Genomic DNA, 57671 nt, shown 5'->3' on the forward strand with positions numbered 1-57671 from the left:
AGGAATTGCGTAAAATAACCTACTAATAACGTAACAGCTAAACTACCGAATATAACTTGATGTCTGATTCGGTATAAAAAACGTGATATGTAAAGGGTTATATCCATATCATCTGTTTATTATTTTTACGTTTGTAAGCATTTCGAGTAACGTAATCGAATTATGTAAAGATGCTCGACCTTCCTGATAGGAAACTACAGCGTCCGATCTTCTGCTTCGCTCTAGTGAAAGTGAAATAATATCGATTTTACCATTAATAAAATCTTGTTCTGATATTTTCATTTGTGCATTGTATAAAGCGGCTGCATCCGATTTGGCCTTTAAGGTTGCCAGTTGTTCTACTACTTGATTGTACGCTTCCAATATTTTAAGTTTTCGTTCTTCGACGGAGGTTTCATAGAGATATTCTATTTGACGGAGCCGTGCTTTTTGAGCTTGTGTTTTATGTCTTTGTCCAAATAAATCGCCAATGGGTATGGATAGAACCATACCTATATTATATTGATTTTGTGCTTTACTATTAAATGTATATAGTAAATCTTCGGTCCCTCCATTATCTTTAGAAAGAGCTGCAATTTTTCCATATTGGTACATGCCACTTACACGAAAATAGTTTAACCATTTAGTCTGAGTCTCTTTTAGTGTTTCTCGTTCTTCATCACGTTTGGCCTCATATATTTGGATTGACGGATGTTCATATACGGACTCTAAAAAGACAGAAAGAGGAGGTAATTCAACTTTTTCGGACTTATTGAGAATATTATCTATAGTTTCAGTATTCACATCTTTTTGTCCGAAACTATACAAAATGTTAATAAGAAGAAATGATACGATTAAAAATGACTTCATAACTTATAAAGTTTATACATTCTCCTTTTGAATGAAAGCTGTAAACGTTTTGAAAATAATCTTCATATCCATCCGAAAAGAAAATTCTTTCGCATACTTGATATCCAGTTGTTTCCGTTCCTCGGCAGACATCTTTCCTGCATCACCGCGTTTCTCAACTTGCCAAAGTCCTGTTAGGCCGGCGGGTGCCATGAAGCGTTTTACATATTCATCGCTGGTAAGTAGTTCTGCTTCATAAAGGGGGAGAGGACGATTCCCCACAACAGACATATCACCTTTTAATATATTGAACAGTTGCGGAAGTTCATCTATACTATATTTTCTAATGATATGACCGATATGGGTTATACGTGGGTCATTTTCTATTTTGAAAAAAGCGTTGGAACGCTCATCTCGCTTCGTTTTCAAGTAATTGTTTTCGGATGTACTTAAGTTATCGGAAAATAGAAGGACATCCCGGTCATTATCAGTCGGAGGTGTCTCCTGGGATATCCCAGGAGTTGAAGAAGACATCAAAGATTCTTCTTCAGTCGTTTCTTTAGTATATTGATTCAGTTTTTTATATTCAGCAAGTCGCTTATCTGCGTCCGAATACATTGAACGGAATTTATAAAAATCAAAAATTTTATAGTTGCTACCGACACGTTTCGATTTGTACACAATTTTACCATTACTCTCTAATCTGATGAGAAAAGCTGTCGTTATTAATATGGGAGATAGCATAAGGATAGCTGTGGAAGAAGCCATAATATCAAATGCTCGTTTCCATATAGGTAGTTTGAACTCTGCTAAAGAAGATATCTGTTCTATCTGTTTATTTTTGGTTTTTTTCTTGAAATCAATAATAACGGATAGTAATTTTTGTAAGTCCTCCTTTGACGATTCCTTAGAGATCATACAATCAACACCTGCTTTCAGATAAGGTATCTTATCTTCTTTTTTTAGGTTGTCACTAATTAGAATAATATATAAGTCAGGATATAACTTATGAAGCTGAGTAATTGTAGGTATATCTGTCATCATTTCCTGTCTTTCAAGAAATACGCAGAAATCAATTTCTCCTATAGAGGATAAACTTGATTTTATTTGCAGGAAAGTGATACATTCGGAAATTTTGCACTGCAGAGTTTCCCGCAAATGAGCAGCTAAAGGAATATTATTCCCCCAAAAAATGTACTCCATACAAGTTTAATTTAACCCTAGTGTGTTTATTATTTATCTCAATAACCTTTTAACCCTTACCCTTAATTCTTCCGGGTTAAAAGGCTTCAGAATAAAATCTTCTGCGCCTTCCTCAAATAGACGTATTCTGTTAGAACTGCTTTCTACGCTCGATAGAATCAGTACAGGGATATGACTGAAAAGTGCATTTGCTTTTAAATAACATAAAAACTCCTCTCCGTTCATCTCCGGCATATTAAGGTCGGAAATAATTCCGTCCGGTATGTTACCTTCATTGAGCCATGCGATTGCTTTAATAGGATTCTCTTCATATCTGACATCATATAATGAGGACAGATAGAGCATTATAATCTTCGCTATCTCAGGCTTATCATCAACCAAAAGAATCGACTTCTTCATGCTTTTTTGTATATATTGCAGTTTTTTGTTTTCTCTACAGCACAAAAATAAGACAATAATTTGAGAAAGCATATAAATTTCAAAGGTTTTTACAGCCAAATACTCTTTATTATAAAGAACTATATATATGAAATTTATTCTTTAAGTTTGCAGGATGAAATTCTATCGTGCTTTTGATTTGATAAATATTGATATGAATATACCCATTAAGATATTAAGTATAAGTGTAATACTTGTTTTTTTGTCTTCCGGATGTCAGCCGGAAATGCCTGTTACTTCTTCAATAACAGTTGATGTAGAAGGTTTTTCCGTACCTGTTAATAAGGATTTGTATGGATTGACTATTGAAGAAATTAATCATGCCGTTGAAGGAGGTATTTATGCGGAAATGATACAAAACCGTAGTTTTGAAGAAAGCGTACCTCCTCTGAACTGCCCATATGATGCGAACCGTAATGTTTTGATCACGCCTAATGGCTGGACTATTCCTTTTATGCGTTTGGATTCCGTTCCGGGATGGCGTCGTATTTCTGCCGGTACTTATATGTGGCCGGATAATAAGGAGCTGATCAATGATAAAAATCGTCGTTCCTTGTTGGTGTCTGCCTCTGTAACTCCTGAGTCTGGCAGAGGAGGGGTTGTTGCTACAGGGTATAACGGGCTTTCCATACGTAAAGGGGAGAAATATGATTTGTCGTTATATATGAAAGGGGCGACAATAACTCCCAAAACAATAAATATAGCCTTGTCTGATTCGATGGTTGAATCGACATTGAGTGATGTTTTTAAAATATCTACAGCTTTCGGATGGAGAAAATACAAACATACCTTTACTGCAACAGAGGATACGGATAATGCAGTTCTTGCAATTACTTCAGATAGTTCTGCCGTTTTCTGGCTGGATGTTGTTTCATTATTTCCACAGAAAACATGGAATGACAGGCCTAATGGCTTGCGTCCTGATCTTATGGAAAAGATTGCTTCACTGAAGCCTCAATTTATCCGTTTTCCGGGAGGAAGTTTTGTGGAAGGGTATACTGCCGGGACGTATCCTGTTTGGCGCGAAACGGTTGGAGATATTTCCGAGCGTAAACATTTCTGGAATGTATGGGCTTATGGTTCGACGAATGGAATGGGTTACCACGAATATCTTCAGATGTGCGAAGATTTGAAAGCCGAGCCTTTATATGTGATTAACAGCGGAGTAACGAGCCAAAGCCGTCGTCCGCGTTATGAAGATATAACAGCCATGAATAAATTAGTGCAGGATGCTTTGGATGCAATAGCATATGCCAATGCACCTGTCGATTCGACTTTGGGTGCTATGCGTGCCAAATCAGGGCATCCGGAACCTTTCAATTTGAAATATGTAGAGATCGGAAGTGAGAACTACGGACAGGAATATTCCAAACGTTTTGAACTTTTCAAAAAAGCGATCAATGAAGCCTATCCGGAGATAACAGTTATCAAAAGTGCTGCGATACCCGGACAGCTCCGGACTGAATGGACTGATTATCATTTTTATTCGGGAGAAGATTTCCTGATAGCCAATCATAACAGGTATGAGACCGGGCAGTATCTGCGGAGATTTCCAGCTATTTTTATCGGTGAGTTCAGTATGGGAGACGCTTCTTTACAAGGGACTCTGCGTGCAGCGATAGGAGAGGCCTGTTTCCTTGCCGGAGTCGAAAATAGTCCGGAAGTTGTGAAGCGTCTGGCATATGCTCCGGTATTGGGCAATGTGAATTACGAATTTCAACGGTATCCTGTTCTTTCATTCAATAACCGCCAGGTGGTGGGATCGCCGTCTTTTTATATGATGCAGATGTTTGCAAATAACCGGGGAGATGAATTGCTGAAAACAGAAGTTGATACCTATAGTCGTCCACAGGTGACATTCGGCCGTGCTTCGATAGAGTTGTTTGATAACAGTTATGATTTTGAGGATGTGCGAATCGATGATAAACCTGTCACTGATGCTACCGTAAAAAGTGGGGGCTGGGATGTAAAAGAGGGAAGACTTATTCCGGTTCCTAACCGTTGGAATTATTTGTTAATGGGAGATTCGACGGCTCACGACTATACATTGTCTATGCGGATCAGGCGAACGAAAGGCAGCGGACAAATTCAACTTCGTGTTCGTGATAATGGTAAAGATGGAGAGGCAAATGATCATATAGCATTGTCGATTGCTCCCGGCTCCTGTGAGTTATATCGTCAGTCGGGTGCGGTGAAAGATACGTTATGTTCTCCCCGCACTCATTCTTTTGAAAGCAATCGCTGGTATGATATAAAAATAGTCTGCAAGGATGAGACTATCAGTTGTTATGTGGATGGAAAACAGATATACGAGGTCGTATTACCTCCGCTACCATCGCTGGTTTCTGTTGCGACCTGGGATAAAGAAATGAATGTGATACTGCTGAAGGTGATAAACACGACCCGCCATGAAGAAAAAACGGAGTTGGATATAAAAGGTGTCAGTGTAAAGAACAATGCGGAGATTATTCAACTGACAGGGGATCCTTTGGGGCGTAATACATTCTTAGAACCGGAAAAGATCGTTCCCGTACAGAAAGAAATATCTTTTTCTTTGGGAGGCCCGATGGTCTATTCATTTCCTCCGAACTCGATCACGATCATAAAGCTGCAGATTGACTAAACAAATCCGGGAACTTCGTTTAAATGGTGGAAGTTGGTTCCTGACTTCGTAGAAACGGTTTTCAAACGTTTAATGTAGGTTTCTTAGGCCTAGGAAATGGCTTTTAAATGGTGAAAGTTCATTTCCTAGGCCTAAGAAATGAACTTTCACCATTTAAAACAGCTTTCTTACATCTAAGAAACCCACTTTAAACGTTTGAAAGGGGTTTCTTAGGCGTAAGAAGCAATTTCTCAATTAATGTACCAGCATTTCCGGAGTAATGCGAGTGAATTTATCCGCATCCGCTTTACGCAGTTTCACGCTACCGTCATTCCAGTTAGAAGGCCAGCCACCGATGATGTGTCCAAGGAATACAACTTTGATTTCGTGTAAACCGGCAGCCAATGCAACAGATGTGTCGTGACGTGAGAAACGTTTCACTTCACCACCGTTATTGATAAGCAGTTTACCATCGATCCAAACTTCTTCGTTATCCGAAGAGAGATAATATACGCCATCTTCCGGGATATTTACATAGCCGGTTGCAATAGCGGCATATTGTTTTACACCTCTCATAGACTCGCTGCTCTTAACAACACTGGTAAGCTCACGAAGATCTTTCATTGTTGACTTCTTCCATTCCTTAATGTCAGCCAGTTTGGATGATTCAAGGAACATACCGTCGGTAACCTGCATTTCCAGTCCCGGAGTTGTCTTAGTCACTTCCTTAGCCGGGGCCAATGCCTGTTTTTCTACTGCGATCGTACGAGTCTTGCTCATTTTACCGGAAGGCAAAACAGAACGGATTTTCAGTATGCCGGATTCGGTGAATTCGATAGGAGCAGAGTAAACGGTTGATTCGGCAGTCGGTTCTGTTCCGTCGATCGTATATACCATCTTGATAGGACGTGTAGTCTTAAATTCAAGAGATGCTTTATCAGTGAACGCAACAAAATTGGTAGAGCCCTTCGGCTGTTCCGGTTGCGGAATATGATAGTTGATATTGTGTGCATCCAGGCGAACCAGTGCATTATCCAGTCTGCGTTCGAAATCCTTGTAGTCTTTGCGGTTAAGTGGGCTCCATCCGATTTCAGATAAAGCGAGCATACGCGGATACATACGATATTCCATCAAATCTGTATTATACATGTATTCAGACCAGTTGTTGCATTGAACGCCTTTAATATGTTGAGCTTTGCCTGTTGCAACCAATGTGTCGGGAACCGGATTGTAGTTATAAACTTTTTCAATCGTAGCGTATCCGCCGATAGTTACCGGTTCGATCTTAGCATCTCCCTGATATTGGTCGAGATACATGCCGCCGCTTCCCGGAGTCATGATCACATCATGTCCCATATTGGCAGCAGCGATACCTCCTGCTTCACCACGCCATGACATTACGGTTGCAGAAGGAGCAAGTCCGCCTTCCAGGATTTCATCCCAACCGATGATTTTTTTACCGTGTTTTTCAGCCAGATATTTCTCCATCCGTTGTACGAAATAACTTTGCAGACGTTCTTCCGCACTATGTTGTTTGTTGCCTTTCAAACCTTCTTCTTTGATCCGTTTCTGACAAAGCGGACATTCTTTCCAGCTGATTTTCGGACATTCGTCGCCTCCGATATGGAAATATTCGCTAGGGAACATCGGAGCAATCTCGTCGATCACATCTTCCAGGAACTTGAATGATTCTTCCTTGCCGGCACACATAACGATATCTTCAACGCCCCAGATGATACGCGGAGTACCTTGTTCGCCTTTACAGGACAGTTCGGGATAAGCAGCGATAGCAGCCATTTCGTGTCCCGGCAGTTCCAGTTCGGGAATAACAGTTATGAAACGGTCGGCTGCATATTTCACAACTTCCTTGATCTCTTCCTGGGTATAGAAACCTCCATATTCAGTTCCTTCGCCTTCGATACGTTTCGAACCGATTTCAGTCAGTTTCGGATATTTCTTGATTTCAACGCGCCAACCCTGGTCGTCTGTTAAATGCCAGTGCATTGTGTTGATCTTGAATAAAGACAATGCGTCGATCTGTTTCTTTACGTTTTCAACCGGAATAAAATGACGACAAGGGTCAAGCATAAAGCCACGGTATCCGAAACGAGGTTCGTCTTTTACGGAAACACACGGGGTGGTCCATGCAATACCGCTTACAACAACCGGGCTTTCGATTTCTGCGGGCAATAATTGCATGAATGTTTGCATACCGTAGAATAATCCCTGCGGAGTTTTAGCTTTTACAGTTGCACCATTAGCAGTCACGTCGAGTGTATAGCCTTCGTTGTTTACGTCCAGTGATTCGTCGATGATTAAAGAAATGCCATTAGATACTTCTTTATCTCCGACTGTTACCTGATAACCTGTGGCCAGGTTCATTTTAGAGGCAAAAAATTCAGCAACAATCTTTGCTTCCGGAGTGGAAGCCTGGAAAGCCATGTTTTTACCGATTTTAAAGACTCCTTCGTTCTGAGTTAGACTTACAGGTATGGGAATTACATTGATACCCTGGTTGTAAGGCATCTGCTTTGTAGGCCCTTCACTGCATGACGCAAGAATACATAGTGCTGCGCCTGCACACATTGAAACGAGCTTCTTCATGTTTTAAATGATAAGTTTATTGATAATTGTGTATTTTGTTTTTCGTAGGGGCGGCCCTAGCGGTCGTCCCGGTATTTATACCGGTTAAACAGGAATTTGTGCCGCTTATACGGTGTATATATAATATAATGTATAGGAGCTGTGTTTTTAAGCAACCCCTATACAATGTGTTTTACCATGCGAAGATAGGATATTCTTTCATGATACTGTTCACTTTTTCGCGAACAGCAGTGATTGTTTTATCACATTCAGGGGCAGAAAGAACTGTATCGATCAATTCCACGATTTCAGCCATCAGCGGTTCTTTGGCACCACGGGTAGTGATAGCCGGAGTACCGACACGGATACCTGAAGTCTGGAAAGCCGAACGACTGTCGAACGGAACCATGTTCTTATTTACTGTGATGTCAGCTGCAACCAATGCTTTTTCTGCAACCTTACCTGTCAGTTCCGGGAACTTCTTGCGCAGGTCGATCAACATGCTATGATTGTCCGTACCATCGGAAATGATCTTATAACCTTTATCGATAAAAGCTTTTGCCATCGCAGCTGCATTTGCTTTAACCTGAGCCTGATATGTTTTATATTCCGGCTCCAGCGCTTCACCGAAAGCTACGGCTTTAGCAGCGATCACGTGTTCCAGCGGACCTCCCTGGATACCCGGGAATACAGCCGAGTCCAGTAATTGAGACATTTTCTTGATCTCGCCTTTCGGAGTCTTCTTTCCCCATGGGTTTTCGAAATCTTTGCCTAAAAGGATGATACCACCACGCGGACCACGTAAAGTCTTATGGGTAGTTGATGTTACGATATGAGCATATTCCAGCGGATTGTTCAGCAAACCAGCTGCGATAAGGCCGGCAGGGTGAGCCATGTCGATCATCAACAGAGCACCTACTTTGTCAGCGATTTCGCGCATACGTTTGTAGTCCCACTCGCGTGAGTAAGCAGAACCGCCACCTACGATCAAACGAGGTTTTTCACGTAGTGCAACTTCTTCCATCTGGTCGTAGTCTACACGTCCGGTGTCTTCTTTAACATTATATTCTGTAGCTCTATATAAAATACCTGAACTGTTTACTGGAGAACCATGAGAGAGGTGACCACCATGTGACAGGTTTAAGCCGAGGAATGTGTCCCCAGGATTAAGTACTGCCAGGAATACGGCTGCATTAGCCTGTGCCCCTGAGTGCGGCTGAACGTTTGCCCATTCAGCATTGAAGATTTGTTTCAACCGTTCGATAGCGATGGTTTCGCTCTGGTCTACAACTTCACAACCTCCATAATAACGCTTACCGGGATAACCTTCGGCGTATTTGTTGGTCAGACAGCTTCCCATGGCTTGCATCACCTGGTCGCTCACAAAGTTTTCAGAAGCAATCAGCTCGATACCTTTCAACTGGCGCTGATGTTCTTTCTCAATGATGTCGAAAATGATCTTGTCTTGTTTCATTACATGTAAAATTGGTTATTGCAATGAGTTCTCTGCTTATTAAAATGAGAGAATCGTCGCAAATTTACGATAAAAATCTATATAAATGGCTAGATTGTTGTCAAAATATAATTGCAGCTAGCAGCTAAAGAGCCTGTTTTTGGATTACCTTTGCCAAAACAGTAAAAAGAGGATTTATGAAAGAGAATAAGTATGATGATGAACAATTTTTCAACCAGTACAGCCAGATGTCGCGTTCGGTGGATGGCTTGAGAGGGGCTGGTGAATGGCATGTATTGAAAACGATGTTACCCGACTTCCGGGGAAAGCGTTTATTGGATCTCGGATGTGGCTTTGGTTGGCATTGCCGGTATGCGGTAGAGAATGGTGCCGTATCAGCTTTAGGAATTGATATTTCGGAAAAGATGCTGGAAGAAGCGCAGAAAAGAAATGCTTCTCCTCTGATAGAATATAAATGTATGGCTGTGGAGGATTTCGATTATCAGCCGGAAGCATATGATGTGGTGATAAGTTCGTTGACTTTTCATTATCTGGAGTCATTCGGTGATGTTTGCCGGAATGTACATAAGTGTCTAACCCAAGGGGGAGCTTTTGTCTTTTCAGTAGAACATCCCATCTTTACAGCTTACGGAACACAAGATTGGTATCGTGATCAGGCAGATAATATTCTTCATTGGCCGGTCGATCGTTATTTCACGGAAGGAAAAAGAAACGCGGTTTTTCTTGGCGAAGAGGTCATTAAATATCATAAGACACTAACAACCTACGTAAACAGTCTTATCCAGGCTGGCTTTGAAATCACCGGCCTGATAGAACCGGAACCTGATGCTGCTTTACTGGATACTATCCCGGGAATGCGTGACGAACTCCGCAGGCCAATGATGTTACTGATTTCAGCAGTAAAGAAATAGAAAGGGTGGGCACGGAATCTTTTTGTCATATATTGTGATAAAATACTCGCATAATATGTGCGAATAAATTATCACAATATATGATAATTTCACTAGAACAGCTTAATCACTTTTCCTGATCTGCTGCTTTCCCAGGCTGCTTCAATCAAACGGATCACATCTACCACTTCGCGTGCATCACTTAGCAAAGGCTCACCATTTCGGATATGCTGGTAAATATTCTCGTACAAAGCACCGTAGTCTCCCGGAAGGCTTGGATATTTCTCTCTTACATCCATGCCGTTATTGTCTGTATGAAGTACTCCCCACAGTTCTTTCTCTTCTTCACCCCAATGAGGCATATCGGGAGTGAGCCCATCTGTCAGATCCGCTTCCTGCCTGTCGAGCCCATATTTTACATACGAACCATTTGTTCCGTGAAGCATAAACCTCGGTTCACGTTCACACATCAGGTAGCTGGCTTTGAGTGTTATCTTTATGTTGGGTGCCAGGGAGGGGCGAAGCAGATGAATGATGAAATAATCGTCTACCATGCCACCCTCACGTAAAATCGCTATGTCAGCAAATACAGCCTCCGGCATACCGAACAATTGCACAGCCTGATCAATCAGATGTGCTCCAAGATTATATGTTATACCTCCTCCGGCTTCTCCTGTTTCTTTCCATGTTCCCGGTTTGATGAAATTGCGGAAACGAGGGAAAGTGGATTCGAATTCAACCAGATGTCCCAATAAGTTTTTATGCAATATTTCTTTGATTGTCAGGAAATCACTATCCCACCTTCTATTCTGGTAGACACTCAGGCTTAATTTCTTTTCTGCGGCAAGGGTAACCAACTCGTTTGCCTGTTCTACGGTTGTTGTGAACGGCTTTTCTACAAGTACGTTCTTTCCGGCTTCCAATGCCCGGCGTGCATATTCATAATGAGAACTGTCTGGCGTGTTTATCACGATCAGTTCCAGGTCATCCACTGTAAGCAGTTCGTCGAAACTACGAACGATATATGCCTGTGGATAACGTTCTTTAGCCAGATCTTTGCTACGCTCGGAGATAGCCGTCAATTCAAAATGCGGGTTGGCATTTATGAATGGAGCATGAAATACCTGTCCCGACATTCCGTAAGCAGCTAATCCTGTTTTGATCTTATTCATATCTTAAAAAGAGATTATTTGAAATAAAAGTTTATCAAGTATTCGGCTGGATCTCATCCCAATTGGCAGCGTTATTCGCTCCGATGATCCAGTTGAAGGCATAATGACGTTCTACAACAATTCCGCTATCAAGGCCGCCCGGAGCTTCTTTCCCATGAATACGTGCATCCACACAAGCCCAATCATAACGCAATGTCAGGTCTGCCGCATCCAGTATTTCTGTTTCCGGGCGCGAATATCCTTTAGATAACAGATCCTGTAATCCTTTGTGTTGCCAAAAGATCGCAGCGAGGACAGGCACGTCGATTATCTCCGATGGGTACGAAAGGTCGTCAACGACTCCGGCTGCCCAAAGCAATACTCCGCAACATTCGTAGCGCCAAACGAATTGAATACAGGTTTGCTGTTCTGGTTTCGGATCATCGATATAGGCTGTTTCCTTCTCTGTCAGATATGACTTAACACCGTACAGCTCATCCATCTTATTAAAGTAGAAGAGTGCTTTTTCCCGGTCTGAGTCTTCGGATAATATTACTTCCGAGTAAACGGCAACCGCAAACAGAGCCGCCGCTCGCTTCACCATCTCTTCCCGGCTTTTCAACCGGACCTCGCTTTCCAATGCTTCACTACGCAAATGTTCCATATAGGGAATATCTTTCTTTTTAAGTTGCGAGATAGAACGAAGGCGTCTTTCCGTATCGGCTTCAGACTCTTCCGGGCGATTGCCGTCGAGTAGGTCGGCATTGCCTATCGGAATGAATTCAGTCAACTGACTTTCTCCCTGAATGGAGAATAACAGCTTACCTTCCTTGGTGTATATCTGCATGCTGGGATAAAGCAGGAAGCCGTTTATGTCGTTGGCTATGGCAAATAAACAGTTGATAATATAGTTCGTCCGGTCCTCGTTGTCATCTATATCGAATGTAATGCCGGTTACACAGTTGAATACGCGAATCTGACGTAGCACATTTTCTTTCAGTTCAACCAGAGGTGTCTCTGCTGAAGAAAAATAATTGGCCATACCGGCTGTGTGGGAGGCAATGAAATCTGGTTTGTCCTGCTGGTGGCTGATATTGAATGTAATGCTCGAGTCATCCAGGAGTGTCAGGATGATATTTCCGTTTTCTGATGTGATCTCTTTTGTCATTTCTTTGTAACGATCCTGAATGGCTGTCACAATACGTCCGGGATCACCGATAACTGTGTATAGCGTGATATTCGCTTTCTCCATGATTCTATAATTTTTTATCCGGCTGTGATACCGGGGTGTTGTTGCGGACAAAAATAAGAAAATAAAGAAGTACTTTATATATTGATGTGGGTGAAAAGTTTACCTTAGGCCTCCGGAAGATGATAAACAAACTCTGAATACGAAAACAAAAACGTGATGAACTCCCCTGAATAGGAATAATTATATTTGCAGTCCATAGGCTCGGACATGCGGAAGCTATCAGGATCGGCAGCTGGAAGTATAATCAGGTTATGCAGGATGCATAAAAACAGGTTGTCGGAAGGAGATAGCTTGAAATAATTCGGCTCAGAACTGATTTGTATGAAAAAAACATTATATTTGTATATTCAGAAACTAAATAGATATGAGTGATGATGAACTATTCGAACTATCTTTACATTGCTATCCGGGCAGCGATAGATGCCGGTAAAGCTATCATGGATATTTATACAGATCCTGCATCTGATTTTGAGATTGAACGCAAAGCTGATAATTCTCCGCTGACAAAAGCAGACAAAGCGGCTCATAAGTTGATCGTGAATGTCCTTTCCGTAAGTCCGTATCCGGTTTTGAGTGAGGAAGGAAAAGATATTCCTTATGCTGAACGTTCTTCCTGGGAAACTTTCTGGCTGGTCGATCCGTTGGACGGGACCAAGGAGTTTATCAAAAAAAATGGTGAGTTTACGGTAAATATCGCTTTGATTCAAAAAGGAGTGCCTATTTTAGGAGTGATCTATGTCCCGGTACGGAAAGAATTGTATTTCTCTACCGATTCTTTGGGGGCTTATAAGTTGAATGTGGATTGTGATAATCAACCCTCTATGGACGAGATCATACAAAAGGGAGTCCGCTTGCCCGTTTCTATGGGGCATCAGGGAATTGTTGTTGTTGCTTCCCGTTCTCACCAGAGTCCGGAAACAACGGATTTTATAGAGAATTTGAGAAAGCAGGGACAGCCAGTTACGTTAATCAGTAGCGGTAGTAGCTTGAAAATCTGCCTGGTTGCGGAAGGAAGTGCGGATATATATCCTCGTTTTGCTCCGACAATGGAGTGGGATACGGCAGCCGGACATGCTATTGCCAAAGGGGCGGGATGTGATGTTTTTCATATCGATGGTCGAACACCGTTGAAATACAATAAGGAAGATTTGCACAACCCCTGGTTTATCGTAAAACCCATTTCTTCCATATCCTGATTATTTTGGTCAATAAGATTAAAATAGCACATTGGCGTACGAATAACGTTAATTTTCTTATTACATTTGCACCTTATCTGAAAAACTAGACAGATTAGGAACGCATGAATTTTGAAATATTATTTGTATTATTAGCCTTGGCCGGTATGGTCGCGGCGTTAATATGGGACAGAATGCGACCGGGAATGATACTACTTTCTGTAGTAGTATTATTCCTTGTCGTTGGTATATTAAGTCCCAAAGAAATGTTGGAAGGGTTTAGTAATAAAGGGATGATAACTGTCGCCATGCTCTTTTTGGTGAGCGAAGGTATCCGTCAGAGTGGTGCTTTAGGGCAGGTAATCAAGAAACTTCTTCCGGAAGGTAAGACCACAGTGCTGAAAGCCCAGGTGCGTATGTTGCCCCCCATCGCTTTTATATCCGCTTTCCTGAATAATACACCGGTAGTTGTGATTTTTGCCCCGATCATCAAACGTTGGGCCGAAACGGTAAAACTTCCTGCTACTAAATTCCTTATTCCCCTTTCTTATGTTACTATATTAGGTGGTATCTGTACGTTGATCGGAACTTCGACCAATCTGGTGGTACATGGTATGGTTACAGATGCCGGGTATGAGGGGTTTACAATGTTCGAGCTTGGAAAGGTCGGTATCTTTATCGCAATAGCAGGTATTCTTTACCTGTTTGCTTTTTCAAATAAACTGCTTCCCGATTCCCGTCAGGATAATTACGTAGATGAAGGAGAAGAAGAAGGTCCGGGAAACTTGCACCGTGTGGAAGCCGTATTGGGCTCCCGTTTCCCCGGTATCAATAAGACATTGGGCGAATTTAACTTTGCACGCCATTATGGTGCTATCGTAAAGGAAGTGAAGAGTGGGGGCGAACGGTTCACACACGATCTGGATAAAGTGACCTTGCATGAAGGGGATACATTGGTGCTTTGGGCAGACGATTCATTCATCCCGACCTGGGGAGAATCAAGTGTCTTCCTTATGCTTGCCAATGGTAGTGAAAACACGGAACCCGTATCGAAAGGAAAACGTTGGCTGGCACTGGGACTATTGATCTTTATGATCGTAGGTGCAACAGTCGGAGAACTGCCGGTGGTGAAGGAGGCTATCCCGGATATGAGACTGGATATGTTTTTCTTTGTCTGCATCACAACTATTATTATGGCCTGGACAAAGATATTCCCGCCTAAAAAGTATACCAAATATATTTCATGGGATATTCTGATCACGATTGCATGCGCTTTTGCGATCAGTAAAGCAATGGAAAACTCCGGTTTTGCAGCATTGGTGGCCAGTTATATTATCAATATGGCCGATAGTTTCGGACCTTACGCATTATTAGCAATCATATTTATTATTACAAATATATTTACGGAATTGATAACGAACAATGCGGCCGCGGCTTTAAGCTTCCCGATTGCATTATCGGTAGCCACACAGTTAGGAGTAAATCCGACTCCGTTCTTTGTTGTGATCTGTATGGCGGCTTCGGCCAGCTTCAGTTCGCCGATCGGTTATCAGACGAACCTGATCGTACAAGGTATCGGTAGCTATAAGTTTACCGACTTCGTAAGGATCGGTCTGCCGCTGAACCTGATCACTTTCCTGATATCTGTATTTGTAATTCCAATGATCTGGAAATTCTAATTAAAGGGGGTAATTTATAATGAGTAATACACAAACGAATAACATATATCCGATCTTCGACAGAATGATGGGCAGGGAGGATAAGGAAACTCTTTTGAAACAGCGTAGTGTGATGGTCTGGTTTACGGGACTCAGTGGCTCCGGTAAAAGTACTGTTGCCATTGCGTTGGAGCGTGAGTTACACCAGCGCGGATTATTGTGCCGTATTCTGGACGGTGATAATATCCGTAGCGGTATCAATAACAATCTGGGATTTTCTGCCGAAGACCGTGTGGAGAATATTCGTCGCATAGCCGAGGTAAGCAAACTATTTATTGATACGGGTGTTATAACAATAGCGGCTTTTATCAGTCCGAACAACGAATTAAGGGAGATGGCTTCATCTATTATCGGAAAAGAAAATTTCCTCGAAATTTATGTGAACACACCGATCGAAGAGTGCGAACGGCGTGATGTGAAGGGGCTGTATGCTAAAGCTCGTAAGGGAGAAATAAAAGACTTTACTGGCGTTTCGGCTCCGTTCGAAGCACCGGAATATCCGGCTTTGTCGTTGGATACATCCGTGTTGAGTCTGGAAGAGTCGGTAAACAAATTGTTGGAATTGATTTTACCCAAAGTGAGGGTTTAAGAAGGAAATATAAATAATAACAAATATAACTATGTCAGACTACAAATTAAGCCATTTACAGGAACTGGAAGCAGAATCCATCCATATCATACGGGAGGTTGCTGCTGAATTTGAAAATCCTGTAATGCTTTATTCTATCGGTAAAGACTCATCGGTGATGGTCCGGTTGGCAGAAAAGGCCTTTGCTCCGGGTAAAGTACCGTTTCCGTTGATGCATATCGACTCCAAATGGAAGTTTAAGGAAATGGTACAGTTCCGTGATGAATATGCAAAGAAATTCGGATGGAACCTGATCGTCGAATCCAATATGGAGGCCTTTCACGCTGGTGTCGGGCCTTTTACACATGGTAGCAAGGTGCATACCGACCTGATGAAGACACAGGCTTTATTGCATGCCCTCGATAAATACAAGTTCGATGCCGCTTTCGGCGGAGCCCGTCGCGACGAGGAAAAGAGCCGTGCCAAAGAACGTATCTACTCTTTCCGTGATAAATTCCACCAGTGGGATCCGAAGAACCAGCGTCCGGAATTATGGGATATCTATAATGCCCGCGTTCACAAAGGCGAAAGTATCCGTGTATTCCCTTTGTCAAATTGGACAGAGTTGGATATCTGGCAATATATCCGTCTGGAAAACATACCTATTGTTCCGTTGTATTATGCAAAAGAACGTCCTATCGTAGAACTGGATGGCAATCTGATCATGGCCGACGACGACCGTCTGCCGGAACAGTATCGCGATCAGATCAAGATGCGCATGGTACGTTTCCGTACGCTTGGCTGTTGGCCTCTGACCGGAGCCGTAGACAGTGAGGCCGATACGATCGAGAAGATCGTGGAAGAAATGATGACAACCACCAAGAGCGAACGCACTACCCGTGTGATCGACTTCGACCAGGATGCCAGCATGGAACAGAAAAAGAGAGAAGGTTATTTCTAATTCTAAAGAATATGTCAACATTAAATATAAAAGAATTCCTGGATAAGGACGAACAAAAAGACTTGCTCCGTTTCCTTACTGCCGGTTCGGTAGATGATGGTAAATCGACATTGATCGGACGTCTTTTGTTTGATAGTAAAAAGTTATATGAAGATCAGCTGGATGCTCTTGAACGCGACAGTAAGCGTATGGGAAATGCCGGCGATCATATTGACTATGCATTACTGCTCGACGGTTTGAAAGCGGAACGCGAGCAGGGGATCACGATCGATGTAGCTTACCGCTACTTCAGCACGAACAACCGTAAATTCATCATAGCCGATACTCCGGGACACGAGCAGTATACGCGAAACATGATTACCGGTGGTTCGACAGCTAACCTGGCGATTATCCTGGTGGATGCCCGTACGGGCGTGATTACACAGACCCGTCGCCATACCTATCTGGTATCTCTGCTGGGTATCAAGCATGTGGTATTGGCAGTAAACAAGATGGACCTGGTCGATTTCGACAAAGAGGTTTTCGATCGGATCGTAGCCGACTATAAGGAGTTTGTTGCTCCGTTGAATATCTCGGATATTACTTACATCCCGCTTTCTGCGCTGGATGGAGATAATGTGGTGGATAAGAGTGACCGTACCCCCTGGTACGATGGCCCTTCTTTGCTCGACTTCCTTGAAACGGTTCCCATCGACCAGGATCGAAACTTCGAAGATTTCCGCTATCCGGTACAGTATGTGTTGCGTCCGAACCTGGACTTCCGTGGTTTCTGCGGTAAGGTATCCAGCGGTATCATCCGTAAGGGAGATACAGTGATGGCGTTGCCTTCACGTAAGACTTCTAAAGTAAAAAGTATTGTTACTTATGACGGTGAACTGGATTATGCTTTCCCTCCCCAGTGTGTTACCATCACTCTGGAAGATGAGATCGATGTTTCCCGTGGCGAAATGCTGGTGCACCCGGATAATCTGCCGATAGAAGACCGTAATTTCGAGTCCATGTTAGTATGGATGGATGAAGAACCTATGGATATGTCCAAGCAGTTCTACATCAAACATACGACGAACCTGACACGTGCCCGTGTAGACAGTATCCGTTATAAGGTGAATGTCAATACTATGGAACAGTTGACAGTTGACAATGGACAGCTGACAGCTGACAGTTTGCCGATGAAACTGAATGAAATTGCTCGTGTCGTCTTTACAACGGGTAAGGAACTGATGTTTGACCCGTATCAGAAGAATAAGCAGACAGGTGCATTTATCCTGATCGACCCGATCACCAATAACACATCGGCTGTCGGAATGATCATCGACCGTGTGGATGCGAAAGATATGGTAACGGAAGATGCCCTTGCCGTATTGAACCTTCCTGAACTTGGAATAGGCAAAGAACATTACGATGCTGTTCGCACAATATGTAAAGAGTTGGAGCGTCAGGGCGTTCCTGTAAAATGTATAACAGATAAAGAGTAAATTATGGGGTTGCTGGAATTTGATAAATTACCAATTAACACGCTGGTAGGAGCGGACTGGAAAACATTTAAGGCTGTGACAGCTAACAAAACGATCGACAAAGGTTTTCGCAACAAGTATTATCTGACAAAGTCGATATGCCGTCTGCTCAGTTTATTGCAACCTTTCGAAGATGCCCGTTACCGTAAGATCGCGGACAAACCGTTGGAGATGGATCCGGTATTCATATTGGGTCACTGGCGTAGTGGGACCACCTTCGTCCACAATGTGTTTTCGTGCGACAAGCATTTCGGATACAACACCACCTATCAGACGGTATTCCCGAACCTGATGCTTTGGGGACAGCCTTTCTTTAAGAAGAATATGTCATTCCTGATGCCTGACAAACGCCCGACCGACAATATGGAGTTGAAGGTCGACCTTCCGCAGGAAGAAGAGTTTGCCCTGGCTAACATGATGCCGTATACTTATTATAATTTCTGGTTCTTTCCTAAACATATGCTGGAATATTGCGACCGGTATCTGTTGTTTGACAATACGACCGAACAGGAACTGGAAGTGTTTAAGGAAACCTTCCTGAAGCTTGTTAAGATATCGCTTTGGAATACGCACGGCTCGCAGTTCCTGAGTAAGAACCCGCCGCATACCGGACGTGTAAAAACGTTGCTGGAAATGTTTCCGAATGCCAAGTTTATTTATTTGAAGCGTAATCCTTATACTGTATTTGAAAGTACGCGCAGTTTCTTTACAAATACAATACAGCCGCTTCGTTTGCAAGACATCACTAATGAACAGATTGAAAGTAATCTTATTGAAGTATATCGCCGCTTGTTCTATAAATTTGAAGAACAGAAAGGGCTGATCCCCGAAGGAAACCTGGTGGAAGTGAAGTTTGAAGATTTCGAACAGGATGCTTATGCAATGACTGAAGACATCTATCGTAAACTGAACCTGCCGGGATTCGAATCGTCTAAAGCCGAGATCGAGAAATATCTGGGTAAGAAAAAGGGATATAAAAAGAACCAGTACAAATACGACGACCGTACCGTACAGATTGTCGAAAAGAACTGGGGCATGGCTCTCAAAGAGTGGGGGTATTCTTTATAATATTCTTTCAACTTTTAAGCAAAGCTTATGAATTATATAAAGAATATATTGTTATTTTTGTTTGCAGGTAGCCAGCTGTCTTCCATGACCGGACAGGAAAAGGTCGTACCTTTTGCTTTCGGTGATATGGATCAGTGGGTTGTTCGTGAAATCCAGGAGTCGGGAATCATTGGTGGAAATAAGAAACACCTGTATGAGTTGGGACCGACCGATACAATTGTCGGCAATGTTGCTTATCGTAACCGGGGTGGTTCTCCGTGGGCTAACTCGAACGTGATGGCAAAGGTTGCCGGAGTAGTAAAGACCAATACATCTGTTTTTCCGGAAAGGAGAGGAGATGGATGGTGTGCACGCCTGGAGACACGTATGGAAAGTGTGAAAGTATTAGGTTTGGTCGATATCGAGGTCGTTGCTGCCGGTTCCGTATTCCTGGGAGCGGTACACGAGCCGATCAAAGGGACAAAGAACCCGCAAAGTATGCTGGGGAGCGGTGTTCCTTTCACCAAGAAACCGGAAGCGATCCGTTTCGATTATAAGATCAAGGCGGCGCCGGAGAAAGAACGTATCCGTAGTACAGGATTCAGCCGTAAGTCGAAAGTGGCCGGACAGGACTCGATCGCAGCTATTCTATTCTTACAGAAACGTTGGGAAGATAAGGAAGGAAATGTATATGCCAAACGGGTAGGAACAATGGTGCAACGTTATGTATCATCGACAGACGGTTGGGTAAACGACGCTACTTATCCGATCCTTTACGGCAATATTACTTCCCATCCCGATTACAAACCTTATATGTGCATACAGGTTGAAGAACGTTATACGCTGAACAGTCAGGGAAAAAGTGTTCCCATTCAGGAGATCGGCTGGGCAGAAGAAGGAGAGGTGCCGACACATATCGTGCTGCAATTCACATCCAGCCATGGCGGTGCCTATATCGGCTCACCGGGTAATACGTTCTGGATTGATAATGTAAAACTGATATATTAATCAGTTGACAGTTGACAAGTGACAATTGACAGTTCTCCGAGCTGTTTTATCTGTCATCCGTCAACTGTCGACTGTCAACTTTTTAAATATGGAGGCAAAGATTAAAGCACTTCGTGATGAACTGGAACAACATAATTATAATTATTATGTGCTTTCCACACCGACTATATCAGACCGTGAGTTTGATGAGAAGATGAAAGAGTTGCAGGCATTGGAAGAGGCCAATCCTGAATTTGCCGATCCGCATTCGCCGACGCAACGGGTAGGAAGCGACCTTTCGAAAGAATTCGAACAGGTGGTACATCAATACCCGATGCTATCTTTAGGAAATACCTATTCAGAAGAAGAAATACGTGATTTCTACGAGCGGACGGAACGTGCTTTGAACGAGCCTTTCGAAATCGTTGCCGAACTGAAATACGACGGCACTTCTATCTCGTTGATCTACGAAAACGGTCGGCTGGTACGTGCCGTTACCCGTGGCGATGGAACCCGTGGCGATGATGTCACGGCAAATGTAAAAACGATCCGTTCCGTTCCTTTGAAGTTGCGTGGCGACAATTATCCGGCTAACTTTGAGATACGTGGGGAGATCCTGCTTCCCTGGGCGGAGTTCGATCGTCTGAATAAGCAAAGGGAGGAACAGGAAGAACCTCTTTTCGCCAATCCGCGTAATGCCGCATCAGGAACTTTGAAACAACAGAATCCGGCCATTGTGGCTTCCCGTAAACTGGATGCTTACTTCTATTATCTGTTAGGAGAGCAGCTTCCGGCAGACGGACATTACGAAAACTTACAGATCGCCCGCACCTGGGGATTTAAAATACCGGATGTTATCCGTAAATGTAACAGCCTGCAGGATATTTTCGACTATATCGCTTATTGGGATGCAGAACGGAAAAACTTACCTGTTGCTACGGATGGCATTGTTTTAAAGGTAAACTCACTCCGTCAGCAGAAAAACTTAGGATTTACAGCCAAGAGTCCGCGTTGGGCTATTGCTTATAAATTTCAGGCCGAACGTGCCGTTACCCGCTTGAACTCCGTTTCCTTCCAGGTTGGACGTACAGGGGCGGTTACTCCGGTGGCTAACCTGGAACCGGTATTGCTGGCCGGAACAACCGTAAAACGTGCCTCCTTGCATAATGCCGATATTATAGAAGGGCTGGATTTGCATCTGGGGGATAATGTCTATGTAGAAAAAGGAGGGGAGATCATCCCTAAAATAGTTGGCGTGGATGTAGATTCGCGCTCTATGTTATTGGGAGCAAAGGTTACTTTTATCAAGACTTGCCCCGAATGCGGTACACCGCTTTATCGTCCGGAAGGGGAAGCAGCCCACTATTGCCCGAACGAATCGGGTTGTCCTCCGCAGATAAAAGGCCGAATCGAACATTTCGTTACCCGGCGTGCCATGAATATAAACATCGGCCCGGAAACGGTGGAAGACTTGTTCAATGCCGGTCTTATAAAGAATGTGGCCGACCTGTACACTTTGGAGGTTCCCGATCTGCTGCGTCTGGAACGCTGGGCGGAGAAAAGTGCCCGTAACCTGATGGTCAGCCTCGAAGAATCTAAACAGGTTCCTTTCGAACGTGTACTCTTCGGACTGGGAATCCGTTATGTTGGTGAAACCGTAGCCAAGCGTCTGGCATCCGCTTTCCATTCCATGAAACAGCTGGAAGAAGCCTCTTTGGAAACGCTTACGGAAGTAGATGAAATAGGGGAACGTATCGCCCGCAGTGTGGTAGATTATTTCGCCGACGAGGAAAACCGTACATTGGTAGCCCGTCTGGAAGAATATGGTTTGCAAATGACGGTAGCCGAAGAAGTGCTGGCAAACCGTTCGGACAAACTGAAAGGATTGTCTATTGTGATCAGCGGAACATTCACTCAGCATTCGCGTGACGAATATAAAGCGATGATCGAACAACATGGCGGAAAGAACAGTGGTTCCGTTTCCGGAAAGACTGATTATATCCTGGCCGGAGAAAACATGGGACCGGCTAAACTGGAAAAAGCTGCCAAACTGGGTGTAAAGATCATCAACGAAAACGAATTCCTAAATATGTTAGCAGAATGAGACTGACGAACCATTTTATCCGAAAGAAAGTAAAAGATCTGGCCGGCGCTCCCAAACGTCAGAGTCATTTCTGTACGCTGAAAGAGGCCCGTCATATCCTTGTCCTGTTCAATGCGGAAGACCGCGATATTGTCGAGCCATGCCTTGAAACATTACGTATGTTGCATAAACAGATCGATGTTTGTGTTTATGTGGCGGGTGATACGGTTCCTGAAATGGATCCGGCATACACAGTCATACACGGAAAGACCGATCTGGATATGTGGTACATCCCCAAGAATGATATACAAAAGAAATTTTGTGCCTGCAATGCCGATATTCTTATCGATCTCACCCGGGGTGATAACTATGTGATGCAATATCTGCTGTTGCAACACCCCGGAACATTTAAAGTCGGAGCACGAAGCAGCGAATTAGACTTGTACGATCTCACTATTTCTGTGACAGAAGATGCTGATATTAAGCATATATTCGGACATATCTTATTTTATTTGCAGACAATCCGTTCTAAATGATATAAATTCGTTATTTTTGCAGTGCTAAATAACAAAAAAGGAATATTTTCCCCATGGCAGACATAAATTTAAAAGGAATGGGTGTGGCACTGATCACTCCCTTTAAGGAAGACGAAAGTGTGGATTATGAAGCGTTAAGCAGACTGGTAGACTATCAGGTGCAGAACGGGACCGATTACCTGGTCGTGTTAGGAACTACTGCGGAAACGCCAACTCTCACTGAAGATGAAAAAAAGAAGATAATCAGCCTCGTTGTAACTAAGGTCAATGGTCGTATCCCTATTGTCCTGGGTGTCGGTGGTAATTGTACCCGTTCCATCGTAGAGAAATTGAAGAATGATAATTTCGATGGTATCGACGCGATCCTGTCTGTCGTGCCTTATTATAATAAACCTTCCCAGGAAGGTATCTATCAGCATTACAAAGCAATAGCAGAAGCTACCAAACTTCCGATCGTATTATATAATGTACCGGGAAGAACAGGTGTGAATATGACTGCTGCGACCACCCTCCGCATTGCCCGCGAATTTAAGAATGTGGTAGCAGTGAAAGAAGCATCCGGCAACATTACTCAGATGGATGACATTATCAAGAATAAACCGGCTAACTTCAATGTTATTTCCGGTGATGACGGCATCACTTTCCCATTGATCACTTTAGGTGCGATTGGGGTTATCTCTGTTATCGGTAACGCTTTCCCACGTGAATTCAGCCGGATGGTTCGTTTGGCATTGGCCGGAGATTACGATCATGCCCGCACCATTCACCATCGCTTCACCGAATTATTCGAACTGCTATTTGTAGACGGTAACCCTGCCGGAGCAAAGAGTATGTTGAATGCAATGGGATTCATTGAAAACAAATTGCGTTTGCCGCTGGTTCCGACGCGTATCACGACGTTCGAAAAGATCCGTGATGTGTTGCGCGAATTGAGTATTAAGTGCTAAATCTCGCAGATACAAACTGTATAATAACTCGAATTTTTACTGGTAAAATGAGTAATATACCCTTCACCTTTCACCTTTTTATACTCACCCTTTGATTTTTAAAGGCGTATGGGTGAATGGATAGGGTGAATGGTGAATGGTTTAATGCTGTTTTATCATGTAGGGGAAAAACGAGGTATCAGCCATCCTTAAATATCTTCTGCCGGCTGGTATAAATACCGTTTAATACTACGTTTCGGAGTCTTTTCGAACTCTTCCTGGTAGAGTTTGAAGCAAGTGACTTTACTGTATGACGGCATTTCTGTATTCAACTGGTCGATGTTCTGTTGCATCAGTTTCTCTATTTCGGAATGCTGGATGCCGGCTTTGTCTACCTGCTCCCAATCAGGATAGATCAGGGCGACTAGTTTACCGCCTTGCGAAATGATCAACGATTCAGCGACATAAAGCATATTGTTCAGACGATCTTCGATCTCTTCCGGATAAATATTCTGTCCGCTCGGACCGAGTATCATTGTTTTACTGCGACCGCGGATATAAAGGAAGCTATCGGAATCGATTGTACCCAAATCGCCGGTGCGCATCCAACCGTCAGGCATCATAACAGCTTTCGTCGCTTCCGGGTTCTTATAATAACCCAACATAACATTCATTCCGCGAACCAGTATTTCACCGACTTCGTTGGCCGGATCAGCTGAATCGATGCGGGCTTCCATACGGTCGACGATACGACCGACCGAGCCTTGTTTGAATGTATCCCATTGTTCATAGGCAACTAACGGGCCGCATTCCGTCATACCGTAGCCGACCGTATAGCGAAACTTGATCGAACGGAGGAATTCTTCCACTTCTCTGTTTAATGCTGCACCACCGATCACAACTTCTCCAAACTTGCCTCCGAACGAATCATTCAGTTTCCTGGCGATCGTATCGAGAACCTTCTGGTCGAGGTAAGGTACCTTCAGCAGTAATTTGATCAGGGGCTTTTCCAGTTCAGGGAATATCTTGTTCTTGACTATCTTTTCAATAATAAGAGGCACAGCCAATATCAAAGCCGGTTTGACGCGGGCAAAAGCTTCTGCAATAATCTTGGGGCTGGGGGTACGAGTCAGGAAATGTACGTGACATCCTTTGTTTACACAATTCAGTATCTCGAAAGCCAGACCGTACATGTGCGCCATTGGAAGCATACAAACAACACTATCGCCCGGATGGATAAACGGCAGGTTGTCATAAGCAAACTGTGTATTGCTCCATAGACTGCGAAAAGGGATCATCACCCCTTTGGAAAAACTGGTCGTTCCGGATGTATAATTCAATACAGCCAGTTCTTCCGGTTGCTCGGTATGATATTTCACATCTGCAGTCGTGAAGGAGCGGGGATATTTCTTCCCGAAATATTCATTGATCCTGTCGCGTACGATACGTACATCTTTGTTCTTACTTTTGATAATGGAGAAATTATCCAGCATCATGAACAACTTGACATCGGGCATCATCTGTTCATTCATGTTCTCCCAGTTGTTAGCTCCGGCCAGAACAGCTTTTGCCCCGGAATGATTGACAATATGATGGATGTTATCCGGCTTAAACTCATGCAGGATCGGTACGGCAACAGCGCCATAAGCCAATATGCCGAAAAAACAAATAGCCCAGTTGGACGAGTTACGTCCCACCAATGCCACTTTATCTCCTTTCTTTATTCCTGCGTGTTCGAGAATTATATGAAATTTTTCTATACGACGGGCCACATCTTTATAATGGTATGTATGTCCATTATAGTCGGAGAAAGCAGGTAAATCCCAATGTCCCTTGATACTGTTCTCTATAAGTCCTAAAAAACGATTTTCCATGTAGATATATTTATATGAATAACCATGAAATCTGAACGAATGTTGCAAATATACTAAAAAATACAGACGCTATTATTTTGTTTATTCATGAAAAGTTTTTATGTTTGCGGTGTTCATGTAACACTTTGCAAATAATATGATTATAAAAGGCTACAGAAAACTCTTCAATTGTTTAATGTTCTATCTTTAAACAATCCTTTCTCTCCCGGGTCTTGCTGCCTGCGGTGCGGCAAATTCTTGCATTAACGTATAGTGTTCACGAATAAATAAACCATTCAAAATGAGTACAACAACAGCTCAACGTGCACCTCTGAGTGCATCAAACTTTGCTCCCACAGTAGAAGCAAATGCTTATGGTATGAACGACCGTATCAAACGGTTACGTCAGCTTTCTTTCGAGGCTGAACCTTCTTTATCGATCGAACGGGCACTGATCGAAACTCGTTTCTACAAAGAAAATTACGGGAAATATCCTATTCCTATTCTGAGAGCATTGAACTTTCTGGAAATATGCAAATATAAGACTATCTATATCGGTAAGGATGAACTGATCGTGGGCGAACGTGGTCCGGCTCCTAAAGCTGTTCCTACTTTCCCGGAATTGACTTGCCACAGTGTGGAAGACCTGCATGTATTAAATACCCGCGAACTGCAGCGTTACACCATCAGCCAGGAAGATATCGATACTTACGAACGTGAGGTGATCCCTTACTGGAAAGGACGTACACAGCGTGAACGTATTTTCAGCCATGTTCCGAAAGAATGGAAGGAAGCATACGAAGTGGGTATGTTTACAGAGTTTATGGAGCAACGTGCTCCGGGCCATACTGCTCTCGACGGAAAGGTTTATCAATATGGTTTACTGGATCTGAAAGAACGTATTGCCAAAGAGCTGGCGGATCTTGATTTTATGAATGATCCCGAAGCAACGGATAAGCAGGAAGAACTGACTGCTATGTCTATCTCCTGCGATGCGGCTATCCTGTTCGCAGAACGTCATGCCGACCTGGCTGACGAAATGTCGATGACGGAGAAAGATCCGAAGCGTGCTGCCGAACTGCGTAAAATCGCTGAAGTTTGCCGTTGGGTTCCGGCTCATGCCCCTCGTTCTTATTGGGAAGCTATCCAGATGTACTGGTTTGTCCATCTGGGAACTATTACAGAATTGAATGGTTGGGATGCAATGAACCCGGGCCATTTTGATCAACATCTGGCTCCTTTCTATGAAAAGGAAATAGCTGCCGGAACGCTAACCCGTGAAGAAGCGAAGGAATTGATGTCATGCTTCTTTATTAAGGTAAATAACCATACGGCTCCTCCCAAGGTTGGTATTACTGCTAAGGAAAGTGGTACATACAATGACTTTACCAACCTGAATATCGGTGGTGTAAAGGCTGACGGTAGCGATGGTGTAAGCGAAGTGTCTTATATCATGCTTGAAACGATTGAAGAACTGCATATCCTGCAGCCGGGTAGTGCCATTCATGTAAGCGCCCGTACGCCGGAACGTTTCTTACGTGCCGGATGTAAGGTGATCCGTCAGGGACATGGTTATCCTTCTGTGTTTAACCCTGATGTCTATATCCAGGAACTGATGCGCCAGGGTAAATCATTGCATGATGCACGTGAAGGCGGTTGCAGCGGTTGTATCGAAGTCGGTGCGTTCGGTAAAGAAGCCTATGTGTTGACGGGTTATCTGAATGTACCGAAGATTTTGGAAGTGACGCTGCATAATGGTGTCGATCCGGTGTCAGGTCGTAAAGTGGGATTAGAAACAGGTGATCCGTGCAGTTTTGCAAGTTATGATGAACTGTATGCGGCTTTCATGAAGCAGATTCATTATTTTGTGGATATGAAGGTGCGTGTGAGCAATTATATCGACCGGATGTTTGCTAAGTATGCTCCGGCAACCTTTCTGTCGCTGTTTATCGACGATTGCATTGCTAAAGGGCGCGATTATTACAACTGTGGTCCGCGTTATAATACGACTTATATCCAATGTACCGGCTTGGGTACGATTACCGACAGCCTTTCTTCATTAAAGAAACATGTGTTTGAAGACAAACGTTTCACTATGGATGAAATGCTGAAAGCGATGGCAAACAACTTTGTCGGAGCGGAAGTTATGCGTCAGACGATCCTGAACCGTACGCCGTTCTTTGGTAATGATGATGAATATGCCGACTCAATTGCTGTTCAGATGTTCAACGACCTGTACGATGCTATTGAAGGCAAACCGAATACGAAAGGAGAATGTTTCCATTTGAATATGTTATCGACAACTTGCCACGTCTATTTTGGAAAAGTAATGGGAGCCACTCCGAACGGTCGCTTGGCTGAGAAAGCGATTTCCGATGGTACTTCACCTTCACATGGTGCCGATACGCACGGACCGTCTGCTGTTATCAAGTCATTGGGTAAACTCGATCAGGTAAAGAGCGGCGGTACGTTATTGAACCAGCGCTTCCTGCCGAGCCTGTTGAAGCGTGAAGAAGATATTTCGAAACTGGCCTCCCTGATCCGTAGTTACTTCGCATTGGGCGGACACCATATCCAGTTCAATATCGTAGATACGGAGACTTTATATGCAGCCCAGAAATGCCCTGAAGATTATCGCGACTTGTTGGTACGTGTAGCCGGTTACAGCGATTACTTTAATGATATGAATGCCGACCTGCAGGCTGATGTGATTGCACGTACGGAACAGGATAACTTTTAATTAGTTGGCAGTTGACAAGTGAGTTTGATATTCGATATTAAGCGCTATGCAATAAACGACGGGCCGGGTATCCGTATTACTATCTTTATGAAAGGATGCCCGTTGTCGTGTGTGTGGTGCCATAACCCGGAAGGATTGTCCAGCCGGAAACAGAAGCTATATACAAAGAAAAAATGTATAGGATGTCGTACCTGTGTGGATAATTGTCCGCAAAAGGCATTGACTTTGACACCTGATGGGGTTGTTACCGACTCCTCTTTGTGTGATCTGTGCGGTAAATGTGCAGAAGTTTGTCCGGCTATGGCAATGGAAATTTCGGGAACGGAATATTCCATCGACTACCTGATGAAGGAGATCGAGAAGGAGACGGTTTTCATGGATCGATCGGAGGGGGGTGTTACTTTCTGTGGAGGAGAACCATTATTACATCCGGACATGTTGCTCGAATTGCTTCATCGTTGCGGTGAGTTGGGTATTCATCGTGTTGTCGATACGACATTGTATGCTAAACCGGATGTTGTACAGAAGGTGATGGAACATACCGAACTTTTTCTAGTGGACTTAAAGCACATGGATTCTATTAAACATAAGCTTTACTGCGGAGTTCCTAATGAGTTAATACTGTCTAACTTACGTATGATAGCAGATGCCGGTCATGAGTTTTATATCCGTATCCCTTTAATAGAAGGAGTGAATGCAGACGAAAAAAATATAACCCGGTCGGCGGAGTTTTTAGCTTCTTTGCCCTGGCAGTATCATACGGTAAACCTGCTTTTGTATCACAATATAGGTAAGAACAAACATGAGAAACTCGGGACGGTTTATAACCCGGATCATTATCCGATGGAAACCCCTTCGGAAGAAACGGTACGACGTTGTAAGGATATATTTAGTCGTTACGGAATAGATGTTATAATAGGAGGATAAGATAAAAATAAGCAAGCCGGTATCTTCCATAAAGATTAGATCGATCTTTATTCGGAAAATACCGGCTTTGTCGTATCTGGCAATATTATTCTTCTACCTGTACTTTTACAATCACTTTACGGATACTTCCTTCACCGATGCCGGGTGCATGGCCGTCTTCAGGAAAATAAACGGCAAACTGTCCGGGATAGATTTTGGTATAGGCTGTGGGACGGTCTACATAAAAAGCAATATCTTTCTCTTCATCATAAGGTATAGAAACTTCCTGCAATTCGCAACCGGGTTTCCATCCGATCTTTTCTACTCCTAATAAAGGAAGCTGTATATCGATATACTTTTTATGTGTTTCGATGGCAGCCTCTTTTTTGTCTTTACCGAACAGGGTTACAACGTTCACGAACAAACGTGCTCCATCCAGTTCATACTTTCCGTCTTCTATCTTCGAGAAATCCGTAGCTTTTATGTAATCGAATGCTTTTTTGAATAAGGGGTGCAAGCGTTCTACCTTTTCTGTGTTGTTTAAGGATTCAAGTATCATACGTATTCGTTTTTTAATTCATTCGTTAATTATGTTTGACAAAGATCGTATATCCGAATGTTAAATAATAGGACAAATATACCAAATAAATCTATTTATTTAGTACATATCTTAAAGGGCTGGTTTGAAAATCCGCAACTTTGTTGCAACTGTTTTATTCGTATCTTTGTTCTTCTTTTAAGAGGTAGAATTAAAACATAAGATATGATGAAAGAGATAGAAAGTAAGGTCTTACCTGTACTTGAGATGAGTTGTGCGGTTTGTGCCAACAATGTGGAGAGTACCGTCGGAGCACTAAGCGGAGTAGAAGAAGCAACTGTCAATTTCGCGGCTAATACCTTGTCTGTTAGGTTTCGTCCATCCGTTATCACTTTACAACAGATACAGGAAGCTGTACGGGCTGCCGGATACGATTTAATTATTGAATCGGAAGATCCGCTGGCCGAGCAGGAGGAAATGTCGCGCAAGCATTATAAGAAACTGAAACGTAATACAATAGGTGCATGGATATTATCTGTTCCTTTGGCTTTATTGGGAATGGTATTTATGCATATGCCGTATGCCAATTGGATTATGATGGTGCTGGCATTGGCCATTATGCTGCTGTTCGGGCGATCGTTTTATGTGAGCGGTGCGCGCCATGCTATCCAGGGAAAAGCCAATATGGATACGTTGGTTGCGCTCAGTACATCTATCGCTTTTATATTTAGTTTCTTCAATACCATATATCCTCAGTTCTGGTATGAACGGGGATTGGAGCCGCATGTTTACTATGAGGCTTCCGGTGTGATCATAGCATTCGTCCTGTTAGGAAAACTAATGGAGGAACGGGCCAAAAACAGTACTTCTTCGGCCATTAAAGGATTGATGGGGTTGCAACCTAAGACAGCTCGCCGGATTATAGACGGAAAAGAGGAAGAAGTTCCTATCTCTTCCTTACAGAGAGGGAATGTATTGAGTGTGCGTCCCGGCGAAAAGATCCCGGTGGACGGGCTCTTGCTGCAAGGTTCATCTTCTGTGGATGAAAGTATGCTGAGCGGCGAACCGATCCCGGTAGAGAAATCCGCCGGCGACCGCGTACTGGCCGGAACGATCAATCAGAAAGGAGCTTTTACGATGGAAGCTACCGGTGTAGGGAATGATACCATACTGGCACAAATCGTGCAGATGGTGCAGGCAGCCCAGGGGAGTAAAGCCCCGGTGCAGCGTATAGTTGACAAAATAAGTGGTATATTTGTTCCGGTCGTCGTACTCCTTTCTGTTATCACGTTCGTGTGTTGGATGGTGATCGGCGGTAGCAGTTATTTCTCTTATGCACTTCTTTCGGCTGTCTCTGTCCTGGTAATTGCCTGTCCGTGTGCTTTAGGCCTGGCAACGCCTACCGCTTTGATGGTGGGAATGGGCAAAGGGGCTGAAAGACATATCCTGATAAAGGATGCGTTCGCTTTGGAGAATCTCTGCAAAGTGGATACAGTCGTGTTGGATAAGACCGGAACATTGACAGAGGGAGTTCCTGTTGTGACGGAATCCTGTTGGCTGACAGAGTCGAATGTTTGTTATCTGGATATTTTGTATACGGCGGAATTAAAGTCGGAACATCCATTGGCTTCTGCTATTATCCGCTGGCTGGAAGATTCAGGGGCTTCCACTTGTGAAACCGACGGTTTTGAAAGTCTTACGGGCCGCGGTATACGTATGGAAGTCGAAGGCATTACATATTGGGTGGGAAGCCAGGGATTACTCGAAATGTTCGGGGCTGAAATCCCTGAAAAGACAATGGAGCAGATTCTTCACTGGCAGGAAGATGGCCAGAGTGTCGTTTATTACGGAAAAGGGAATGAACTGCTGGCTGCATTGGCTATATCCGACCGTATTAAACCGACTTCGGCTGCTGCAGTTAGGGCACTGACCGCAATGGGTATCGAAGTTCATCTGCTGACCGGGGACGGGATAAAAACAGCAGATAGAGTCGCTCATTCTTTAGGCATAAAATATTTCAAGGCAGAAGTGATGCCGAACGACAAGGAAGAGTATATAATATCTCTCCAGAAGTTAGGAAAGAAAGTGGCGATGGTCGGAGACGGCATTAACGACTCGCAGGCGTTGGCTCGTGCCGATGTGAGTATCGCGATGGGAAAAGGAACGGATATTGCTATGGATGTAGCTATGATCACATTGATCACATCCGATTTGTTACTGTTGCCCGAAGCAATTAAGTTATCCAGAAGAACTGTGCGCCTGATCCATCAGAATCTGTTTTGGGCATTCATATATAACCTGATCGGTATTCCGTTGGCTGCCGGTGTCTTGTTCCCGATAAACGGATTGTTGTTAAACCCGATGCTGGCAAGTGCTGCAATGGCTTTCAGCTCCGTGTCTGTCGTTCTTAACAGTTTGAGATTAAAATTTATGAAGTAATATTATAAACATATTGAATTATGGCAACAATGAAATTTAAAACAAATGCAAAATGTGGTGGCTGTGTGGCTGCCATCGGTGCGAAACTGAATAAGTTGGTAAAGGAAGATGAATGGTCTATCGACCTGAAATCACCGGAAAAGGTATTGGTGGTAACAGCTAATGTTCCGGCCGATATTGTTATTTCTGCGGTAACGGAAGCCGGCTTCAAGGCAGAACAACTGTAAGCCAAAGATGGTCAGGACCCAACAAAGACAAACGTATGGTGAAGAAGTAGCCAATGTGCTGACTCATGGGGCGGGGATGATTTTCGGAATAGTGGCTATCATTGTGTTATTGGTGGCTTCTATCCGGAATGGAAATCCCTGGGTCGTGGGTAGTTCGTTGGTTTATGCGCTGAGCATGACATCTTCTTACGTTACATCGACCTTTTACCATGCATCTGCGAATGCACGTAGTAAAAGGTTGCTCCGTCGTTTCGACCATAGTGCTATTTATCTGCATATAGCAGGAACTTATACGCCTTTTACCCTGATCGCCCTCCGTCATGAGGGCTATTGGGGATGGTTGTTATTTTCCATTGTCTGGATTGCGGCAGTCATAGGTATTATCCTCAGTTTCCGGAAGATGAAGAAGACGGATCATCTGAAAACCGTCTGTTATCTGGCCATGGGATGGGTCGTTGTCATTGCCTTCAAGCCTTTGTTGGATGTGTGTCGGCAAACCGGTTCGATGGATGTATTATACTGGCTGATAGGAGGAGGATTGTTCTATACAGTAGGATGCATTTTTTATTTCCTTGATAAATATAAGTATATGCACCCGGTATGGCATTTCTTTGTGTTGGGCGGCAGTGTCTGTCATTTTGTTTCGGTTTATCTATTGGTTAGATAAAGAAAAGAGAAAGTCGACAGGCTTTCTCTTTTGCTGAATGTTCATATACTTTATTTACATTGTTTCCCTTTAGAGTTCTTTTTATCATATTGTCTGTTCTGATATAATATCAGGACTATACCGCATAGAGCGAATATGCTTAATCCAACAAATAAATAAACAGCTTCCATATTTTTATTGTTTCTTTTTATAACATATAAAACCTAATAGTACAAGTAATCCAGTAGATGTTATGCCTGTTATTAATACAGTTATATGCTCTACTTCCATGTCCAATAAAGTGCTGAGTACAACCCCGGCAAATACCAACTTCGCAATATCGACAAAGAAATCGCCAAGCTTCTCATTAATAACCACCTGTGGTGGAATAGTCTTTTGTTTCATAGTTATAAGTTTTATTAAATGTATTGGCAAATATAAAGATTCCGATTAGAAAAAACAAATGTTAGAATAAAATAAAGGCTGGAAATAGTTTCCAGCCTTCGCAGATAAATAATCTGTATGAATAAATCGTTATAGTCCACTGAAATCAACCCCATCAAACAATAACGAAGGAATGCGCCAACTGGAGAGTAGGCGGGGATCGTTTCCTGTTTCTACCAGATTACTCCATAGGGTGATCATATTACCAGTTGCATTCATTTCTGAAATAGGCTGGGTCAGTTTTCCTTTTTCAATCAGGAAACCTTCAATGCCATAGGAGAAATCACCGGTTGTACTGTTGCAGTTACCACCGTTGAAACCGGTTATCAGGATACCTTTATCGACGGAAGCGATCAGGCTCTCCGTATTCTTGTCACCCATCTGCATTGTAAGAATGGAAGGGGAGGCGATAGTAGGCTTCACATCCATTTTATTGGCGGAATAGGTATCGATATAATACGTTTTTAGTACACCGTTCTCAAATACCGGCAGACGCTTGGTTGCTACACCTTCACCGTCGAAATAACGGGCTCCGGAAGCTTTAGTTATATGAGGTTCGTCTATTAACGTCAATTTCTCACCCAACACCTTTTGATCCAGTTTATCCAGTAAGAAAGAGTTCTTTTGCTGAATGGAAGAACCGTATAAAGCATCGAGTATCGGAGATAACAGGCGGGCGGAATTCATGTTGTCGACAACCATCTGGTATTTGCCGGAAGCCACTTTCTTCTGTCCCAGTTTACGGAATACACGTTCGAGAGCTTTCGTTCCCAGTCCTGTTTTCGTCATTGTGTCGTAATACAGTGAAGAATCATACCAATACGATTCGGGACGGGCATCGCCTTCGCCGCGAATGCTTACGCTGGCCACCAGGCTGAAAGAAGAGCCGCAAGCTTCTCCTTCGAAACCGTTGCTGGCTACCATATATTTAAAATCTTTCTCGTCGCTATAAGAAGAATTAGCAGAAATGATACGGTCGTCTTTCCCCATCATTTCATTACAGGTGTTCATTGCCAATGCCACTTTATCGTCGGGAAGGATAGCGTCGAATTTCGGATCGAGCAGTTGCAGGTCGGCGCCTCCTCCTTTATAATAGAGAGAAGCATCGGGTAATGTGCGGGCTTTATCTTCGGCCAGATAACGGGTCGAATCGATGCCGTTGCGGATAAACTTTTCCAGTTCTTGTTTATCCAGGCGATTGGTGGAAAATGAACCGTAACGACCATCCACAAACAGATGGATCACCAGACTGTTTTCGGAAGCCTGTTGAAGGCGGTCTATTTTCATATCCCGTATTTCAAACGAACTACTTGAACCATTGTACAGACTTACACGTGAGGCCTGGCAACCATTCTTCAGAGCGAACTCCATGGCCCATTGAGCCAGTTTTTTATTTTCGTTAGTTATCATATCAATTTTCTCCTCCTACTGTAAGTTTACTAACCAGAGCGGACGGCATACCGCAAGTTACCGGACAGGATTGTCCGTCTTTACCGCAAGTCCACGTGCCGTTATCCATTTTGTAATTGTTTCCGACCATTGTGATGTCGGCCAGTGCTTTCGGCCCGTTACCGATGATATTGATATCTTTGATCGGTTGTGTCAGTTTACCGTTTTCAATCAGGTAACCGTCTTTTACAAAGAAAGTAAAGTCACCGGCACCGATTTGTACCTGTCCGTTGGTAAAACTGGATGCATAGATTCCTTTCTTTACGGTCGAGATCATTTCTTCTTCCGTTACGTTTCCGGCTTCCATATAAGTGGCACGCATACGAGGAATAGGCATCTGGCGGAAAGACTCGCGGCGACCGTTTCCTGTTGAAGGGATGCCATAATGCTTGGCGCTGATACGGTCGTGCAGGTAACTTGTCAGAATACCTTCTTTCACGATATATGTCTTTTGTCCTTCCACACCTTCATCGTCGATGTTGACAGAGCCACGGTTGAATGGGATCGTTCCGTCGTCCACAACATTGATATGCTCGTTGCAAACCTTTTTGTTCAACTGGTCGGAGAAGATAGAGGTGTTCTTACGATTGAAGTCCGCTTCAAAAGCATGTCCGATCGCTTCGTGCAACAGGATACCTGAACCTCCGGCACCCATTACGACAGGCATTTCGCCTCCTTTAGGTTTTACGGCCTGGAATAGAATAGCCGTTTTCTCTACTGCTTCCTTGGCTATTTCGCTGATAATATCGTCTGTCAGGAATTCGGCACCCATGCGGAAAGCACGTGAAGCGTATGAATTCTCAATCTTTCCGTTATCTTCCATAATACATACGGCAGCCAGTGTGACCATCGGCCGGTAATCATAATACATCTGTCCTTCTGTATTACAGAAAAGAATGTGTGAAGTCGTATCACCCAAAGATGCCATTACTTTATGGACGCGCTTGTCGAGTGCAAATATCTGATCGTTCAGCTTTTGCAGATAAGGCGTTTTTTCTTTAACGGCTATTTCGTCCCACGGAGTTTGTACACCGTAGAAGTTGTTGATGATCGGTTCTTCAGTCAGTTTGGCCGGCCCTTTTCCTGCTGTGCTATCGGCGATACGGGCAGCTGTACGGGCAGCTTTTAACATCTCATCCAATGAAATATTTTCCACATAGGCATAACCGGTCTGGTCTCCGGCAAGGACACGTACGCCCATTCCGAAGTCTATATTTGAAGAGGCACGGTTTACCGCACCATCTTGTAATCCTATATTATTTCTGTAAGAATGTTCGAAGAAAAGGTCGGCATAATCTCCTCCTTTTTCCAGCGCGGCAGTCAGCACCTTCTTCATATCATTCTCACTTAAACCAAAGTGGTTTAATGCAAATGAGATACCGGCAGCTTTGTCTTCAGTACTTCCGGCACAACCCTCTAAAAAAGAGGGAACCGCTATCGAACCAAGCATAACCATACCTCCTGTTTTAATAAAATCACGTCTGTTGTATTTCATGTTGTTTTATAAAATATCTCTGTTCTCTTTAGCCCATTGCATCACATTTGCGGGCGGACGTTGGGCCAATAATTCTTTTTTCATAAAATCCATATAAGGAGCTACATGTTTAAAAAACTTCTTGTATCCTTTGCATAGATAGTTTAATCCCGGTTCGCCGCTGGCTGTATGCAGGAAGCGGTTTTTAGGACATTCGCCGTTGCAAGCAAAAAGAAACTCACACTCTTTGCATTGAGTGGGGAGTTTATCATATTTGTCGGCCCCAAACTTCAGTTGGTGCTGGCTGTACATCATTTCCGTTAAAGTTTGCGTATAGATATTTCCTAACTTATATTCGGGGAATACGAAGTGGTCGCAGGCATACAAGTCACCGTTGAATTCCATCACACCGGCGTGGCCACATGTCCGTGCCAGGGTACATATACCCGGTTGTTCGCCTACCCAGTTTGCCAATGTTGCGTCAAACAGCTGGATGTAATAGTTGCCGACATCTTCTTTCAGCCATTCATCGAAAATGGCACAGAGGAAATCTCCCCATTTTCCGGAGTCGACGGAGAAAGGAGCCAGTTCGATATTGGCATCCTGCTGTTCCGGAGAGGTGAGTTTTGTCCCGTCCGCATGTGTCCCCAACCGTTCTACGATAGGGGCGAATTGGATAAAATGGCAATCCAGTTCTTTGAAAAAATTATAGAATTCGAGCGGATAATCGACGTTGTAATCGTTTACCACAGCCATTGCGTTGTATTCAACCTGATGTTTCTTCAATAGTTCGATCCCTTTCATCACTTTGAAGAAGGAGGGAAGCCCCTGGCGGTTACGGCGGTATTCGTCGTGAAACTCCTGCGGGCCATCTATCGAGACGCCTACGAGAAAGTTGTTTTCTTTGAAGAAGCGACACCACTCATCTGTAAGCAAGGTACCGTTTGTCTGGATGCAATTATCGATCTGTCGTCCACGACCATATTTCTTTTGAAGCTCGAGCGCTTTCTTATAGAAACTGATCGGACGCATCAATGTTTCCCCACCGTGCCAGGTAAAAAGTACTTGCGGCATGGTTTGGCATTCCAGATAGTCTTTGATGAATTTCTCCAGCAATTGCTCGCTCATTATATGGTTTTTTACCTCCGGATACAGTTTCCCCTTCTCCAGGTAATAGCAGTATTCACAGGCCAGATTACAGACTGATCCTACCGGCTTCAGCATCACATAAACGGGTTTTGCAAATGGAGATATATAAGAATTATTCATGGTGTTTTAAAACGATTCGATTATAAATACACAAAGGTATAATTTCTCCGTGGATTTATCTGCAATTTTTACTCTATAAATTCAATATCAACGATCTTATTTGAGTTTTTTTCTGTAACGTTTGTAATCCGTAACGAAACCTTCGCATAGCCAGTTTGCCAGTGCCTGGCGGTTATCGCTGAGAATGAAACGTTTCTGGTCGAAACTGTTTTGTATGTTGCCCAGTTCCACAAACACAGAAGGGGGTGTCGTTTTTCTCAAAACATACAATCCGCGCTGGCCTACTGTTCCTGTAAATCCGCGTCCCGGTTGATGTCTGTTATATTTATGCTCGAAAGTCGATTTCATGGTCTTTGCCAGGTGTTTGCTTTCAGAGTTTTTATCCTGATAATAGAAGAAAACATCTGTCTGGTGACTTTTACTGCGACTGTCGATATGCATGAAGATAGCGCGTTTGTAAAGCTCTTTATCCTTTTTGAATAATGAATTGATCTTTTCGCTCCGTTGTTCAAGGCGTCGCACCTGGTTGAACGGGATCGGGTCGCCCATACAGGTTTCGCGTTTGCTGTTAGCCAGGAAACGGTCGTTGCGGATGCCGTCTCTGGCATCCTGGATGATGATATGTACTTTGGCACCCCGCATGAGCAGATTACGTGCCAGGCGCAACATGACATCGTAGGCATATTCATCTTCGTGAAGTTCGACGTTCCCCATTTTACCGATGGCTCCGGGATCGGGGCCGCCATGTCCGCTGACCAGATAAAAACAACAACCTTTCAATTCGGAAGAGGTGACCTGATATTGGGCTAATTCCTTGCCAAATAAGGGCTCGTAATTCGGTTTCTTCGCCGCCGCAGCTGCCGCACCTTTTAAAGGCGGCAATTGGTATTTAACCCCCATTTTCAGCGAATTCCCACTGCCGAGTTTTGTCTTGTTCAACTTGACAAATTCATCGTGATACTCTTTTCCCACACGGTTATGACGTTTCAGGAAAAGGGTAATACCTTCTCCTTTTTTAGGAAATGATTTCTCCTGGGCCGACAAAGAACCGTTGAAAATAATAGTAGCAACTAATGAAAGTAGTATGACTGTTAATCTTTTTGCGAACATGTTTAAGTAGGATATATGCCGTAAAGATAGATAAATTGGTGTAAAGTTAAAAAGAATCGGTTCGACATTTTGTCAAAATGTCAATCGATCTCTTTCTCTTTGCTTTATTTACATACGCTTATTGGTATATAATTATTTATGGAAGTCTCCCGGAGTTGAGAAATGACAGAAAAGAAGGAAGGTGGGAAAAACGGTAACAGTTTGGACGGGGCTTGGAGATAGTTCGGCAGATCATTTTTCGTGATGTTGCCGGAATCTGGAAAACAGGTACATTTTGTCAGTTCGATATGGAACCTTTTTTGATGCATTCCAGAGGATAATGTATGAAAAAACGGACTTCTTCTGGCATAAAATAACAGGTGGTTAAATTTATCTCCCAGCTGATCCCAACTGCCTGCCGGGTGAATAGAAATTACCTGCCGGGTAGTTCGAACTATCTGCCGGCTGACCGGAATTAGCTGCCGGGTAACTGCCGGCAAGACCGTGGTAATAGCAGAAAAGTAAGGGCTCAGGCGGGTCGAAAGGATCGAATTTATGCCGGATGCCCGCTTTTTTGAAAAGAGAGTGTTACAGATTGAATGAAAACAGTATCAATATGGTTCCTTCATTTGATAAATTTGAAACAATATGACAGACCTCGTAGGGGCAGGTTCTAAACCTGTCCACATGTAAAAAGGGTCTTGATCCAGACACGTTTGCCATCGAAAGTGATGGCCATTTTAAGGATGTCGGTAACACCTGCGGCATGGAGGGTGGCTGCATACTGTTTCTCCTCGATCTGTTGAAGAGCCGATGCCAGAACATCATCGACCGACTTGTCGAACATCGGATCGTAAAGTTTCAGTTCCATGATAATACCCCGCTTTTGAATATTACGCGGACGCATCAGGATATCGTAGCGTCCCAGGCCCGACTCCCGGTTACTGCTTACCTCATAAGCTCCGGAGCTTACCAACATACCCAACAAAAAGGCCTGGTATACTTTCTCCGGGTCGCGTCCGGAAGTATCATAGTAGGAAAGCGTGTTGACCACAAAGTCGTTTAATAATCGTTCAAAGATAGGTATGTTGTTTTCATCCAATGCCTGTAGCATCCGTTCGAGACGGTCGTTCTTTACCGGGCCATTATTTATCCAACTACGGATAATAGTGCTAAACACGGTCGAAACTTCCAGGTTAGGAACCTCCAGTTTGTATTCGATCAGATTATTTGGTTGCAAAACAGGATCGGAAGCTTTGAGGTATCCGCTGAAAAGCATGAATGACCAGATATTAACTGCCTCGGTCAACAAATCCGGAAACGCCAGCTTATCGTTTATCACACTACGAATAGAATTACCTTGTATCAATCCCTCTACACCGTCACGTATTTGCGAAGGGCCGTCGGCCAGTAAATGACGTAGTAAGACATCGGAGCCGGTGTTTACCCAGTAAGGGGCAAGAACGCCATCATACATTATATAATTAAGTACTGACCAGGGATTATAAACCGTTTTACCAGCAAAGAGATACCCGTTATACCATTGCTTTACTTCCTCTTTCTGTTTTTCCAACGAATAATCGTCGAGTATCATATCTGTTTCTTCCTGTGTAAATCCAAAAGCCGTGCACATAGGGCGATCCAGCAATGAAAATACGGCAATATTATTCAAACCGCTGAATATGGATTCCTTGCTCACCCGGAGAATACCGGTGATCACGCCACGGAATATATTCGTATTATCTTTGAATACTGCACTCATAAAGTTACGCATGAAACCGATCATCTTGTCGTAATATCCTTTGTCGAAAGCGACATGGATCGGAGTATCATATTCGTCGAGCAAAACGAGTGGGGGCATACCCCAATAAGATGTGAGTAGCTCCGATAAAATCTTCAATGCCGCTTCTAACTGGTTTTGTGTAGCTTGTCCGTGATAAACAGCTTCAAAAATAGCTCTGGGAACCGGTTTTATCTCCGGGACATCGAGCAGATAATCATGGCGCTCGAATTCAGTAGCCAGCTCGCCGGCTATTTTCTCCAGTACTTCTTCAAACGTATCCGCTTTACAATCTTTCAACGTGAGGAGTATCACCGGATATTTCCCCTGATACTTATCGAAGCCTTTCCATCCTTCGATATTTTTCCCTTTAAACAGCGGACGGTACACATTGTCTTCCGTCTTCTCGAAGAAGTAACGTAGGGTGGAAAGGTTGAGCGTCTTACCGAAACGTCGCGGACGCGGAAGCAGGTTGATCAGGCTTCCGTCTTCTACTATCTGCCGGATAAAATCAGTTTTATCCACATAATAATACGCTTCGCTGATCAACAGCTTATAATCGCTGATGCCTATCGGTAATTTTTTTCTGTCCATCACTATCCTGTTTTAAAAGGTTCTACAAAGATAAAATAATTAATCAATAGCCGTCTTTATCCAGACCCGTTTGCCATCGAATGTGATGGCCATTTTGAGTATATCGGTGACTCCTGCGGCATGCAGGGTGGCTGCGTATTGCTTGTCCTCGATCTGCCCAAGAGCGGAAGCGAGCACATCGTCTACCGACTTGTCGAACATCGGATCGTAAAGTTTCAGTTCCATGATAATACCCCGCTTTTGAATATTACGCGGACGCATCAGGATATCGTAACGTCCCAGGCCCGACTCGCGATTGCTACTTACTTCATAAGCTCCCGAACTTACCAGCATACCGAGCAGGAAAGCCTGGTAGACTTTCTCCGGGTCTCGTCCGGAAGTATCATAGTAGGAAAGCGTGTTTACTACAAAATCGTTCAACAGTCGCTGGAAGATAGGCATATTGTTTTCATCCAGTGCTTGCAGCATCCGTTCGAGCCGGTCGTTTTTCACCGGGCCACCGTCTATCCAGCTTTGGATAATAGTCTCAAACACGGTGGAAACTTCGCGGTTGGGTACATCCAGCTTGTATTCGGTCAGATTATTTGGAAGCAAAACCGGATCGGAAGCTTTCAGGTAACCACTAAAGAGCATGAACGACCAGATATTAGCCGGCTTGGCCAGTAAATCCGGGAACGCCAGTTTGTCATTAATCACACTGCGGACCGGATCGCCTTGTATCAAGGCTTCCACGCCATCGCGTATCTGTGCGGGGCCGTCGGCCAGCAGATGGCGCAACAAGACGTCGGAACCGGTGTTTACCCAGTAGGGAGCCAGTATGCCATCTTTATTAATATAGGATAATACCGACCACGGGTTATAAATTGTCTTACCGCCAAACAGATAGCCGTTATACCACTCCTTCACCTCTTCTTTATGACTTCCGAATGAGTAGTCATCGAGCATCCGGTCTGTCTCTTCTTGCGTAAAACCGAAGGAGGTAGACATCGGATTTTCAAGAATAGTATCTACATCTATATTATTCAGTCCGCTGAATATCGATTCCTTGCTCACCCGGAGGATACCGGTGATGACGCCGCGGAAGATATCCGTATTGTCTTTGAATACCAGACTCATAAAGTTTCGCATGAAACCGATCATTCGGTCGTAATACCCTTTGTCGAAGGCCACATGTATGGGCGTGTCGTATTCGTCGAGCAAGACGAGTGGGGGCATGCCCCAATGGGTAGTCAGCAAATCTGATAATAAAAGCAGGGAGTTTTGCAGGATAATGTTGTCTGTCTGTAACCGGAGTATCTTATCAAACCATTCCCGGTTGATTTCCGAAAGCTGGTCGTCTAACAAATACCTGTGACGTTCAAATTCTTGTTGCATTTGTATTCCGATTTGAATCAGTGTTTCTTCAAACGTATCCGCCTTACAATCTTTCAACGTGATGAGTATCACCGGATATTTCCCCTGATACTTATCGAAGTCTCTCCATCCTTCGATATTTTTCCCTTTAAACAGCGGACGGTACACATTGTCTTCCGTCTTCTCGAAGAAGTAACGTAGGGTGGAAAGGTTGAGCGTCTTTCCGAAACGTCGCGGACGGGGAAGCAGGGTAATCAGGCTTCCGTCTTCTACTATCTGACGAATAAAGTCGGTCTTATCCACATAATAATACTCTTCGCTGATCACCCGCTTATAATCGCTGATGCCTATCGGTAATTTTTTTCTGTCCATCACTTCTGTTCATTTTATGTATGCATACAAAGATAAAACAATTAATCGATGTGCCAATCACGGTAACAGTATAATATAATGTTGCCCTTACCTGTCGTTATGATCACCACCTCTGCTGCGCGGCTAACCTTTGCCTACCACTGAATGTTATAACTTTGCCCTTTATCAAAAAAGGGATAAGTTATGAAAAATAAGGATTTTTACAAACAGATGCGCTTGCAGGAGCAGGAGAAACGCGCTGCAGGCGATGAAAGTACGGCCGACCTTTACCGGGCCGTGCGCAACCACTTTGAACTGTTCAATGGCGGTGAGGCGCTGTCGTTGAAGGATGTGACGCCCCGGCGGGTACACGCCTTTTTGAAATGGCTGCGTGAGAAAGGGCTCCGGGTGAATAGCGTGAACAGCTATCTCAGCAACCTGCGTGCCATGTATAACCGTGCCTGCCTGGGCTGGAAAGGGCGTCCTTCCGACTCGCCGTTCGCCGGCATTCATTTGAGGCGCGAGGAGACGAAGAAACGTGCCGTACCGGCTGAGGTGATCAAGGAGCTGGCTTCGCTGGATTTGAAAAAGGAGCCGAAAAAACAGCTGGCTGTCGATATGGCGCTGTTTTCATTTCTGGCCTGTGGTATTCCGTTTATCGATATCGTGCATCTGACGAAAGAGAACCTGGAAGAGGGGGGTAAGGTATTGGCGTATCACCGGCAGAAGACCGGCGTATTGATCCGGATGGAGGTCAATCAGGGGATGCGGCTGTTGATAGACCGCTACGACTGCCCCGATGCGCACTATCTTTTTCCCGTCTTGCCGGAAAATGCGACCCACGAGCAGTATAAATACTGCCTGGCTAAGGAAAACCATTATCTGAAGCAACTTTGTATCGATTTGGATTCATTGGATGTGTTGACTACCTATGTCTTCCGTCATTCGTGGGCTTCGGAGGCATACCATCGTGGGGTACCGATAAGCATTATCAGCCAGGCACTGGGGCATACGTCGGAAAGGACAACCCGTATTTATCTGTTAGCCTTTGATGCGGATAAGATGGCAGAAGCTATTCATGTTGTTACCGAAGAACTGGAAACAGTGATGACTGCCTAAGAAATACCCTTATTTATATAATAAGGTGAAAAGCCATCTTTCTATCTCAAATCCAAATGTTTATACATCCGTTAATCTCTCATTTGAGATAAATGACTGTGCAAACATAGATAGAATTCTACGAATAAACAAGGCTTCGATGTCGTTTTATTAAAAAAAACATATCATTTTAGTATATATTCACACATCTTCCTGTTTTATCGCCCTATTTCTTGAATTTAAGGAAGTATAGACGTAAAGGGGGCAGGGACTGCCATTCCTTTAATATCCATTAGGAAAAAAGTGTAATTATTTCTGCCTGTTTTCTTCCTAAAAGAGTCTCAAAAAAAATTCAATCCTGTATTTCCAGCCCTTTTAAAGGCTAAAATCCTTCTCCGAAAAAAGTTTTTTTACTGCTTTCACCTTATTATATAAATAAGGGTAGCAAAAATCAGTAGTAAAGAAAATCAAAGTGGGTAGAATATGCGTGATGTAAAGCAGCAAATATGTAGAAGGATGGTAAAGGCGGCATTCAGCCTGTTTGTACTTTGTGGACTGTACATGGCAGAGGTACATGCCCAGAGCAGTCCGTCTTACACGAAAGCGGAATCTTTTTTATTTTCTTTCGTTGAGGAGAAAGATCTTTTTCTGGCTGACTATGGAGATAATGCTTACTATCTTCAATCGATGAACGAGACGCTGACGGCTTCCCGTGTCAAACTGTTGGGCGGAAACTATCACCTGTTGATCGTCGCCCATGCCGGTTCCACGAATTATACGGACGAAGCGGTGGTCAATGAAGCCTCCCTGCGTGCGAGCCGTATCCGGGCCTATCTCAAATCGAAACTGAACATCCCTCACGACTGCGTTGCTTTTTATATAGACCGTAGCGGCGACTACCGCGACCAGGTACATGTTTACCAGGTGCATGCCCCGCTGCCGTGGTTTGCCAATCTGGAGATCAGTTGCAGCGAGAGCCGCTATCCGAATGCGATAACCGCCGCCCTGAGCCGCTACGGGGCTGTCCCTTTGGTGAATTTGTATTCGCGGGGCAGTAGCGGGGGATATAACCGGGAAGTATATGTGATAACCGATCCGCTGTTCGACCGTTCGGAACTGGAAGATTACCGGTTGGCCATTGCGGAACCGGCTACGGTCGTCACAACGCTGCCGGCTGCACCTGGCAGGCATCGTGCAGCGGCTTCGGGCGTCAGAGAGGAGCCGGTCGGAGAAGAGCCGGTAGCCGAAAAACCGGCCCCGCCGGTGTCCGGTCGTAAGCCCGCCGCTAAAAAAACGATGCCGTCCCGGCCGTCGAAGCCGGCTGCTCCTCCGATGGAGCAAGGCCTGGCTATCAAGACCAACCTCTTGCCCTGGGCTACCGTGGCGCCGTCTGTGTTGTTCGGCACAGGCGATGCGGAGTTCATCACCGGCTCGTTTATGCCGAACCTGGAGGTCGAATATTATTTCGGCACACGCTGGTCGGTAGGGCTGGCGGCGATGTATGCCGATTTTACCTATAAAGACAAGTCGCGCGACCGTTGGGCGCTCTCGTCCCTCACCCTCACGCCGAAGATATGGCCGTTGGCGGCGGGTGGCTACCGTTGGCTGAATGCCGGAGTGTTTTTCCAGTACGGCGACTTCGATGTCAGGGGCGCACAGATCGACAAGTCTTTGGATAATCTGTACGGCCGGACGGGTCGTTTCATCTCGCTGGGTGCCTCTGTGGGCTGCCTGGTGCCGCTGGGTGCGGGTTTCTGTACGGAGGCGAGCCTCTCGGTGGGCTACCGCTCGATCTACGATGGCAAACGGTACCGGTATGACAAGATGGATGTGAAGAATTATCTCGAAACCCGCTTTTCGTCGACCGGGCTGATGGTCGGGGCGAATGTTAGTTTGCTTTATCGGTTTCGGGTTAAATAATGAATAATTAGTAATTAATAATTAATAATTGGGAGATGAGAGGGGAGTGGATTGGATATGGGGTGCTTTTGGTTCTGTTGGTGGGCTGTACCTATCGTCTGACCGACGAGAACTGGGAGAAGAACGGGCTCGTACGCCTGACATTGAACTGGCAGGGCAACGACCGTCCGGAGGACATGACGTACTATTTTTATAAAGACGGGGCCGACCGTCCCATCATTCGCCAGGGGAAATCGTCGGGTTATGAAGGTACGTTGCCTGCGGGCAGTTACGAAGTGGCGGTATGTGCCGCCGACCCGGAAAGCGTGCTGCTCGATATGGATAAAGGCTATGCGAAGGCGTGCGGGCTGGCGCGGCAGGTGTCGGCCTTGAAATCGGCGGACATCGAGGTGGCCCAACCCGCTTACCTGTACGGGACGGGGGATGACCTGGGCGGGGTAAAAGGATTTCGCGCCGTCGTCAGGGAACTCTACCCCGTCAGCCTCACAAGAATACTGGAACTTAATATCAAACTGACAGGCAGGGAAGGGGAACCGGTGGCGGATCTGACGGGCCTGTTAACCGGAGTAGCCTCCGGAGTAAATATTCCTACCGGCGAACTTCTGTTCGACACGCCTGCTTTCATGGTTTTTGACACGCAGCCTGTCTCACCCGGAGTTTACACTTCTTCCCTGAACCTGTTCGGTGCACCCGGGAGCGGTCAAGCCCGTTATAAGGACACCGACCTCTATCTGACCCTGAAATTCGAGGATGGTTTGGAGGTTACTTCGTCCACGGATATAACGGAAGCGATCGATAAGGCTTTCGAAACGACCCTGTCCGTCCGTATCGTGCTCGACCTCGAGATTGCTTACGACGAGATAAACGGCATGGTCATTACCACGACCGGCTGGCAGGGGGGGACCGGCGAAGTCGTTGCACCCTGAGTTGGAAACAGAATAAAGAAACAATCATGTATAGGAAAATGGATTTGACATACGGAATAGTACACAGCCTGTTGCTGTTCAGCCTCTGGGGGTTGGCGGCAGGATGCTCGGACGACGATGCTTCCGGGGCAGGCGGCTTGTCGGATGGCCGGAAAGAGCTGGTAATGTATGCTTCCGGCGATTATTTACCGGGCGACACGTCGCTCTCGGCGGGTACCGTCTTTTTTGCCAAGGGCAATGAACCGGGAAAATACCGGGAGACCTGGAAAGCGTATATCGGAGTGAACGGCCGTACGGGGCTCGCCTTTCCGAAATATTATCCGGCGGACAACAGCCCCGTTTACCTGCGCGGATTTGCCCCCGACGGGACATTGACCGACCGCATGACCATCGCCTATCCGATGGACGGGCGGCAGGACATCCTGGTGACCGACGAGCAGCAGGGCCGCCTGACGGACATGTTCTGGCAGCAGAAGAAATCCTTTGTCTTTACCCATCTGCTTACCCAGCTCCGTTTCCGGCTGTGTATGGACGAAGAAGGCGTCGCCCACGGCTGGAAATTGCATACGCTGGCGGTCGACAGCCTGCCGCGCACGGCGGTGTTGTCGCTGGCGGATAAAACCCTGTCGTTCGAAGGGGAGAATGTACGTATCGCGGCGGCAGACCGCTCGGAAAACGGGCTGCCGCTCGACACTGCCTGGACGGAGATACCCGAGGCGGTGATGGTGCAGCCGGGCGTCCCCCTGCACCTGTCGGTCGCATTGAAGGACAGCCGCGACAGCCGGCGGTATTACAGGCAATTGCCGGTTGTCTTCCATGAAGAAGACGGCTGTTCGCTGGCGGGAACCTCCTACCTGTTGTCCGTCCGTATCCGTACCGACGGCACGGCTTCGCTCTCGGCTTCGGTGACGGAGTGGAAAAGGGGAGACAGCGGCATCGGCACGATCGATTGAATGAAAGACATAGAATGCAACACTAGTATTAATAGTTTAATTATCAGAGTATGAAAAGAGTATGTATGTACGCCGCTTTTCTGGCGGCCCTGTTATCGTCCTGCTCGTCCGACGAAGGAACACCGGACATTCAGGAGCCGGCAGAGATCCGGGTGGGAGCCACTGTCAACGGAGCCGTTACCAAGGCGCCGGTGGTGACGGGCGACCGGTTTACAGCCGCTATCACGGCTTTCGAAAGTTCCAATTATCCTTCATGGACCGGTACGCCTTCCTGGCAAAACACCCTTACGCTGACAGCCAGCAGGGAGAATACCGGCGACTGGCTGCCGTTGGATATCTCGAAGGTATATCCGAACGGGGGAAATGTGTATATGGCAGCCTGGTATCCCAATATCCCTTCCGCAAACGGGATCGTCGCATTTAAGAAAACGGGTACGGAAGATGTGATGTACGGCGGGATCGTATCCGGCAGCAAGAATGCGCCCGTTTCTTCTCCTTTCACTTTCGGTCATAAGTTGACGCAGCTTACTTTCAGCGTGCAGGCCACAGACGAATTTTTGCGTTATAACCCGGGTAAAAGTATTTCGAAGATTACGATCGTCGACGGGCAGTATCCGGCTTCGATGACGATTGCCGACGGGCATATCACCTACGCCGACAAAACGCTTGTACCCGAAGTACCGGGTGTTTCCCAGCAGGTGCTGACCACCGCTTTGGAAACCCTCGGCGAACCTCTGATGATCGGCTCGATGGATGTGCTGAAGATCAAGGTGTATTATGCCGACGGCAACTACAGCCAGAAGATCCCCATTTATAATGCAGCCGACGGCAAAACGCCCTTGAAAGTGAAGGAAGGCTATGCGCACACGGTCAATCTGGTTTTTCAGGGAAGTGGTGAAGTCGTTATTATGGCTGTCGGAAGCGTCAACGAATGGAAGACCGGCGAAGGCGGCAACGGTATGGTGACGAGTTAAAAGGAGTGTTTTCCGATAGCATCTGTTCATGGTATTAATATTAATTTTTTAAGTATGAAAACAAACAAGTATGTAGTAATGGGCCTGTTGGCCGCCTTGTCGATGGCCGGTTGTAGCAATGACGAGACGGAAGTCACGCCTGTGGCAGCTGCGGATGTCCGCATCAGCGCCGGCCTGGCGGATGCCGAAACCAAGGCGGTGATCAATGCGGGTTACGACGAGAAGCTGGATGTCATGTTCGGCTATCTGGAAGGTAGCGGCAGCTCGTTCAGTAAGTGGTATCCCGGTGTCCGTATGGCGGGTGCAGGTAATCAGTTTGTTTCGTTCGATGAAACGCTGAAGTACAACAGCTACACAAGTACGAAAACGACAATGGCGGGTATCTATCCGCGTCCTGCATCCGGGGGATCCGTCAGTTCTCCGATCGCTTATAAGATCGACGGGGATATGGACCTGATGGCCACGGAGAGCCAGACGGCGGACAAGGACAATCCCTTTGTGCCCTTCATGTTCCGCCATCAGCTGACCCAGTTGCAGGTGAAATGCGTAGGATCGGACGAGGCGATCAAGGCATGGGGAAATATCAAATCCGTGAAAGTAGCGAATCAGGCGGTCAACCTGCAACTGAAGGTTGTTCCCGGTGTAACTCCTTCGTTGTCGAAGTCCAATAGTTCGACAGAAAGCCTGTCCTTCTTTAACTGTCCGTCGAAGATCGTGACGGCGAAAGAGGAGAACCCGCAGATCGGCTATTGCATGATCTATCCGGAGGACAACCTGGGTACGGCAGCCAACGCGCTTACGCTGGAGGTAATGACCGACTACGACGGTACGAACCCCGACAATCCCCGTACGCTGAACTCGGCGAAAAGGATCACGGTCAACAACATTTCCAAAGGCGCCCGTCAGGGATATGCCCATCTGATCACACTGATCTTCACGGTAGACGGCGAGATCGTGATCGAAGCGGACATCGCTCCGTGGACCCCCGGCAGCAGTACGAGCACGGTTATCAAACCTAGCTGATCATAGACACGTTCCGGTAAATAGTAGGAGATGAAGAAGATATATCCGATAGTGTTTTTGATGGCTGTCCTGTCCGGTTTGCAGGCCTGTTCGGACGGCGACGATCCGGACAGCCTTACGGGGCGCCTGCAGCTGGAGGGAGCGATCGGTGCATCCACCCGTGCGGTGCTTAACTCCGGCTATGAAGCGGATCTGGCTGTCTGTTTTGCCCGGTGCGACGCGGGCGAAAGTGCCTGGCAGGAGCTGCCCGCCGTCCGTATAGGCGGGGCGGGCAGCACCCCGGTGGTGTTCGACGTCCCGCAGTTCTACCCCGAGGGTGGAAAATCGGTGCAACTCCACGGGTATTACCCCCGTTCGGGCTGGGCCGGCGGGGCAGGAGGCGCACCGGTCTATACCGTCGCCGACGGAGAAACCGACCTGATGGCTACCGGCGTGTTGAACGGGTCTTATCCCGACGCGCAGATCACGGGCTGTACGTTCCGGCATCTGTTGACGCAGCTGAAATTTGTCTGTTTCAGCGACCAGCCGGACCTGTGGGGCGCCGTCACGCAGATAGAGGTGGAAGGCATCTACCGGCAACAAACCTTCCGTTTGACGGATACGAACCCCACGCTAAGCCCTGTAACGACTTCCGGCGTCGCGACGTTGGGAGCCATCGGCACGGCCGCCGGCAGGACGTTCGACCTGTATGACACATCCGACGGGCTGCTGCCGGCCGCCCGGGCGGTGCAGGACAGCATCCTGATCCCGGCACAGGGAGCGGGCACGGCCGGCCATCCGCTGGTGTTGCACGTCACCACCCAAAAGAGCGGAGTCGGTGTCGAAAAGCCGGGCGGCTACCTGCATACCGCCACCCTGGTGGTGAAGGAGGCAGACGGGGCCGGAGGCGTGCAGCCGGGCTATTCGCACCGGGTGGAAATAGCATTTACCAGCAGCGGTCTGGAGGTGGTCGGCGTCTCGGTCGAACCCTGGAGTTCGGTAGAGATCAAAGACCCCATACCGCTTTAACAAGAGAGAATAAACAAACACAACAGGATTTCCGATGAAATCCATTTAAAACAAATCAAAATGAAAAGAGAATTGACAGGGATGGCTATGACCATCTTATTATTGGGAACAGCCAGCTGTTCGCAGAGTGAAGACGGTATCGATATCGTAACCCCTCCGACAAGTAAAGCCGTAACGCTGGGTGTGGATGTCGGTGTGAACACAGGTGCCAAGACAAGAGCGGCGATGACGGGCACTGCAATTACGTTCAAGGATGCCGATTATGGCACCACCGACCATGCGATCGGTCTTGTTGTATCGAATGCAGACGTATCGGGCTATTATGCAGCGGAAACTCCCGGTTTCGATATAGGCTATACCTATACGGCCCCGACTACCGACATTTGCTTTATGGGCGATAAAGACGGAAAAAACTGGAAGGCGATCGACGTTACGACGTTCCCGGCAAATGCTTCTGCTGAAAAAGCAAAGACTTTTTACCTGGATAAGAATCTGGGCCAGGTATTTGCCTATTTCCCGTACGACAAAGCCAAAAAAACGAAAGCAACGATCGCCGGTAATAAGGTTACTTATCCGATCAATATTGTTGCTACGACTTCTGCTAAATTGGGAGTAGCTGCCGATAATTCGGCCCAGAAATTCAGTGGTGCTGCCTGGGCTGCAAATACGGATAAGAACACCGTAAATATTCTGGCGGAAGAAACAGACTATTTGTATTTTGTACCGGCAGACGGCAAGGGCCGTATGGTGAACAACGGCGTATTGCCCGCAGCAGACGGTACGGTGACACCTCCCGACGGAAGCAACACCGATGCCAATCCGGGAAATAATATCTCGTTGACGATGAAACATGCCTTGAGTATGGTTACTTTCCGCCTGTACGATAAGGACCTGGTTAAAACGGCACCTACAGCGGCCAATTCGGCTACTACATTGGGTTCCGTGAAATCGTTTAAGATCGAGAACGTGGATGCTTCCGACGGACCGCTGAAAATCGGAGCGACAACGATGGACCTGAATGTGACAGGCGAAGCCGATCCGATCGACTATGCTGCCACGACAGCCGGAGCTATCGAACGTACGTTGGATAAATACCTGTTGATCCGTGCCCGCCAGACGGGTACTGCCGGGGAGACAGCCAGTGCCAGTACATTCCTGTATCCCGACGGTGGCGACGGCCGTGATGCTGCCAATTACATCAGTACATTGGTTTACCCGATCGCTTCATTGGAGGCTAATAAAGTAAAAGTAACCTTCGACATCCTGGAACCGGGTGCTGCAGCATCGAAGTCATTCCCGCTGACCACCGTATTGACGGTGCCGGACGATGGCGGCTGGTTGCCGAACAAGAACTATATCTATACTTTCAGCGTATCGAAGAGAGGCTTGAATGTAGTGGATGTGACGGTAGCGGACTGGGAGTCTGTAGAAGTAGGTGGCGTAGTCGAGCTATAAACCGCACGATAGATGATGCGTAGGCAATTCATAACCGGGTGTTCGGCCTCTTCGCTGCTTTCGATAGCCGTTTTCCTATGGCTGTGTGCTGCTTGTACGCAGGCGGATATCGTACTGCCGGTAACCGGTCAGACGGAAGAGGATGTCCCTTTGTCCGTCAAGAGCCTGGACTTATCGGTGGAGGTCGAATCGAGAAGTGTCGTGACCGGAGGCCCGGAAGAGACTGCGAAAAATCCGAACCCGCTCAGGCGGGTCGGACTTTTCGTGACGAGGATGGATGACGGTAGCGTGTACGACAGTACTAATCCCGCACAAGCGTTTAGTTATTACCCGGTCGACAAGACCTGGGGGGAAGAGAGCGGCTATGCACCGGTACTTCTCTCGTCCGACAAAGCGACGGTATATGCTTTTTCGCCGGTAACGGATAACGCGAAGAATGTAACGGCGACGGGCGAGCCGCCGGCTTCCTTGCTGGGCAAAGTGAAGGTACTGGCCGAACAGACCTTCGATTTCGTCTCGGCGGATCCTCCGGCGGATGTGGCGACGGATGCACAGTGGCAGACCGACCAGGACGATTATTTCTATGGCACGGCGAAGGAGAATCCCGACCGCTGGAACCCGGAGGTGCATCTGACGGTCAGCCATGCACTTGCCAAGCTCAGCTTCCGTATCCTAGAGGCCGACGGCGGCAGCTATTTTACCGGCCGGAGCGTAAAGAAAGTCATTCTGGAAAGAGAGGGCGGCTTCCAGACGGCCCCGGAGGCAAACGCTTCGCTGAACCTGCAAACGGGCGAACTGACCGGGACGACGGCAGCCGACTCGCTGACCTTCGAGGCTGGCACTATGCGTGCCGTCGGTACGGGCATTGCCGAGGCCGATGTCGCTACGGTTCCGATACAGGCTTTCGGGCTGGTCGTTCCGGCGAAAGACGCCAGCGTAACGCTGAAACTGCGGCTCGACGACGGGCGTCTGTTTACCATCAAGCCGGGAGCGGACCCTACGACAACGACGACGTGGGAAAAAGGGAAGAATTATATCTACACGATCCGGATGTCTCCGCAAGGGGTCACGATAGCGGATGTGCAAGTAGCCGACTGGGCCGCAGGAGGTGAAGAGGACGTGCCGGTAGTAGAATAATAATAGACCTTAAAAAAGGGCGGGCGGGGAGCGATACCCCTCCCGTTCACAATTGAGAATTGAAAATTGAGAATGATATGAGATGGGATAGGGGATGTAAATATCTGTTGGGGTTGCTGATAGGAGGAGTGTTGGCGGGATGTACCACGGGAACGGTAGACGAGGACGTGCCGGAAGAGAGCCGGCCGGTGACGGTCAGCTTTGCCCGGCCCACCCTGGGTATGCCGGAGGTGGTGACCCGCGCCGAAACGCCGGCGGCGCTTCCCGCAGGGGCTACCGTGCGTATCTGTGCCTACTTCACCGGTATACTGGGAGAGGAGGCGCCGGTGTCCGCTGCCTTCGCCACCACGAAGCCTTCGTTCGAAGCTACCTATGTGGTGGGTGCCGACGGTGCTTTGTCGCCCTGCCGGGTAGACGCAAACGGTCTGATGACCGGTGCGGATAATGCGGGACAGCTGACGGTGAGAGGGGGTATCTATGATTTTTATGCGGTTTCGCCGGCCCGGGCCTTGGTGGAAGACGCCGACGGAAACTATAAGATAACCGGCATCCCCCATAAGGAGGATGTGATGACCTCCACGGTACGGAACGTAAGCATATCGAAGGACTCGTACGAGGTGACACTCGGCACTTTCCAGCGCAAATGTGCATTGGTGGTATTCAATGTCGCCCCGGCGGCGGACAACGTGCTCGAATTTACGACCCTGAAAGGCATGCGGCTGGTGGTGCGCCGGCTCGCCTCGCCGGGTGCGGGGCTGGTTGCCGGGAGCGATACGCAGATCCCGGCGGGAAGTGCGGAGAGTGCGGATGCGGATGCGACGGTGACGTTCGCAAGCGGTGATTTCGTCCCGGTGGAAGCCGGCTCAGACCCTAAGGGTATCGGCCTGAACAAGACGAAAAGTATCCTCCTCCCTAAAAACGGCGACCCTTTCGAGGTGGAGATCGAAGTGGTGCGTAACAAAGAGACAGTGACCCTGAAAGCGACGATCGACAAGAACATCACCTTCGACGAAGGCAAACGCTACGTCTTCACCCTGCGGGTAAAAGATAATGTGAGTACCCTGGATATGTCCGTACAAGCCTGGAAACCCATCGTTTTCACCGACGCAAACGTAGGAGCCCCCGACACCCCGTATCCCACCGATCCGGATATAACGGGAGGTACCCCGGTGGTGTTGGCGGAATGGAAGAACTGAGTAACAACAAAATTACATGAAGCAACTAAGTAAAATAGGAGTATGTATCTGTCTGCTGCTGGCGCTAGCCGGCGGTTGCACGCAGACGGATGTGGAGGAGGAGTCTCTTCCTCTGCCCGCCGGGACAAAGGTGGATGTCGGTTTCCGGCTGAATGTCTTGTCCAGCCATTCGCCGCAGACGCGCAGTATCACATTCGCGCCCGAGGGGACGTTCGAGTTGGATACGCTGGCAATGCCGGATACGCCGACAACGTTGCCAACGCCGCCAACGCCGGCGACAGGTGTCGGCGACTCGGTGCGTACCAAAGCTGCCGCGGGGCTGACGGAAGAGCAGGAAAACAAGATTGTCGACCTGTGGGTCGGGCAGTATGAAGCTACGTCGGGTAAACGTTTGTCCAATGAATATTTCGCAACCGTCAGCGACACGAAAGATATTCTCCTGCCGCTGATCGTGAACACGTCCGGCGTAAAAAGCCATGTCTATTTTATCGCGAATGCAGGCGATCTGGGTGCGGTAGCCGACGAAAGTACCTTGAAAGAAAAGACGTTAACCTGTACCACCGATGCGGGCATGCCCGTCGATAACCGTTGCCGGATGACGGGCCTGTGGGAAGGCGAGGTCGTGTCCGGCGGAGTGGAAGGTATCCCTGTGGAAATGATCCGCCTGATGGCAAAGATAACGTTCACGTATGCGATAGGTGGTGATGGTTTTACTTTCACTCCGACTTCGGTTGCTTTAAAAAATGCACCCGGGATATCCCGGGTAGAGGTAACTGATTCTCAGTTACCTGATATAAGCTATAACACCTATTCCGGCGAGGCGAGCACATCGGGTGCAACGATGTGTTGGTACCTGGCGGAAAACATGGCGGGCCGTAGTTCGGCAACAGTCGACTCAGAGAAGAAGAAGATTGGAACGGGTGTAACGAATGGCACCTGTATCGAGTTGACCGGTAATGCCGAGCAGTTCGGAGTGGCGTATAAAGATGTTACTTTCCGTTTCTATCCCGGTCGGGATATGAACAATTACGATATCGAGCGTAACTCTCATTACGAAATGAATGTCACCCTTGTGGGTATAGATCTTCTGGATGAACGTATCACGGTAGGTGAAATACCTCCGATCGAGGTCGATCCGGATAATATCCCTGCCGAAGGCGGAGAAAAGGCTGTCGCCATCACCACGCGCCCCGGTCAACCGTGGAGTTTCACGATGCCCGACTGGCTGACTGCCCTGATAGGCGACAAGACAGCCGGCGGCGGTTCGACCGTCTCCGACAATAAACCTTATACCATCCCTTTCACTGCGGCAGTCAACCCGACAGCGGAGGCGAGGGAGGCTGACATTGTAATCGATCTCCAAGGTACGACAAAGACAATACATATTGGCCAAAACGCTTCAACCTTGTCTGTTAGTGGTGCCAAGACGGTAGTAGCAACAGCTTCTACGGGTAATACTTCTACTTTTACAGCAACGGCAGGTTTGTCGTGGAATGTATCGAGTCCGGATTGGCTGACTTTGACAAGCACTCCCAGTGGTACTGATAATACCACCGGTGCAGCCCAAGATATAAAATTTAGTGTTGATGTCAATCAGAATGAATCGACCCGCAGTGGCAACATTACGGTAAAAGTGGGTAATGCCGTCAGCAGTACGGATGCAGGGTTGACAAAAACGATTGCAGTAACTCAAAGTGCATCGTCCTTAACAGCTTCTGTTAATCCGACAACAGCACTGGCCGTAACAGCTGGTGCCAGTGGAACATATACAATGAATGGAACACAAGGTTTGTCGTATTCCTTCACTGCCGGTTTCCCTATGTGGCTAAATGTAACTAATGGTAGTGCATCTACCAGTGGAGGAACTACTAGTGGTACTAATCAGACGTTAACCTATAAAACAGCTTCTGTTAATCCCAGCAGTTCTGAAAGAAGTGCAACCGTAACGGTTAAGGCTGGAAACATCTCAAAAGATGTAATAATCAAACAGTCTGCTTCAACCTTGTCTGTAAGTGGAGCCAAGACGGTAACAGCAACAGCTTCAACGGGTAATACGTCTACTTTTACAGCTACGCCGGGTTTGTCGTGGAATGTGGGCATAGTTTCTCCAGACGACTGGTTGGTTCTGACAAGTAGTGCCGGTGGAACAGACAATACGACCGTTGCCGCTCAGACTATCACTTATGATGCTGTTGTCAATCCGAACGAATCCGACCGTCAGGGAACGATCACCGTCAAGGTCGGGAATGCCGTAAGCGGCACGGATACCGGGTTAACAAAAACGATCGCCGTCACTCAGAGTGCATCGTCGCTGACCGCATCTATAGATCCTGCAGGCGTATTAGCAGCCACAAAAGATGCCAGCGGCACTTTTACGATGAACGGAACAAGCGGTTTATCGTATACTATCACACCAACATTTCCTTCTTGGTTAACTGTCACGAACGGAACCGCCTCTACCGACGGTGGAACAACTAGTGGTTCCGCTCAGACGTTGACGTATGTAACGGCATCAGTGAATCCGAATGTATCCGAACGAAAAGCTACCGTAACTGTAAAAGCGGGTAATATGACAAAGGTAGTAGAACTCAGGCAATCAGCATCTTCTTTTAGTATAACGAACCCGGATACTCCAATAAGTGCATGTGCTAATAGTAGTACAACGGGTAGTATAACCGCAACTGCAGGTTTGGCATGGACAATTAGTCCATCGTCGCAAAATGAAATTAGCGTAAGCCCAACCAGCGGATCGGGCGACGAAACGTTAACGTTTACCGGTGCCGTTAACTACGGTGCCGAACGTACTGGCACATTTATCGTATCGGTAACCGACGCTAGCCCGGCACGAACAAAAACGTTCACAGTAACGCAAGAAGCGTATACTCCGGCTTAT

At 46.1% G+C, this 57671-nt stretch carries 46 protein-coding genes (2 of these 46 only partly in view); 29 read left to right on the plus strand and 17 right to left on the minus strand.

The window, feature by feature from the left end; translation table 11 throughout:
• The 4 genes in view from M1P97_RS11470 to M1P97_RS11485 are tightly spaced (at most 33 nt apart) and all read right to left on the minus strand, a layout consistent with a single transcriptional unit that may run on beyond the window.
• On the minus strand, positions 1 to 107 hold the 5' portion of the coding sequence (locus M1P97_RS11470) for a GumC family protein (RefSeq protein WP_249389148.1). 2053 nt of this gene lie to the left of the window's left edge; the window shows 107 of its 2160 coding nt (coding positions 1–107); the start codon lies at positions 105 to 107; the stop codon falls past the left edge of the window.
• A 1-nt stretch (position 108) separates the two neighbouring features.
• Positions 109 to 849, minus strand: a complete 741-nt coding sequence (locus M1P97_RS11475) for a TolC family protein (protein ID WP_195371513.1) — start codon at positions 847 to 849, stop codon at positions 109 to 111.
• A gap of 12 nt (positions 850 to 861) precedes the next feature.
• A complete protein-coding gene (locus M1P97_RS11480; RefSeq protein ID WP_293651122.1) occupies positions 862 to 2031 on the minus strand; it encodes a sugar transferase in 1170 nt (389 codons plus the stop codon).
• A gap of 33 nt (positions 2032 to 2064) precedes the next feature.
• Positions 2065 to 2430: a response regulator gene (locus M1P97_RS11485; protein ID WP_129733735.1), complete on the minus strand. Its 366-nt coding sequence runs from the start codon at positions 2428 to 2430 to the stop codon at positions 2065 to 2067.
• A gap of 193 nt (positions 2431 to 2623) precedes the next feature.
• Between M1P97_RS11485 and M1P97_RS11490 the strand changes: the two genes are divergently transcribed.
• A complete protein-coding gene (locus tag M1P97_RS11490; RefSeq protein WP_249389149.1) occupies positions 2624 to 5092 on the plus strand; it encodes an alpha-L-arabinofuranosidase C-terminal domain-containing protein in 2469 nt (822 codons plus the stop codon).
• Positions 5093 to 5326: 234 nt separating this feature from the next.
• Here M1P97_RS11490 and M1P97_RS11495 read toward each other — a convergent pair whose 3' ends face one another.
• Entirely contained in the window at positions 5327 to 7675 is a 2349-nt protein-coding gene (locus M1P97_RS11495; RefSeq protein ID WP_249389150.1) for a family 20 glycosylhydrolase, read from the minus strand.
• A 172-nt stretch (positions 7676 to 7847) separates the two neighbouring features.
• Entirely contained in the window at positions 7848 to 9128 is a 1281-nt protein-coding gene (glyA, locus tag M1P97_RS11500; protein ID WP_129733732.1) for a serine hydroxymethyltransferase, read from the minus strand.
• Between the two features lie 176 nt (positions 9129 to 9304).
• On the opposite strand from glyA, the gene M1P97_RS11505 reads away from it, so the two are divergent.
• Positions 9305 to 10039, plus strand: coding sequence for a class I SAM-dependent methyltransferase (locus M1P97_RS11505; RefSeq protein ID WP_195371507.1), 735 nt, complete (start codon positions 9305 to 9307; stop codon positions 10037 to 10039).
• Between the two features lie 92 nt (positions 10040 to 10131).
• On the opposite strand, the gene M1P97_RS11510 is transcribed toward M1P97_RS11505, so the two are convergent.
• Entirely contained in the window at positions 10132 to 11190 is a 1059-nt protein-coding gene (locus tag M1P97_RS11510) for a Gfo/Idh/MocA family oxidoreductase (RefSeq protein ID WP_195371506.1), read from the minus strand.
• A 34-nt stretch (positions 11191 to 11224) separates the two neighbouring features.
• Positions 11225 to 12421 carry a DUF4272 domain-containing protein gene (locus M1P97_RS11515; RefSeq protein WP_249389151.1) on the minus strand — a complete coding sequence of 399 codons (1197 nt, stop codon included), beginning with the start codon at positions 12419 to 12421 and terminating at the stop codon, positions 11225 to 11227.
• 371 nt (positions 12422 to 12792) lie between these two features.
• Between M1P97_RS11515 and cysQ the strand changes: the two genes are divergently transcribed.
• The 10 genes from cysQ to dapA all read left to right on the plus strand — a co-directional run bounded on the left by cysQ (position 12793) and on the right by dapA (position 23957).
• Positions 12793 to 13617: a 3'(2'),5'-bisphosphate nucleotidase CysQ gene (gene cysQ / locus M1P97_RS11520; RefSeq protein WP_249389152.1), complete on the plus strand. Its 825-nt coding sequence runs from the start codon at positions 12793 to 12795 to the stop codon at positions 13615 to 13617.
• Positions 13618 to 13721: 104 nt separating this feature from the next.
• Positions 13722 to 15275, plus strand: a complete 1554-nt coding sequence (locus tag M1P97_RS11525; RefSeq protein ID WP_195371500.1) for an SLC13 family permease — start codon at positions 13722 to 13724, stop codon at positions 15273 to 15275.
• 19 nt (positions 15276 to 15294) lie between these two features.
• A complete protein-coding gene (gene cysC / locus M1P97_RS11530) occupies positions 15295 to 15903 on the plus strand; it encodes an adenylyl-sulfate kinase (protein ID WP_195371490.1) in 609 nt (202 codons plus the stop codon).
• A gap of 31 nt (positions 15904 to 15934) precedes the next feature.
• Positions 15935 to 16843, plus strand: a complete 909-nt coding sequence (gene cysD / locus M1P97_RS11535) for a sulfate adenylyltransferase subunit CysD (protein WP_028729484.1) — start codon at positions 15935 to 15937, stop codon at positions 16841 to 16843.
• Between the two features lie 11 nt (positions 16844 to 16854).
• A complete protein-coding gene (cysN, locus tag M1P97_RS11540; protein ID WP_195371488.1) occupies positions 16855 to 18318 on the plus strand; it encodes a sulfate adenylyltransferase subunit CysN in 1464 nt (487 codons plus the stop codon).
• A gap of 3 nt (positions 18319 to 18321) precedes the next feature.
• Positions 18322 to 19425, plus strand: a complete 1104-nt coding sequence (locus tag M1P97_RS11545; protein WP_195371486.1) for a sulfotransferase family protein — start codon at positions 18322 to 18324, stop codon at positions 19423 to 19425.
• Positions 19426 to 19509: 84 nt separating this feature from the next.
• The gene (locus M1P97_RS11550) at positions 19510 to 20412 is read left to right on the plus strand and encodes a PCMD domain-containing protein (protein ID WP_229058401.1); all 903 of its coding nucleotides are present in this window, start codon (positions 19510 to 19512) and stop codon (positions 20410 to 20412) included.
• Between the two features lie 88 nt (positions 20413 to 20500).
• The gene (gene ligA, locus M1P97_RS11555; RefSeq protein WP_195371475.1) at positions 20501 to 22495 is read left to right on the plus strand and encodes an NAD-dependent DNA ligase LigA; all 1995 of its coding nucleotides are present in this window, start codon (positions 20501 to 20503) and stop codon (positions 22493 to 22495) included.
• On the plus strand, positions 22492 to 23010 hold the full coding sequence (locus tag M1P97_RS11560; protein WP_195371473.1) for a DUF6913 domain-containing protein: 519 nt from the start codon (positions 22492 to 22494) through the stop codon (positions 23008 to 23010). Before ligA ends, M1P97_RS11560 begins: the two co-directional genes overlap by 4 nt.
• A 53-nt stretch (positions 23011 to 23063) precedes the next feature.
• Positions 23064 to 23957, plus strand: coding sequence for a 4-hydroxy-tetrahydrodipicolinate synthase (dapA, locus tag M1P97_RS11565; protein ID WP_075557385.1), 894 nt, complete (start codon positions 23064 to 23066; stop codon positions 23955 to 23957).
• 188 nt (positions 23958 to 24145) lie between these two features.
• Here the strand turns inward: dapA and M1P97_RS11570 are convergent, their stop codons facing one another.
• Positions 24146 to 25810: an AMP-binding protein gene (locus M1P97_RS11570; protein WP_249389153.1), complete on the minus strand. Its 1665-nt coding sequence runs from the start codon at positions 25808 to 25810 to the stop codon at positions 24146 to 24148.
• Between the two features lie 280 nt (positions 25811 to 26090).
• On the opposite strand from M1P97_RS11570, the gene hypD reads away from it, so the two are divergent.
• Both hypD and M1P97_RS11580 read left to right on the plus strand, forming a co-directional pair.
• Positions 26091 to 28529: a trans-4-hydroxy-L-proline dehydratase gene (gene hypD / locus M1P97_RS11575; protein ID WP_075557390.1), complete on the plus strand. Its 2439-nt coding sequence runs from the start codon at positions 26091 to 26093 to the stop codon at positions 28527 to 28529.
• An 18-nt stretch (positions 28530 to 28547) separates the two neighbouring features.
• Positions 28548 to 29456, plus strand: coding sequence for a glycyl-radical enzyme activating protein (locus M1P97_RS11580; RefSeq protein ID WP_249389154.1), 909 nt, complete (start codon positions 28548 to 28550; stop codon positions 29454 to 29456).
• 85 nt (positions 29457 to 29541) lie between these two features.
• Here the strand turns inward: M1P97_RS11580 and M1P97_RS11585 are convergent, their stop codons facing one another.
• A complete protein-coding gene (locus M1P97_RS11585) occupies positions 29542 to 29994 on the minus strand; it encodes a YhcH/YjgK/YiaL family protein (protein WP_195371467.1) in 453 nt (150 codons plus the stop codon).
• A gap of 207 nt (positions 29995 to 30201) precedes the next feature.
• Here M1P97_RS11585 and M1P97_RS11590 point away from each other — a divergent pair, with 207 nt between their 5' ends.
• Genes M1P97_RS11590 through trhA form a run of 3 tightly spaced genes read left to right on the plus strand, consistent with a single transcriptional unit; the run spans position 30202 to position 33306 of the window.
• Positions 30202 to 32412, plus strand: a complete 2211-nt coding sequence (locus M1P97_RS11590; protein ID WP_249389174.1) for a heavy metal translocating P-type ATPase — start codon at positions 30202 to 30204, stop codon at positions 32410 to 32412.
• A 20-nt stretch (positions 32413 to 32432) separates the two neighbouring features.
• On the plus strand, positions 32433 to 32639 hold the full coding sequence (locus tag M1P97_RS11595; protein ID WP_249389155.1) for a heavy-metal-associated domain-containing protein: 207 nt from the start codon (positions 32433 to 32435) through the stop codon (positions 32637 to 32639).
• Positions 32640 to 32646: 7 nt separating this feature from the next.
• Positions 32647 to 33306 (plus strand): PAQR family membrane homeostasis protein TrhA, encoded by a 660-nt coding sequence (gene trhA / locus M1P97_RS11600; RefSeq protein ID WP_249389156.1) that lies wholly within the window; start codon positions 32647 to 32649, stop codon positions 33304 to 33306.
• A 174-nt stretch (positions 33307 to 33480) separates the two neighbouring features.
• On the opposite strand, the gene M1P97_RS11605 is transcribed toward trhA, so the two are convergent.
• From M1P97_RS11605 to M1P97_RS11635, 7 genes are all read right to left on the minus strand, one after another.
• Entirely contained in the window at positions 33481 to 33690 is a 210-nt protein-coding gene (locus M1P97_RS11605; RefSeq protein ID WP_249389157.1) for a DUF6722 family protein, read from the minus strand.
• Positions 33691 to 33819: 129 nt separating this feature from the next.
• Entirely contained in the window at positions 33820 to 35139 is a 1320-nt protein-coding gene (locus M1P97_RS11610; protein WP_195371461.1) for a TldD/PmbA family protein, read from the minus strand.
• Position 35140: 1 nt separating this feature from the next.
• Positions 35141 to 36673: a TldD/PmbA family protein gene (locus M1P97_RS11615; protein WP_195371458.1), complete on the minus strand. Its 1533-nt coding sequence runs from the start codon at positions 36671 to 36673 to the stop codon at positions 35141 to 35143.
• A gap of 6 nt (positions 36674 to 36679) precedes the next feature.
• On the minus strand, positions 36680 to 37921 hold the full coding sequence (locus M1P97_RS11620; RefSeq protein WP_249389158.1) for an anaerobic sulfatase-maturation protein: 1242 nt from the start codon (positions 37919 to 37921) through the stop codon (positions 36680 to 36682).
• 96 nt (positions 37922 to 38017) lie between these two features.
• Entirely contained in the window at positions 38018 to 39031 is a 1014-nt protein-coding gene (locus M1P97_RS11625) for an N-acetylmuramoyl-L-alanine amidase family protein (protein ID WP_249389159.1), read from the minus strand.
• A gap of 652 nt (positions 39032 to 39683) precedes the next feature.
• Positions 39684 to 41384 carry an AAA family ATPase gene (locus M1P97_RS11630; RefSeq protein WP_249389160.1) on the minus strand — a complete coding sequence of 567 codons (1701 nt, stop codon included), beginning with the start codon at positions 41382 to 41384 and terminating at the stop codon, positions 39684 to 39686.
• A gap of 39 nt (positions 41385 to 41423) precedes the next feature.
• Positions 41424 to 43109: an AAA family ATPase gene (locus tag M1P97_RS11635; protein WP_249389161.1), complete on the minus strand. Its 1686-nt coding sequence runs from the start codon at positions 43107 to 43109 to the stop codon at positions 41424 to 41426.
• A 183-nt stretch (positions 43110 to 43292) separates the two neighbouring features.
• Here M1P97_RS11635 and M1P97_RS11640 point away from each other — a divergent pair, with 183 nt between their 5' ends.
• The 12 genes from M1P97_RS11640 to M1P97_RS11695 form a co-directional block, all read left to right on the plus strand.
• Positions 43293 to 44207 (plus strand): tyrosine-type recombinase/integrase, encoded by a 915-nt coding sequence (locus tag M1P97_RS11640; protein WP_249389162.1) that lies wholly within the window; start codon positions 43293 to 43295, stop codon positions 44205 to 44207.
• A 462-nt stretch (positions 44208 to 44669) separates the two neighbouring features.
• Entirely contained in the window at positions 44670 to 46106 is a 1437-nt protein-coding gene (locus M1P97_RS11645) for a DUF3575 domain-containing protein (RefSeq protein ID WP_249389163.1), read from the plus strand.
• Positions 46107 to 46134: 28 nt separating this feature from the next.
• The gene (locus tag M1P97_RS11650; RefSeq protein WP_249389176.1) at positions 46135 to 46302 is read left to right on the plus strand and encodes a hypothetical protein; all 168 of its coding nucleotides are present in this window, start codon (positions 46135 to 46137) and stop codon (positions 46300 to 46302) included.
• Complete coding sequence (locus tag M1P97_RS11655; RefSeq protein WP_249389175.1) at positions 46283 to 47032, plus strand: DUF5119 domain-containing protein; 750 nt, start codon at positions 46283 to 46285, stop codon at positions 47030 to 47032. Before M1P97_RS11650 ends, M1P97_RS11655 begins: the two co-directional genes overlap by 20 nt.
• A gap of 26 nt (positions 47033 to 47058) precedes the next feature.
• The gene (locus tag M1P97_RS11660) at positions 47059 to 47985 is read left to right on the plus strand and encodes a fimbrillin family protein (protein WP_249389164.1); all 927 of its coding nucleotides are present in this window, start codon (positions 47059 to 47061) and stop codon (positions 47983 to 47985) included.
• 50 nt (positions 47986 to 48035) lie between these two features.
• A complete protein-coding gene (locus M1P97_RS11665; RefSeq protein ID WP_249389165.1) occupies positions 48036 to 48959 on the plus strand; it encodes a fimbrillin family protein in 924 nt (307 codons plus the stop codon).
• Positions 48960 to 49157: 198 nt separating this feature from the next.
• Entirely contained in the window at positions 49158 to 49982 is an 825-nt protein-coding gene (locus M1P97_RS11670) for a fimbrillin family protein (protein ID WP_195371436.1), read from the plus strand.
• 30 nt (positions 49983 to 50012) lie between these two features.
• Positions 50013 to 50990, plus strand: a complete 978-nt coding sequence (locus tag M1P97_RS11675) for a fimbrillin family protein (protein WP_195371434.1) — start codon at positions 50013 to 50015, stop codon at positions 50988 to 50990.
• Positions 50991 to 51050: 60 nt separating this feature from the next.
• Positions 51051 to 52445: a fimbrillin family protein gene (locus tag M1P97_RS11680; RefSeq protein WP_249389166.1), complete on the plus strand. Its 1395-nt coding sequence runs from the start codon at positions 51051 to 51053 to the stop codon at positions 52443 to 52445.
• A 12-nt stretch (positions 52446 to 52457) separates the two neighbouring features.
• Positions 52458 to 53582 (plus strand): fimbrillin family protein, encoded by a 1125-nt coding sequence (locus M1P97_RS11685; protein WP_229058381.1) that lies wholly within the window; start codon positions 52458 to 52460, stop codon positions 53580 to 53582.
• Between the two features lie 77 nt (positions 53583 to 53659).
• Entirely contained in the window at positions 53660 to 54778 is a 1119-nt protein-coding gene (locus M1P97_RS11690; protein ID WP_249389167.1) for a BF2992 family fimbrillin-A clan protein, read from the plus strand.
• A 16-nt stretch (positions 54779 to 54794) separates the two neighbouring features.
• Positions 54795 to 57671, plus strand: the 5' portion of a protein-coding gene (locus M1P97_RS11695; protein ID WP_249389168.1) for a BACON domain-containing protein. The gene runs 306 nt beyond the window's last position; only the first 2877 of its 3183 coding nucleotides appear in the window; the start codon lies at positions 54795 to 54797; its stop codon lies off the right edge, out of view.

This window comes from Parabacteroides leei (assembly GCF_023369805.1).
Lineage (GTDB): Bacteria > Bacteroidota > Bacteroidia > Bacteroidales > Tannerellaceae > Parabacteroides > Parabacteroides leei.

Coding starts and splice junctions, on each gene's coding strand:
- M1P97_RS11475 (WP_195371513.1), bottom strand. CDS start 849: ATGAAGTCATTTTTAATCGTATCATTTCTTCTTATTAACATTTTGTAT.
- M1P97_RS11480 (WP_293651122.1), bottom strand. CDS start 2,031: ATGGAGTACATTTTTTGGGGGAATAATATTCCTTTAGCTGCTCATTTG.
- M1P97_RS11485 (WP_129733735.1), bottom strand. CDS start 2,430: ATGAAGAAGTCGATTCTTTTGGTTGATGATAAGCCTGAGATAGCGAAG.
- M1P97_RS11490 (WP_249389149.1), top strand. CDS start 2,624: ATGAATATACCCATTAAGATATTAAGTATAAGTGTAATACTTGTTTTT.
- M1P97_RS11495 (WP_249389150.1), bottom strand. CDS start 7,675: ATGAAGAAGCTCGTTTCAATGTGTGCAGGCGCAGCACTATGTATTCTT.
- glyA (WP_129733732.1), bottom strand. CDS start 9,128: ATGAAACAAGACAAGATCATTTTCGACATCATTGAGAAAGAACATCAG.
- M1P97_RS11505 (WP_195371507.1), top strand. CDS start 9,305: ATGAAAGAGAATAAGTATGATGATGAACAATTTTTCAACCAGTACAGC.
- M1P97_RS11510 (WP_195371506.1), bottom strand. CDS start 11,190: ATGAATAAGATCAAAACAGGATTAGCTGCTTACGGAATGTCGGGACAG.
- M1P97_RS11515 (WP_249389151.1), bottom strand. CDS start 12,421: ATGGAGAAAGCGAATATCACGCTATACACAGTTATCGGTGATCCCGGA.
- cysQ (WP_249389152.1), top strand. CDS start 12,793: ATGATGAACTATTCGAACTATCTTTACATTGCTATCCGGGCAGCGATA.
- M1P97_RS11525 (WP_195371500.1), top strand. CDS start 13,722: ATGAATTTTGAAATATTATTTGTATTATTAGCCTTGGCCGGTATGGTC.
- cysC (WP_195371490.1), top strand. CDS start 15,295: ATGAGTAATACACAAACGAATAACATATATCCGATCTTCGACAGAATG.
- cysD (WP_028729484.1), top strand. CDS start 15,935: ATGTCAGACTACAAATTAAGCCATTTACAGGAACTGGAAGCAGAATCC.
- cysN (WP_195371488.1), top strand. CDS start 16,855: ATGTCAACATTAAATATAAAAGAATTCCTGGATAAGGACGAACAAAAA.
- M1P97_RS11545 (WP_195371486.1), top strand. CDS start 18,322: ATGGGGTTGCTGGAATTTGATAAATTACCAATTAACACGCTGGTAGGA.
- M1P97_RS11550 (WP_229058401.1), top strand. CDS start 19,510: ATGACCGGACAGGAAAAGGTCGTACCTTTTGCTTTCGGTGATATGGAT.
- ligA (WP_195371475.1), top strand. CDS start 20,501: ATGGAGGCAAAGATTAAAGCACTTCGTGATGAACTGGAACAACATAAT.
- M1P97_RS11560 (WP_195371473.1), top strand. CDS start 22,492: ATGAGACTGACGAACCATTTTATCCGAAAGAAAGTAAAAGATCTGGCC.
- dapA (WP_075557385.1), top strand. CDS start 23,064: ATGGCAGACATAAATTTAAAAGGAATGGGTGTGGCACTGATCACTCCC.
- M1P97_RS11570 (WP_249389153.1), bottom strand. CDS start 25,810: ATGGAAAATCGTTTTTTAGGACTTATAGAGAACAGTATCAAGGGACAT.
- hypD (WP_075557390.1), top strand. CDS start 26,091: ATGAGTACAACAACAGCTCAACGTGCACCTCTGAGTGCATCAAACTTT.
- M1P97_RS11585 (WP_195371467.1), bottom strand. CDS start 29,994: ATGATACTTGAATCCTTAAACAACACAGAAAAGGTAGAACGCTTGCAC.
- M1P97_RS11590 (WP_249389174.1), top strand. CDS start 30,202: ATGAAAGAGATAGAAAGTAAGGTCTTACCTGTACTTGAGATGAGTTGT.
- M1P97_RS11595 (WP_249389155.1), top strand. CDS start 32,433: ATGGCAACAATGAAATTTAAAACAAATGCAAAATGTGGTGGCTGTGTG.
- trhA (WP_249389156.1), top strand. CDS start 32,647: ATGGTCAGGACCCAACAAAGACAAACGTATGGTGAAGAAGTAGCCAAT.
- M1P97_RS11605 (WP_249389157.1), bottom strand. CDS start 33,690: ATGAAACAAAAGACTATTCCACCACAGGTGGTTATTAATGAGAAGCTT.
- M1P97_RS11610 (WP_195371461.1), bottom strand. CDS start 35,139: ATGATAACTAACGAAAATAAAAAACTGGCTCAATGGGCCATGGAGTTC.
- M1P97_RS11615 (WP_195371458.1), bottom strand. CDS start 36,673: ATGAAATACAACAGACGTGATTTTATTAAAACAGGAGGTATGGTTATG.
- M1P97_RS11620 (WP_249389158.1), bottom strand. CDS start 37,921: ATGAATAATTCTTATATATCTCCATTTGCAAAACCCGTTTATGTGATG.
- M1P97_RS11625 (WP_249389159.1), bottom strand. CDS start 39,031: ATGTTCGCAAAAAGATTAACAGTCATACTACTTTCATTAGTTGCTACT.
- M1P97_RS11630 (WP_249389160.1), bottom strand. CDS start 41,384: ATGGACAGAAAAAAATTACCGATAGGCATCAGCGATTATAAGCTGTTG.
- M1P97_RS11635 (WP_249389161.1), bottom strand. CDS start 43,109: ATGGACAGAAAAAAATTACCGATAGGCATCAGCGATTATAAGCGGGTG.
- M1P97_RS11640 (WP_249389162.1), top strand. CDS start 43,293: ATGAAAAATAAGGATTTTTACAAACAGATGCGCTTGCAGGAGCAGGAG.
- M1P97_RS11645 (WP_249389163.1), top strand. CDS start 44,670: ATGCGTGATGTAAAGCAGCAAATATGTAGAAGGATGGTAAAGGCGGCA.
- M1P97_RS11655 (WP_249389175.1), top strand. CDS start 46,283: ATGACGTACTATTTTTATAAAGACGGGGCCGACCGTCCCATCATTCGC.
- M1P97_RS11660 (WP_249389164.1), top strand. CDS start 47,059: ATGTATAGGAAAATGGATTTGACATACGGAATAGTACACAGCCTGTTG.
- M1P97_RS11665 (WP_249389165.1), top strand. CDS start 48,036: ATGAAAAGAGTATGTATGTACGCCGCTTTTCTGGCGGCCCTGTTATCG.
- M1P97_RS11675 (WP_195371434.1), top strand. CDS start 50,013: ATGAAGAAGATATATCCGATAGTGTTTTTGATGGCTGTCCTGTCCGGT.
- M1P97_RS11680 (WP_249389166.1), top strand. CDS start 51,051: ATGAAAAGAGAATTGACAGGGATGGCTATGACCATCTTATTATTGGGA.
- M1P97_RS11685 (WP_229058381.1), top strand. CDS start 52,458: ATGATGCGTAGGCAATTCATAACCGGGTGTTCGGCCTCTTCGCTGCTT.
- M1P97_RS11690 (WP_249389167.1), top strand. CDS start 53,660: ATGAGATGGGATAGGGGATGTAAATATCTGTTGGGGTTGCTGATAGGA.